Origin of the sequence: Enterobacter bugandensis (assembly GCF_900324475.1) — a bacterium.
In the GTDB taxonomy this organism is placed as follows: Bacteria; Pseudomonadota; Gammaproteobacteria; order Enterobacterales; family Enterobacteriaceae; genus Enterobacter; species Enterobacter bugandensis.
On sequence record NZ_LT992502.1, the window covers coordinates 2,636,062 to 2,692,913 of the forward strand.

General features: G+C 54.4%; 59 protein-coding genes and 1 other annotated feature (1 of these 60 running past the window's edge). Of the genes, 31 read left to right on the top strand and 28 right to left on the bottom strand.

Going from position 1 to position 56,852, the window contains the following annotated elements:
• The 3 genes from sapD to DG357_RS12830 all read left to right on the top strand — a co-directional run.
• Positions 1-366: the end of a putrescine export ABC transporter ATP-binding protein SapD gene (gene sapD / locus DG357_RS12820; protein ID WP_028013384.1), read on the top strand. Its footprint begins 627 nt before the window's first position; only the last 366 of its 993 coding nucleotides appear in the window; its start codon lies beyond the left edge, outside the window; it ends in the stop codon at positions 364-366.
• A gap of 1 nt (position 367) precedes the next feature.
• Positions 368-1,174, top strand: coding sequence for a putrescine export ABC transporter ATP-binding protein SapF (gene sapF / locus DG357_RS12825; protein WP_028013385.1), 807 nt, complete (start codon positions 368-370; stop codon positions 1,172-1,174).
• 160 nt (positions 1,175-1,334) lie between these two features.
• Positions 1,335-2,249, top strand: coding sequence for an ATP-grasp fold amidoligase family protein (locus DG357_RS12830; RefSeq protein WP_063437890.1), 915 nt, complete (start codon positions 1,335-1,337; stop codon positions 2,247-2,249).
• Between the two features lie 14 nt (positions 2,250-2,263).
• On the opposite strand, the gene DG357_RS12835 is transcribed toward DG357_RS12830, so the two are convergent.
• A complete protein-coding gene (locus DG357_RS12835) occupies positions 2,264-3,328 on the bottom strand; it encodes an ATP-binding protein (RefSeq protein ID WP_048959144.1) in 1,065 nt (354 codons plus the stop codon).
• On the bottom strand, positions 3,325-4,029 hold the full coding sequence (locus DG357_RS12840) for a response regulator (RefSeq protein WP_028013388.1): 705 nt from the start codon (positions 4,027-4,029) through the stop codon (positions 3,325-3,327). The genes DG357_RS12835 and DG357_RS12840 overlap by 4 nt, the downstream gene beginning before the upstream one ends.
• Positions 4,030-4,300: 271 nt before the next feature.
• Between DG357_RS12840 and crrC the strand changes: the two genes are divergently transcribed.
• The 9 genes from crrC (at position 4,301) to osmB (ending at position 16,031) form a co-directional block, all read left to right on the top strand.
• The gene (gene crrC, locus DG357_RS12845) at positions 4,301-4,687 is read left to right on the top strand and encodes a colistin resistant protein CrrC (RefSeq protein ID WP_164558233.1); all 387 of its coding nucleotides are present in this window, start codon (positions 4,301-4,303) and stop codon (positions 4,685-4,687) included.
• A 136-nt stretch (positions 4,688-4,823) separates the two neighbouring features.
• Positions 4,824-7,919 carry a multidrug efflux RND transporter permease subunit gene (locus tag DG357_RS12850; RefSeq protein ID WP_088205578.1) on the top strand — a complete coding sequence of 1,032 codons (3,096 nt, stop codon included), beginning with the start codon at positions 4,824-4,826 and terminating at the stop codon, positions 7,917-7,919.
• Positions 7,920-8,189: 270 nt separating this feature from the next.
• Positions 8,190-8,978, top strand: a complete 789-nt coding sequence (gene fabI / locus DG357_RS12855) for an enoyl-ACP reductase FabI (RefSeq protein WP_003856831.1) — start codon at positions 8,190-8,192, stop codon at positions 8,976-8,978.
• A gap of 154 nt (positions 8,979-9,132) precedes the next feature.
• Positions 9,133-10,119 (top strand): CMD domain-containing protein, encoded by a 987-nt coding sequence (locus tag DG357_RS12860; protein WP_088205579.1) that lies wholly within the window; start codon positions 9,133-9,135, stop codon positions 10,117-10,119.
• An 88-nt stretch (positions 10,120-10,207) separates the two neighbouring features.
• A complete protein-coding gene (locus DG357_RS12865; RefSeq protein WP_045260657.1) occupies positions 10,208-12,142 on the top strand; it encodes an exoribonuclease II in 1,935 nt (644 codons plus the stop codon).
• 320 nt (positions 12,143-12,462) lie between these two features.
• Positions 12,463-14,454 carry a cyclic di-GMP phosphodiesterase gene (gene pdeR / locus DG357_RS12870; protein ID WP_088205580.1) on the top strand — a complete coding sequence of 664 codons (1,992 nt, stop codon included), beginning with the start codon at positions 12,463-12,465 and terminating at the stop codon, positions 14,452-14,454.
• Positions 14,455-14,572: 118 nt separating this feature from the next.
• On the top strand, positions 14,573-14,755 hold the full coding sequence (locus DG357_RS12875) for a YciZ family protein (protein ID WP_041909652.1): 183 nt from the start codon (positions 14,573-14,575) through the stop codon (positions 14,753-14,755).
• A 43-nt stretch (positions 14,756-14,798) separates the two neighbouring features.
• A complete protein-coding gene (yciT, locus tag DG357_RS12880; protein WP_088205581.1) occupies positions 14,799-15,551 on the top strand; it encodes a DNA-binding transcriptional regulator YciT in 753 nt (250 codons plus the stop codon).
• Positions 15,552-15,812: 261 nt separating this feature from the next.
• Positions 15,813-16,031, top strand: a complete 219-nt coding sequence (gene osmB / locus DG357_RS12885; RefSeq protein WP_008501216.1) for an osmotically-inducible lipoprotein OsmB — start codon at positions 15,813-15,815, stop codon at positions 16,029-16,031.
• 104 nt (positions 16,032-16,135) lie between these two features.
• Here osmB and yciH read toward each other — a convergent pair whose 3' ends face one another.
• The 5 genes from yciH to pgpB form a co-directional block, all read right to left on the bottom strand.
• Entirely contained in the window at positions 16,136-16,462 is a 327-nt protein-coding gene (gene yciH / locus DG357_RS12890) for a stress response translation initiation inhibitor YciH (protein ID WP_088205582.1), read from the bottom strand.
• The gene (gene pyrF, locus DG357_RS12895; RefSeq protein ID WP_045260660.1) at positions 16,459-17,199 is read right to left on the bottom strand and encodes an orotidine-5'-phosphate decarboxylase; all 741 of its coding nucleotides are present in this window, start codon (positions 17,197-17,199) and stop codon (positions 16,459-16,461) included. The genes yciH and pyrF overlap by 4 nt, the downstream gene beginning before the upstream one ends.
• A gap of 186 nt (positions 17,200-17,385) precedes the next feature.
• On the bottom strand, positions 17,386-18,555 hold the full coding sequence (gene lapB, locus DG357_RS12900) for a lipopolysaccharide assembly protein LapB (RefSeq protein ID WP_041909646.1): 1,170 nt from the start codon (positions 18,553-18,555) through the stop codon (positions 17,386-17,388).
• 6 nt (positions 18,556-18,561) lie between these two features.
• Complete coding sequence (locus DG357_RS12905; protein WP_088205583.1) at positions 18,562-18,870, bottom strand: LapA family protein; 309 nt, start codon at positions 18,868-18,870, stop codon at positions 18,562-18,564.
• A gap of 148 nt (positions 18,871-19,018) precedes the next feature.
• Complete coding sequence (gene pgpB, locus DG357_RS12910; RefSeq protein ID WP_088205584.1) at positions 19,019-19,786, bottom strand: phosphatidylglycerophosphatase B; 768 nt, start codon at positions 19,784-19,786, stop codon at positions 19,019-19,021.
• A 197-nt stretch (positions 19,787-19,983) separates the two neighbouring features.
• Between pgpB and ribA the strand changes: the two genes are divergently transcribed.
• Positions 19,984-20,574, top strand: a complete 591-nt coding sequence (gene ribA, locus DG357_RS12915) for a GTP cyclohydrolase II (RefSeq protein ID WP_028013401.1) — start codon at positions 19,984-19,986, stop codon at positions 20,572-20,574.
• Between the two features lie 37 nt (positions 20,575-20,611).
• Here the strand turns inward: ribA and acnA are convergent, their stop codons facing one another.
• From acnA to topA, 6 genes are all read right to left on the bottom strand, one after another.
• Complete coding sequence (acnA, locus tag DG357_RS12920) at positions 20,612-23,287, bottom strand: aconitate hydratase AcnA (protein ID WP_088205585.1); 2,676 nt, start codon at positions 23,285-23,287, stop codon at positions 20,612-20,614.
• Between the two features lie 163 nt (positions 23,288-23,450).
• Positions 23,451-23,549, bottom strand: coding sequence for a small membrane protein YmiC (ymiC, locus tag DG357_RS23175; protein ID WP_032644994.1), 99 nt, complete (start codon positions 23,547-23,549; stop codon positions 23,451-23,453).
• Between the two features lie 137 nt (positions 23,550-23,686).
• On the bottom strand, positions 23,687-23,857 hold the full coding sequence (locus tag DG357_RS23035; protein WP_032644881.1) for a hypothetical protein: 171 nt from the start codon (positions 23,855-23,857) through the stop codon (positions 23,687-23,689).
• A 2-nt stretch (positions 23,858-23,859) separates the two neighbouring features.
• On the bottom strand, positions 23,860-24,000 hold the full coding sequence (locus tag DG357_RS12925) for a YmiA family putative membrane protein (RefSeq protein ID WP_213743510.1): 141 nt from the start codon (positions 23,998-24,000) through the stop codon (positions 23,860-23,862).
• A gap of 338 nt (positions 24,001-24,338) precedes the next feature.
• Complete coding sequence (gene cysB, locus DG357_RS12930; protein WP_028013403.1) at positions 24,339-25,313, bottom strand: HTH-type transcriptional regulator CysB; 975 nt, start codon at positions 25,311-25,313, stop codon at positions 24,339-24,341.
• Positions 25,314-25,500: 187 nt separating this feature from the next.
• Positions 25,501-28,098: a type I DNA topoisomerase gene (topA, locus tag DG357_RS12935; protein WP_041909639.1), complete on the bottom strand. Its 2,598-nt coding sequence runs from the start codon at positions 28,096-28,098 to the stop codon at positions 25,501-25,503.
• A gap of 399 nt (positions 28,099-28,497) precedes the next feature.
• Between topA and DG357_RS12940 the strand changes: the two genes are divergently transcribed.
• Positions 28,498-28,749, top strand: coding sequence for a YciN family protein (locus DG357_RS12940; protein ID WP_003856804.1), 252 nt, complete (start codon positions 28,498-28,500; stop codon positions 28,747-28,749).
• 34 nt (positions 28,750-28,783) lie between these two features.
• On the opposite strand, the gene sohB is transcribed toward DG357_RS12940, so the two are convergent.
• Positions 28,784-29,830: a protease SohB gene (gene sohB / locus DG357_RS12945; protein ID WP_088205587.1), complete on the bottom strand. Its 1,047-nt coding sequence runs from the start codon at positions 29,828-29,830 to the stop codon at positions 28,784-28,786.
• Positions 29,831-30,081: 251 nt separating this feature from the next.
• On the opposite strand from sohB, the gene DG357_RS12950 reads away from it, so the two are divergent.
• Positions 30,082-30,843: a YciK family oxidoreductase gene (locus DG357_RS12950; RefSeq protein ID WP_028013406.1), complete on the top strand. Its 762-nt coding sequence runs from the start codon at positions 30,082-30,084 to the stop codon at positions 30,841-30,843.
• Positions 30,840-31,430: a cob(I)yrinic acid a,c-diamide adenosyltransferase gene (cobO, locus tag DG357_RS12955; RefSeq protein WP_045260661.1), complete on the top strand. Its 591-nt coding sequence runs from the start codon at positions 30,840-30,842 to the stop codon at positions 31,428-31,430. The genes DG357_RS12950 and cobO overlap by 4 nt, the downstream gene beginning before the upstream one ends.
• Before the next feature lie 35 nt (positions 31,431-31,465).
• Here cobO and rluB read toward each other — a convergent pair whose 3' ends face one another.
• The 3 genes from rluB to rnm all read right to left on the bottom strand — a co-directional run bounded on the left by rluB (position 31,466) and on the right by rnm (position 33,937).
• The gene (gene rluB / locus DG357_RS12960; protein ID WP_028013408.1) at positions 31,466-32,341 is read right to left on the bottom strand and encodes a 23S rRNA pseudouridine(2605) synthase RluB; all 876 of its coding nucleotides are present in this window, start codon (positions 32,339-32,341) and stop codon (positions 31,466-31,468) included.
• Positions 32,342-32,438: 97 nt separating this feature from the next.
• On the bottom strand, positions 32,439-33,059 hold the full coding sequence (locus tag DG357_RS12965) for an L-threonylcarbamoyladenylate synthase (RefSeq protein ID WP_003856793.1): 621 nt from the start codon (positions 33,057-33,059) through the stop codon (positions 32,439-32,441).
• Positions 33,056-33,937, bottom strand: a complete 882-nt coding sequence (rnm, locus tag DG357_RS12970; RefSeq protein ID WP_028013409.1) for an RNase RNM — start codon at positions 33,935-33,937, stop codon at positions 33,056-33,058. Before rnm ends, DG357_RS12965 begins: the two co-directional genes overlap by 4 nt.
• Before the next feature lie 139 nt (positions 33,938-34,076).
• Between rnm and trpL the strand changes: the two genes are divergently transcribed.
• The 8 genes from trpL to yedF all read left to right on the top strand — a co-directional run bounded on the left by trpL (position 34,077) and on the right by yedF (position 42,371).
• Positions 34,077-34,121, top strand: coding sequence for a trp operon leader peptide (trpL, locus tag DG357_RS23345; RefSeq protein ID WP_106993556.1), 45 nt, complete (start codon positions 34,077-34,079; stop codon positions 34,119-34,121).
• Positions 34,098-34,191, top strand: a sequence feature (Trp leader region). Its footprint overlaps the gene before it by 24 nt.
• Positions 34,192-34,216: 25 nt before the next feature.
• Positions 34,217-35,779, top strand: coding sequence for an anthranilate synthase component 1 (locus tag DG357_RS12980; RefSeq protein WP_063942357.1), 1,563 nt, complete (start codon positions 34,217-34,219; stop codon positions 35,777-35,779).
• The gene (gene trpD, locus DG357_RS12985) at positions 35,779-37,374 is read left to right on the top strand and encodes a bifunctional anthranilate synthase glutamate amidotransferase component TrpG/anthranilate phosphoribosyltransferase TrpD (RefSeq protein WP_028013411.1); all 1,596 of its coding nucleotides are present in this window, start codon (positions 35,779-35,781) and stop codon (positions 37,372-37,374) included. The genes DG357_RS12980 and trpD overlap by 1 nt, the downstream gene beginning before the upstream one ends.
• 3 nt (positions 37,375-37,377) lie before the next feature.
• Positions 37,378-38,736 (top strand): bifunctional indole-3-glycerol-phosphate synthase TrpC/phosphoribosylanthranilate isomerase TrpF, encoded by a 1,359-nt coding sequence (gene trpCF / locus DG357_RS12990; RefSeq protein WP_045630541.1) that lies wholly within the window; start codon positions 37,378-37,380, stop codon positions 38,734-38,736.
• Positions 38,737-38,746: 10 nt separating this feature from the next.
• Positions 38,747-39,940: a tryptophan synthase subunit beta gene (gene trpB / locus DG357_RS12995; RefSeq protein WP_028013413.1), complete on the top strand. Its 1,194-nt coding sequence runs from the start codon at positions 38,747-38,749 to the stop codon at positions 39,938-39,940.
• Positions 39,940-40,749, top strand: coding sequence for a tryptophan synthase subunit alpha (trpA, locus tag DG357_RS13000; protein WP_088205588.1), 810 nt, complete (start codon positions 39,940-39,942; stop codon positions 40,747-40,749). Before trpB ends, trpA begins: the two co-directional genes overlap by 1 nt.
• Before the next feature lie 180 nt (positions 40,750-40,929).
• Complete coding sequence (yedE, locus tag DG357_RS13005; RefSeq protein WP_088205589.1) at positions 40,930-42,141, top strand: selenium metabolism membrane protein YedE/FdhT; 1,212 nt, start codon at positions 40,930-40,932, stop codon at positions 42,139-42,141.
• Positions 42,138-42,371 carry a sulfurtransferase-like selenium metabolism protein YedF gene (yedF, locus tag DG357_RS13010; RefSeq protein WP_088205590.1) on the top strand — a complete coding sequence of 78 codons (234 nt, stop codon included), beginning with the start codon at positions 42,138-42,140 and terminating at the stop codon, positions 42,369-42,371. The genes yedE and yedF overlap by 4 nt, the downstream gene beginning before the upstream one ends.
• 156 nt (positions 42,372-42,527) lie before the next feature.
• Here yedF and DG357_RS22965 read toward each other — a convergent pair whose 3' ends face one another.
• Positions 42,528-42,737 (bottom strand): hypothetical protein, encoded by a 210-nt coding sequence (locus DG357_RS22965; RefSeq protein WP_028013416.1) that lies wholly within the window; start codon positions 42,735-42,737, stop codon positions 42,528-42,530.
• Between the two features lie 144 nt (positions 42,738-42,881).
• A complete protein-coding gene (gene ompW, locus DG357_RS13020) occupies positions 42,882-43,514 on the bottom strand; it encodes an outer membrane protein OmpW (RefSeq protein ID WP_045260668.1) in 633 nt (210 codons plus the stop codon).
• 281 nt (positions 43,515-43,795) lie between these two features.
• Here ompW and DG357_RS13025 point away from each other — a divergent pair, with 281 nt between their 5' ends.
• The 4 genes from DG357_RS13025 (at position 43,796) to yciA (ending at position 46,065) form a co-directional block, all read left to right on the top strand.
• Positions 43,796-44,200, top strand: coding sequence for a YkgJ family cysteine cluster protein (locus tag DG357_RS13025; RefSeq protein WP_052682991.1), 405 nt, complete (start codon positions 43,796-43,798; stop codon positions 44,198-44,200).
• Positions 44,201-44,225: 25 nt separating this feature from the next.
• A complete protein-coding gene (locus DG357_RS13030) occupies positions 44,226-44,969 on the top strand; it encodes a YciC family protein (RefSeq protein ID WP_088205591.1) in 744 nt (247 codons plus the stop codon).
• Positions 44,970-45,025: 56 nt separating this feature from the next.
• The gene (locus DG357_RS13035; protein WP_028013419.1) at positions 45,026-45,565 is read left to right on the top strand and encodes a septation protein A; all 540 of its coding nucleotides are present in this window, start codon (positions 45,026-45,028) and stop codon (positions 45,563-45,565) included.
• Between the two features lie 104 nt (positions 45,566-45,669).
• On the top strand, positions 45,670-46,065 hold the full coding sequence (gene yciA, locus DG357_RS13040; RefSeq protein ID WP_041909616.1) for an acyl-CoA thioester hydrolase YciA: 396 nt from the start codon (positions 45,670-45,672) through the stop codon (positions 46,063-46,065).
• 38 nt (positions 46,066-46,103) lie between these two features.
• On the opposite strand, the gene tonB is transcribed toward yciA, so the two are convergent.
• On the bottom strand, positions 46,104-46,826 hold the full coding sequence (tonB, locus tag DG357_RS13045) for a TonB system transport protein TonB (RefSeq protein ID WP_049138284.1): 723 nt from the start codon (positions 46,824-46,826) through the stop codon (positions 46,104-46,106).
• A 222-nt stretch (positions 46,827-47,048) separates the two neighbouring features.
• On the opposite strand from tonB, the gene DG357_RS13050 reads away from it, so the two are divergent.
• Positions 47,049-47,345 (top strand): YciI family protein, encoded by a 297-nt coding sequence (locus DG357_RS13050; protein WP_045260670.1) that lies wholly within the window; start codon positions 47,049-47,051, stop codon positions 47,343-47,345.
• 34 nt (positions 47,346-47,379) lie between these two features.
• On the opposite strand, the gene leuE is transcribed toward DG357_RS13050, so the two are convergent.
• The gene (gene leuE, locus DG357_RS13055; protein ID WP_028013423.1) at positions 47,380-48,015 is read right to left on the bottom strand and encodes a leucine efflux protein LeuE; all 636 of its coding nucleotides are present in this window, start codon (positions 48,013-48,015) and stop codon (positions 47,380-47,382) included.
• Between the two features lie 106 nt (positions 48,016-48,121).
• On the bottom strand, positions 48,122-48,295 hold the full coding sequence (locus tag DG357_RS22970) for a YciY family protein (protein ID WP_086379783.1): 174 nt from the start codon (positions 48,293-48,295) through the stop codon (positions 48,122-48,124).
• 144 nt (positions 48,296-48,439) lie between these two features.
• On the opposite strand from DG357_RS22970, the gene cls reads away from it, so the two are divergent.
• Positions 48,440-49,900: a cardiolipin synthase gene (gene cls, locus DG357_RS13060; RefSeq protein ID WP_028013424.1), complete on the top strand. Its 1,461-nt coding sequence runs from the start codon at positions 48,440-48,442 to the stop codon at positions 49,898-49,900.
• A gap of 33 nt (positions 49,901-49,933) precedes the next feature.
• Positions 49,934-50,263 (top strand): HI1450 family dsDNA-mimic protein, encoded by a 330-nt coding sequence (locus tag DG357_RS13065; protein ID WP_006810881.1) that lies wholly within the window; start codon positions 49,934-49,936, stop codon positions 50,261-50,263.
• Between the two features lie 31 nt (positions 50,264-50,294).
• Here the strand turns inward: DG357_RS13065 and DG357_RS13070 are convergent, their stop codons facing one another.
• From DG357_RS13070 to oppA, 6 genes are all read right to left on the bottom strand, one after another.
• Positions 50,295-51,131, bottom strand: a complete 837-nt coding sequence (locus DG357_RS13070; RefSeq protein WP_028013425.1) for an ion transporter — start codon at positions 51,129-51,131, stop codon at positions 50,295-50,297.
• A gap of 48 nt (positions 51,132-51,179) precedes the next feature.
• On the bottom strand, positions 51,180-52,184 hold the full coding sequence (oppF, locus tag DG357_RS13075; RefSeq protein WP_088205592.1) for a murein tripeptide/oligopeptide ABC transporter ATP-binding protein OppF: 1,005 nt from the start codon (positions 52,182-52,184) through the stop codon (positions 51,180-51,182).
• On the bottom strand, positions 52,181-53,194 hold the full coding sequence (oppD, locus tag DG357_RS13080) for an ABC transporter ATP-binding protein (protein WP_028013427.1): 1,014 nt from the start codon (positions 53,192-53,194) through the stop codon (positions 52,181-52,183). The genes oppF and oppD overlap by 4 nt, the downstream gene beginning before the upstream one ends.
• An 11-nt stretch (positions 53,195-53,205) precedes the next feature.
• A complete protein-coding gene (gene oppC, locus DG357_RS13085) occupies positions 53,206-54,114 on the bottom strand; it encodes an oligopeptide ABC transporter permease OppC (protein ID WP_028013428.1) in 909 nt (302 codons plus the stop codon).
• A 14-nt stretch (positions 54,115-54,128) separates the two neighbouring features.
• Complete coding sequence (gene oppB, locus DG357_RS13090; protein ID WP_028013429.1) at positions 54,129-55,049, bottom strand: oligopeptide ABC transporter permease OppB; 921 nt, start codon at positions 55,047-55,049, stop codon at positions 54,129-54,131.
• Positions 55,050-55,132: 83 nt separating this feature from the next.
• Positions 55,133-56,764 (bottom strand): oligopeptide ABC transporter substrate-binding protein OppA, encoded by a 1,632-nt coding sequence (gene oppA / locus DG357_RS13095; RefSeq protein WP_028013430.1) that lies wholly within the window; start codon positions 56,762-56,764, stop codon positions 55,133-55,135.
• Between the last annotated feature and the right edge of the window lie 88 nt (positions 56,765-56,852).

Here is a 56,852-nt window from a genome sequence, read left to right on the forward strand (position 1 = left end):
ACCACCATTTTGCTGATCAGCCATGACCTGCAAATGCTCAGCAAATGGGCGGATAAAATTGACGTGATGTACTGCGGGCAAACGGTCGAAACTGCCCCGAGTGAGGAGCTGATCGCCGCGCCGCACCATCCATATACGCAGGCGCTTATCCGCGCCATTCCTGATTTTGGCAGCGCCATGCCGCACAAGAGCCGTCTGAATACCCTGCCCGGAGCGATTCCGCTGCTGGAATCGTTGCCGATAGGCTGTCGTCTGGGGCCGCGTTGTCCGTATGCTCAGCGTAAATGTATCGAAACGCCGCGCCTGACCGGCGCCAAAAATCATCTTTACGCCTGTCATTTCCCGCTGAACATGGAGAGAGAGTGAAATGGTCGAAACCTTGCTGGAAGTCCGCAATCTGAGTAAGACCTTTCGCTATCGCACGGGGCTGTTTCATCGTCAGACTGTCGAAGCGGTTAAGCCGCTGAGTTTTACCCTGCGTGAAAAACAGACGCTGGCGATCATCGGCGAAAACGGCTCCGGCAAATCTACGCTGGCGAAAATGCTTGCCGGCATGGTCGAGCCCACTGCTGGAGAAGTGTTGATTGACGATCATCCTCTGCAGTTTGGCGATTACTCTTTTCGCAGCCAGCGCATCCGCATGATCTTCCAGGATCCGTCTACCTCGCTTAATCCACGCCAGCGCATTTCGCAGATCCTTGATTTCCCTCTGCGTCTGAATACCGAACTGGAGCCAGAGGCGCGCCGCAAGCGTATCTTCGAAACGCTGCGTATGGTTGGGCTGTTACCGGATCACGAAAGCTACTACCCGCATATGCTGGCTCCCGGTCAGAAACAGCGTCTGGGTCTGGCCCGCGCGTTGATTCTGCGCCCGAAAGTGATCGTTGCAGACGAAGCGCTTGCCTCGCTGGATATGTCGATGCGTTCGCAGCTGATCAACCTGATGCTCGAATTACAGGAAAAGCAGGGTATCTCCTACATCTACGTCACCCAGCATCTGGGGATGATGAAGCACATCAGCGATCAGGTAATGGTCATGCACCAGGGGGAAGTCGTCGAGCGCGGCAGCACGGCGGATGTAATGGCCTCCCCGCTTCATGAGCTGACGAAAAGGCTGATTGCCGGGCATTTCGGTGAAGCATTGACCGCCGATGCGTGGAGAAAAGACCGTTAAGCGCGGCGGTAAACACGGATTGCTCCGCTCAAATAAGGATTAAATAGCCTGCGTGCGCTATTTAATCCTTTTATTTTTATCTCCATCCCTGCTCCATATTTTAAGCAATATCCATCAATAGTTCTTCTCCAGAATACCGGGACATTACGGAGGAGAAGAAATGAACACCACCACATATGTTCTAAAATATACGGAGTATCTCATCAGAAAATGCCGTTCATATTTCATGACGGACCTCAATTTTCATACTGCAAAACTCAAAAAGACATCAGGCATAACCCCTGACATTAAATCACCCACTACGTTGAGTGAAAAAATATGTCATCGCCTGGTCTATGACCATAATAATCTCTACACAATGCTTGCCGATAAACTCGCCGTCCGCGAATACGTTGCGTCCAGAACAACGCGAGTAAAAGCGGTGCCTTTGATTGGTGTATACCGCAGGTTTTCGCATATCGATTTTTCAACACTGCCCGATCAATTCGTCCTTAAGTGCAATCATGACAGTGGAAGCACAATAATCTGTACAAACAAAGACCAGTTCAATTACCGGCAGGCCCGAAAAAAGCTCACTCTCGCATTAAAGAAGAATTTGTATTACACCACGCGCGAGTGGCAGTACAAAAATATTACACCCGTTATACTGTGTGAGCCCTATGTCGATCTTTTCAATAATGCGGACAGGAACAGCACGCCGGAAATGCTGAGAATTCACTGTTTTCACGGCGTCGCACACTATGTTGAGGCCGATTTTTCAGATGACCGCGGCAGAGAGTTTATCAACGTTTACGACCGACACTGGAATTTACAGCCCTTCCAGATGGAATATCCTAATACGCCGGTTGCGCCCGGCGAGCCGAAATTGTACCGTGAGGCTCTGCTGGCCGCTCAGGAGCTGGCGAAGGGCCTTGACTACTGCCGCGTTGACCTCATGTTGAAAAGCGATGAAATTTACTTCAGTGAAATAACCTTAAGCCCAAAACGGGGCAAACTGCGAATTACCCCTCTGGAATGGGATACAAAGTTAGGCGATATATGGCAGTTGCCGCTATCGGCAGGCAGGCCAGGCTGACCTGCCGCCAGGGCTCAGGCATCGGGCCAGGTCAGTTTGAATAGGGAGTGGTTTTGCTTCGATAAGGTATACGTTACATCGCCACCATGAGCCAGCATGATGGCTTTTACCACCGATAAGCCTAAACCACATCCTTCAGGATTCACATCTCTGGCACCATTATCCCGCTGGAAGGGTTGAAATAAGAAATCATGAAATTCCCTGGGGATGCCCGGCCCGCCATCCTCAATAAGGATATAATTGCCTTTATCAGAGACGCCATTTTTTACGATGAGTTTCCGCGAAGTTGAATAATGTAATGCGTTGTCAAACAGAACGGCCAGACACTGATTAATGCGCAACGGATCGAACACGCATCGCTGTTCCCTCAACTCTGTTTTAATTACAAACTGATTGTGCTTGAACTCGGGCATGAAAGTATCAAGCGCATCCTGGATTGTGCCTTTGAGGTCCGTTCTGGATTTATACAGCGTATAACCCGCCCCGCCGTCAGAGCTGATCACCCGAAGATCTTCAATCAAACGGGTTAACCCCTCAGTCTGCTTGAGAAGATTATTAAAAAGCAGCGGATCCGGCTCAAAAACGCCGTCAACCAGCCCCTGAAGCCGCCCGCGTAAAATCGTGACCGGGGTTCTCAGCTCATGGGCAATGGCGGCGTTCCAGGATTTCCTCTGAATATCCAGCGTCTGGAGTTTTTCCGCCATTTCATTGAAATCCGTGACCAGATGATTGACCTCTCCCAGACGGGAGCTGGCGCAATAAGCACGGGCATCCAGCTGGCCCTGAGAAATTTTTCTCAGGCTGGACGCTACCGCGTTTAACGGGGTGAGTATTCGTGAAGAAAGTTTTATCGTTAAAAATATCGCGATTATCAGACTGATTGTTGTCGCGGTCCCGATCCACACCCAGTCCCACATCGTCATTTGCTCGTCATCGCCCTCAACGGCACCGCCGGGGAGGTGATCGAGAATAAAAGAGTAAAAAAACCATGAGCCCAGTACCGCAATTGCAATGATCATAAACGTCAGCAGCAGCATATACGTTAAGATCTGCCGACTCAGGACAGAATCTCTGTTCATTTTTTCTCCCCGAGTCGATAGCCCATCCCCCTGATGCTCTCAGGAACGCCATAAAGGCCTGCAAGCTCCAGCTTTTTACGCAGCTTGCTCATATGGCTGTCTACCGTTCTGTCGAGCGTATCGCCTTCCGGCAGACACGCGTTAAGTAACTCTTCCCGGGAACAGACCTTTCGCGGGTATCTCACCAGGTAAGTAAGAAGTTTAAATTCCGTCGTCGTTAATACTGGGGAGACTACCTCTTCGCCCACGGTGACCTCAACGTAGAAATCGTCCGGGTAGACCGTAATAAAAGGCGTCCTGAGAGGCACGGCACCCGCCTGCTGAAGAGCGGGTCTGGTTCTGCGCAGCACGGCTTCAACCCGCGCGACCACTTCGGAAGGGTTGAAAGGTTTGATGACGTAATCATCCGCGCCAAGCCTAAGCCCCATCAGCTTATCCACGTCCTGATCGAGTGCGGACACCATAATGACGGGCACAGAACTTTCCTGACGGAGCGTCGTGAGTACGCTCCAGCCATCGCATACGGGCAGATGGATATCCAGCAAGATAAGATCGGGTTTATGGAGCCGATTAAGCGCTATCGCCTGTTCGCCCTGCCGGGCTCTCAGCGTTTTCATCCCAGAACGCTCTAAGTAACTCATCAGTATATCGGCAATTTCGTTTTCATCTTCAACAACAAGGATTAGAGTATTTTTGTTCATTTTATCTCCGCAGGTAAAATCCCTTTGAGCACGCTATCAGATATCTTTAGCACAATAAGACACAGGCTCCGGGAAAAAGTGCCGTGGCCGCGAAAATTTCCTGGATTAATTTAAGTTCCCGGCAATTTCTCCATACAGCCTACACATTCAGTCAATAAAGACTCGACAATGTCAGTCCACAATAGTTATTCGGAGTTAAACCGTCTTTCGTTTAACGTGGTAAATACCCCTGTCGCTTAAAGGCTTTCTGAATTTGGCTGAGATAATGAGCATGGAACTTTCGAAATACTTCTCTCCTAAAAAAATCGGCATATTTTCTCTCTTCCTGCTGCTATCGTGGGGATTACTTTATACCTGGCTAGTATTGATGCATATAATGGATGAGAAAGTCGCCGCAACGCTACTCTCTTCCCCCATGATCTATGGCTGCATTGCCTTGTCGGTTGTCTCTCTGGTAATACAAAACAAAGCAGGCGCGTTCACTGAATTACTTCTCATCGCCTTCTGGCTAATGGTGATTTTTGTTTATCTCATTATTACGTTCACTGTGCTGCTGAACGTTACGCCAGATTTCAACGATTTGGTGTTTTACTATGAGTGTTATTTAATTCTCTTTTTTGGCGGTTCACCGTTGTACCTCATCGTGAGAATGATTTAAACAACCGCGTTGTTTCGCTCCACACTCTCTCCATAAACCGCCCATGTCCGCTAAACAGGCGAGTTGTAGACTCTCCATCACACCATCTTGAACAAAATAACTCACTGAAATAGTCACGTATCTGGAAGTTAAATTAATGCCTCATTTCTTTATTGAACGTCCCATTTTCGCCTGGGTCGTGGCGCTTTTTATCGTCCTGGCGGGTGTATTGTCTATCCCCCGGCTGCCGGTTGCGCAGTATCCGGCGGTGGCACCGCCTGGGATTATTATTTCTGTCACCTACCCGGGTGCCAGCCCCGATATTATGAATACGTCGGTGGTGTCGTTACTTGAGCGCGAAATATCTGGCGTCGATAATTTGCTTTACTTCGAATCATCCAGTGACACAACCGGTTCTGCGTCTATTACCGTGACGTTTAAGCCCGGCACGGACATCAAGCTGGCGCAGATGGACCTTCAGAACCAGATTAAAATTGTGGAGCCGCGTTTGCCACAGGCGGTCAGGCAAAATGGCATCAACGTCGAGGCGGCCAATTCCGGTTTTTTGATGATGGTGGGGCTCAAGTCCGCAACCGGTAAATTTGAGGAAGCCGATTTAAGCGATTACTTTGCCCGGCATGTAAGCGACGAGCTTCGCCGCGTACCTGGAGTAGGGAAAATTCAGCTGTTTGGTGGCGAAAAAGCGCTGCGCATCTGGCTGGACCCGATGAAGCTGCATAGCTACGGACTTTCGGTGAGCGATGTGCTTACCGCCGTTGGCCAGCAAAATGCCCTGGTTTCGCCCGGCAAAACGGGAGATGAACCAGCATCTGAAGGGCAAGGCGTAACGTATCCGATCACCGTGAAGGGGCAACTCACTTCCGTAGAAGCTTTCAGGAATATTACTCTGAAATCAGAGGCGTCCGGCGCAAGGCTGAAGCTGTCCGACGTCGCGCGCATTGAGTCCGGCCTGCAAAGCTACGCTTTCGGTATCCGCGAAAATGGCGTTCCCGCAACGGCTGCGGCAGTCCAGCTATCGCCTGGCGCCAATGCGATGAGCACGGCTGCAGGCGTACGCGCACGCATCGACGAACTTTCTCAGGTGTTGCCGGAAGGAATGACGTTTACGGTTCCCTTCGATACCGCGCCTTTTGTGAAGCTCTCCATCATGAAGGTGGTGCAGACATTTGTGGAAGCGATGGTTCTGGTCTTCCTCGTAATGCTGCTGTTTCTGCATAAGATACGCTGTACGCTTATCCCGGCGATTGTTGCCCCCGTCGCACTGCTTGGCACCTTCACGGTGATGCTATTGAGTGGATACTCCATCAATATTCTGACCATGTTCGGCATGGTTCTGGCGATAGGGATTATCGTAGATGACGCTATTGTGGTCGTGGAGAACGTCGAGCGCCTGATGGAAGAAAAACAACTCTCTCCGCGCGATGCGACCCGGGAGGCCATGAAAGAAATCACGCCGGCAATTATCGGGATCACGCTGGTGCTTACCGCCGTCTTTATTCCCATGGGTTTCGCCGAAGGATCCGTCGGGATTATTTATCGACAATTTTGTATTTCCATGGCGGTCTCCATACTGTTGTCGGCATTTCTTGCCCTCACGCTTACCCCCGCGCTATGCGCGACGCTACTTAAGCCTCACAGCGCAGCAAAGCACGTTGGTGGCAGGTTCGCAGCAGGGTTTAACGCCCGCTTTCGTACCCTCACGACGTGGTACGAATCCGGGCTGGGCGCGGTGCTGAGACGTACCGGGCGGATGCTGCTGTTGTACGTTGCGCTATGTGCTGCGCTATGTTTGGGGCTTTCTTCGCTGCCCTCGTCCTTTCTTCCGGATGAAGATCAGGGCTATTTTATGTCCTCAATTCAGCTGCCTTCCGATGCCACAATGCAGCGCACCCTGAGAGTGGTTAAAAAATTTGAAGAGGAAATTGCGGCCCGGCCGGATATTGAAAGCAACATTATGATTCTGGGATTTGGGTTTTCAGGCTCGGGACCGAATTCGGCCATGGCCTTCACCACGCTGAAGGACTGGAAAGATCGGCAGGGTACGACCGCACAGAATGAAGCCGACCATATACAGGCCAGCATGGCTAACGTCTCTGATGCCGTCACGATGAGCCTTCTCCCGCCGGCCATTTCGGATATGGGCACCTCCTCGGGCTTCACCTGGTACGTGCAGGACAGGGCGGGACTGGGCTACGAGGCGTTAAAGAGAGCGGCCGATGCGCTGGTTATGAAAGCTAATCAACGTCCTGAACTGAGTGACGTGTATATAGACGGTCTGCCGGAAGGAACAAGCCTGGCCCTTCAAATTGACCGGGAAAAAGCGGAAGCGCTGGGCGTTTCATTTGATGAAATCAACCAGACGCTCTCGGTCACCATGGGGTCGAACTACGTTAATGACTACACGAACAAGGGCCGCGTTCAGCAGGTCATTATTCAGGCCGACGCCCCTTACCGCATGCAGCCTGAGCAGATCCTGAAATTATCGGTAAAAAACCGTATAGGGCAGATGGTGCCAGTATCTACGTTTGCGACGCTTTCCTGGAACGTTGCGCCGCAGCAGTTGACGCGTTATCAGGGATATTCTGCTATCCGCATTACCGGCAGTGCGGCCCCGGGCAAATCCAGCGGCACTGCAATGAAAGCCATGGAGATGTTGTCACGGGATTTACCGCAGGGGATGGCCGGCGAGTGGGCCGGGAGCTCATTGCAGGAGAGAAAATCCGAATCTCAGCTCCCGGGTCTGATCGTTCTGTCGATACTGGTCGTGTTCATGGTGCTCGCCGCCCTGTATGAGAGCTGGTCAATTCCCTTTGCGGTCATGCTGGTCGTTCCCCTGGGGCTTATCGGTGCGGTGGTTGCCGTCTCCGTTGCGGGCATGACGAATGATGTTTTCTTTAAGGTCGGTCTTATCACCCTGATAGGCCTTTCCGCCAAGAACGCCATTCTGATTGTCGAGTTTGCAAGGCAGCTCCACCGGGAAGGACAACCCCTGCTGGCGGCAACAATACAGGCCGCAAGCCAGCGTCTGCGCCCTATTCTGATGACATCGTTAGCCTTTACGTTAGGCGTGGTGCCACTGATGCTGGCGCGTGGCGCGAGTGACAGCACGCAGCACGCTATCGGCACCGGGGTGTTTGGCGGCATGATCAGCGGCACGCTTCTCGCGATCTTTTTCGTCCCGGTATTCTTTATTGTCGTTGCGCGTTTCGTTGAAAACGCCAGGAAAGTGTGAATACCGCTGACGGATCGCGGAACCTTGCTGGTTGGATGAGGCGAAGCTGCTGCCGGGTGATATACTGGACGAATGCTGAAATTTTGAGCCCCCGCCAGCCCGCGCCTCACCTTTTGGGGCATTCCTCTTCGGAGATCGACGAGAAATATCGTGACACAAGGGGCCGTGAGTGGGCTATAATTTCGAGCTAATTTCGAATGATTTTGAAATACTGCCTGTAACGCTATGAATTACAAGGCAAAATAAGCAATGAATATAAGGATTAAAGCTATGGGTTTTCTTTCCGGTAAGCGCATTCTGGTGACTGGCGTTGCCAGCAAACTGTCCATCGCATACGGCATCGCACAGGCAATGCATCGCGAAGGCGCTGAGCTGGCGTTCACCTACCAGAACGACAAGCTGAAAGGCCGTGTTGAAGAGTTTGCCGCGCAGCTGGGTTCCAGCATTGTTCTGGAATGTGACGTTGCACAAGACGAAAGCATCGACGGCATGTTTGCTGAACTGGCAAAAGCATGGCCGAAATTCGACGGTTTCGTTCACTCCATCGGCTTCGCTCCTGGCGACCAGCTGGACGGCGACTACGTGAACGCGGTAACCCGTGATGGCTTTAAAATCGCGCACGACATCAGCTCCTACAGCTTCGTTGCAATGGCGAAATCTTGCCGCGCAATGCTGAACCCGGGCGCAGCGCTGCTGACCCTGTCCTACCTGGGCGCAGAGCGTGCTATCCCTAACTACAACGTTATGGGCCTGGCGAAAGCCTCTCTGGAAGCCAACGTCCGCTACATGGCGAACGCAATGGGTCCAGAAGGCGTGCGCGTTAACGCCATCTCTGCTGGCCCTATCCGCACCCTGGCGGCGTCCGGCATCAAAGATTTCCGTAAAATGCTGGCACACTGCGAAGCGGTTACCCCGATTCGTCGTACCGTTACCATTGAAGATGTGGGTAACTCTGCTGCATTCCTGTGCTCTGACCTTTCCGCAGGTATCTCCGGCGAAGTGGTTCACGTTGACGGCGGCTTCAACATCGCTGCAATGAACGAGCTGGAAATTAAATAAGCTGTGGCTCTCTTCCCGCACGGGAAGAGAGCTTTCCCCCTCCGCACTCCCCTTCGTTATTCCGTTCTGCTATTTGTTATCACCTAACAATATTTTTCCCTTTATCTGCCTTACGCCAGGATATTGATCGCCATTTTGAGATCAAGGAACGCCCATGGAACAACGCCGTTTTTCCGGCAAAGGCCACTGGTATCACGAAACCCAGTCTAACCACGCGCAGCCGGATGTGCTGCCCCTGGTGCCCGAAGCCGCTAACGTCGACGATCGTTTTTTGCTCGATTTAGCCCTGCCAGATGAGATTGTCGCCGCCTGTACCGGCTGGCTCGCTCCTGCCAGATCCTTATGTCACCAGCTATTCCCGCTCTCACTTCCCGTAAACCGCCTGCGAACGCTTAGCGCCTACGATCGGTTAAGTACCGCGCTGACGGTGGCGCAGGCCTGCGGCGTTCAGCGGCTGTGCAACCACTACGCCGCCCTCCTCGCCCCGCTGCCGGGCCCTGACTCCTCCCGCGAAAGTAACCGACGGCTGGCGCAAATCACGCAGTACGCTCGCCAGCTCGCCAGTTCGCCTGACGTCATTGATGATAAGGCGCGAAACCAGCTTGATGAGGTAGGTCTGTCTATCTATGACGTTGTGGTGATTAACCAGATAATCGGCTTTATCGGTTTTCAGGCGCGCGTGATCGCCGTCTTTCAGGCGCTGCTCGGCCATCCCGTCCGCTGGCTGCCGGGCCATCATATTCAGCCGCACACCCTGCCAACGTCCTCCGACGCGTGGATCTCGCTTCTGCCCGTGGTCGAGCTTCGCTATGCCAGTGCGCATCAGCTTGAGTCCCTCTCCCGCTGGCAGGCAGAGCCCACGCTTGACGCGCTGACGCCGGTCCTGTGCCATGAACCGACCTTGCTCGATCTGATGGGGGAGATCCTGATAAACAGCCGGGAAACGGTTTCGCTGCCTCCTCCGGCGCTTTCGGCAGCGGCCGAATTGCTGACACGCTCGCCGGACCGCTTCAGCGCGGCACAATTTACCCCGCTCACGGAAGAAGGACTTACTGCCGTTCAGGCGATCAACCTGCTCAGCCAATACGCGCTGGAGGGCTGGCTCAATCGACTTAAAGTCGCGTCCGGCAAAGCGGAATAACCACACTCTTTCCCCAAAGAGCGCTTGCTGTAGCAGTGAGAATCGCGTAAAACTGTCAGCCGCTCAATGGCTACGAAAATAGAACATTATGTTTCAGGACAACCCGCTGCTAGCGCAGCTTAAACAGCAACTGCATTCCCAGACGCCGCGTGCAGAAGGGGTCGTGAAAGCCACGGAAAAGGGCTTTGGCTTCCTTGAAGTTGACGCGCAGAAAAGCTACTTCATTCCGCCACCGCAGATGAAGAAAGTGATGCATGGCGATCGCGTCATGGCCGTCATTCATACCGAGAAGGAACGTGAATCCGCCGAGCCGGAAGAACTGATCGAGCCGTTCCTGACCCGCTTTGTGGGCAAAGTGCAGAGAAAGGACGATCGTCTTTCTGTCGTGCCGGATCACCCCCTGCTGAAAGATGCCATTCCCTGCCGCGCCGCCCGCGGCGTTGAGCATGATTTTAAAGAAGGTGACTGGGCCGTGGCAGAAATGCGCCGTCATCCTCTGAAAGGCGACCGCGGTTTCTATGCTGAACTGACCCAGTTCATCACCTTTGGCGACGACCATTTCGTCCCGTGGTGGGTCACGCTGGCGCGCCATAATCTTGAAAAAGAAGCGCCGAACGGCGTGGCAACTGAGATGCAGGACGAAGGCCTGGCGCGCCGCGATCTTACCGCGCTGGAGTTTGTCACCATCGACAGCGCCAGCACAGAAGATATGGACGATGCGCTCTACGCTGAAGAGAGCGCCGATGGCAAACTGCATTTGACCGTCGCCATTGCCGATCCAACCGCCTGGATTGTGGAAGGCAGCAAGCTGGACGAAACGGCGAAAATCCGCGCGTTCACCAACTACCTGCCGGGCTTTAACATCCCGATGCTGCCGCGCGAACTGTCTGACGACCTCTGCTCGCTGCGCCCAAATGAGGTGCGCCCGGTTCTCGCCTGCCGCATGACCATTGCCGCAGATGGCACGATTGAAGACGATATCGAATTCTTTGCCGCCACCATCGAATCCAAAGCCAAGCTGGCCTATGACAATGTCTCCGACTGGCTGGAAAACACCGGCAGCTGGAAACCTGAATCCGATGCTATCGCAGCACAGATTCGTCTGCTGCACCGCATCTGCCTGAACCGCGGCGAGTGGCGTAAGACTCACGCCCTGGTCTTCAAGGATCGTCCGGATTATCGTTTTGTTCTCGGTGAAAAAGGCGAAGTGCTGGATATCGTGGCTGAGCCGCGGCGCATTGCTAACCGCATCGTCGAAGAAGCGATGATTTCCGCCAACATCTGTGCCGCGCGCGTGCTGCGCGACAGGCTGGGCTTCGGTATTTACAACGTTCATACCGGATTCGATCCGGCCAATACCGAAGCGCTCGCGGCCCTGCTGAAGAATCACGATGTGCATGTTGATCCGGAAGAAGTGCTGACACTGCCGGGCTTCTGCAAGCTTCGCCGCGAGCTGGACGCTCAGCCGTCCGGTTTCCTGGATAGCCGTATTCGCCGCTTCCAGTCCTTCGCGGAAATCAGCACCGAGCCAGGCCCGCACTTTGGCCTCGGTCTGGAAGCCTACGCCACCTGGACCTCCCCGATCCGTAAGTATGGCGATATGGTTAACCACCGCCTGCTGAAAGCGATTATTAAGGGCGAAACCATTGCCCGTCCTCAGGACGACACGACCCTACAGATGGCCGAGCGTCGCCGTCTGAACCGCATGGCGGAACGTGACGTTGGAGACTGGCTATACGCGCGCTTCCTGCAGGATAAAGCCGGTACCGATACCCGCTTCGCGGCAGAAATTATTGATATCAGCCGCGGGGGAATGCGCGTACGTCTGGTGGATAACGGTGCGGTCGCCTTTATCCCTGCCCCGTTCCTGCACGCCGTTCGAGACGAACTGGTCTGCAGTCAGGAAAGCGGCACCGTGCAAATTAAAGGCGAGACGGTTTACAAAGTCACTGACGTGATTGATGTAACTATCGCTGAAGTTCGCATGGAAACCCGCAGTATTATTGCGCGCCCTGTCGCCTGATAACCTGCTCAATTGTCGGTCATTTCCGTTCAGAAAGGCCGACAATTTTCTCCCTGTCTTTCCCCTCGCAAAAGCATCATTTTTCTTACTTTTTCCGCCCCAGCCCGCCCAAAATAGCCATAATTATCTACAGTTAAAGAGTGCTGCCCTGTTCGGGCACGTGGATTTCATACGCTCAGCATTTTTATCTGTCTGATGCGTTTTATTATAAAAAAGCTGCGAAAAACAATACCTTCACTGCGGCTTTGCCGCTATTTTCAACGGAAAAGTCGACGACTAATGAATAATTTGTTCGCTAATGCGTCGCGGCGGGAGAAATCATGATCGACGAACTTGAGCAAAATTTGCTGTTTCGTTACATGGGTACTCACAGCCCGTGGTGGCGATTGTCGGCTGACAGCAACGCTCTGCACCTTGCCGCCAGCGAAAATGCTGACGTGACTCAGGAGATCGTACTGGATGATGAACAGGCCGCACAGATCCGTCAGCTAACGGTAATGACCACCAGCATTTCCCTGAACCTCTCTCTTTACGGCGAGCAAGTTCCCGTCCATCTTGTCGGACGCAAAATCACCCGAAACGAGTGGGCCGGAACGGCTTCCGCCTGGAACGATACGCCCTCCGTGGCACGCGATCTGGCTCAGGGACTCTCCTTTGCGGAACAGGTAGTTTCTGAAGCGAATTCCGTCATTGTCATTCTCGATCAAAACGGCAATATCCAGCGCTTTAACCGCCTGAGCGAAGAGTATACCGGTCTGAAAGAACATGAAGTCATTGGTCAAAACGTGTTTGAACTGTTCATGAGCCGCAGCGAAGCGGCAGCCTCGAAGCGCAACATTGCGGGTTTCTTTCGCAACGGCAGCTCCTACGAAGTCGAACGCTGGATTAAAACGCGAAAAGGGCAACGCTTGTTTCTGTTCAGAAATAAATTCGTTCACAGCGGCAGCGGTAAAAATGAAATTTTCCTTATCTGCTCCGGGACCGACATTACCGAAGAACGACGGGCACAGGAGCGCCTGCGCGTGCTGGCCAATACCGATACCATCACCGGCCTGCCCAACCGCAATGCGATCCATGAGCTGATTTCAGGCGCCATCAATAGCCGCGGCGACACGCAGGTTGGCGTGGTGTACCTCGACCTCGATAACTTCAAAAAGGTTAACGATGCCTACGGGCATATGTTCGGCGATCAGCTCCTGCAGGCGGTTGCACTTGCCCTTCTGAGTTGTCTGGATGAGGGGCAGGTTTTAGCGCGGCTCGGCGGCGATGAGTTTATCGTTATGGCCACCAATACCTCTCAGGGCTCGCTGGAAGCGATGGCGTCGCGTATTCTGACCCGCCTGCGCCAGCCGTTCAGAATCGGTCTCATTGAGGTTTACACCGGTTGCTCCTTGGGGATCGCCCTCGCGCCGCAGCACGGGAACGATCGGGAAAGCGTGATTCGCAATGCCGACATCGCCATGTACACCGCCAAGGAGAATGGCCGTGGCAAATTCTGCGTCTTCTCACCCGAGATGAACCAGCGCGTGTTTGAGTACCTGTGGCTGGACACCAACCTGCGTAAAGCGCTGGATAACGATCAGCTCCTGATCCACTACCAGCCGAAAATGACCTGGCGCGGCGAAGTCAGAAGCCTTGAAGCGCTGGTCCGCTGGCAGTCGCCCGAGCGCGGGCTGATCCCCCCTCTGGAATTTATCTCTTATGCCGAGGAGTCCGGTTTGATTGTGCCGCTGGGTCGCTGGGTGATGCTTGATGTGGTTCGCCAGGTGGCAAAATGGCGTGACAAGGGAATTAACCTGCGCGTGGCCGTGAACGTCTCTGCACGTCAGTTGGCCGACCAGACGATTTTCAGCGAGCTAAAGCAGGCGCTTAAGGATCTGCATTTTGAGTACTGCCCTATCGACGTTGAGTTAACCGAAAGCTGTCTTATCGAAAACGAAGAGCTGGCGCTCTCGGTGATCCAGCAATTCAGTCGGCTCGGGGCACAAATTCATCTGGACGATTTCGGTACCGGCTACTCCTCCCTTTCCCAGCTGGCGCGTTTTCCTATTGATGCCATTAAACTCGATCAGGCTTTTGTCAGAGATATTCATAAGCACTCTGTCTCCCAGTCTCTGGTACGCGCCATTGTCGCAGTGGCGCAGGCGTTAAACCTGCAGGTAATTGCCGAAGGGGTAGAGAACGCAAAAGAAGATGCCTTTCTGACCAAGAATGGCGTCAACGAACGGCAGGGTTTTCTTTTCGCTAAGCCGATGCCCGCTGCCGCATTCGAGCGCTGGCTAAAACGATATCAAGCGCGACAACAACGTTAACGTCATACAGAGGTTCACTTTCGTATAGGTAATTTCGTTATGGCGTTTTTTCCCTTCTCTTTTGAACCTATTTTCTGCATCATTGAAATTATTAACTTTTCGCTCCTGGGGAGAGATGATGTCTACTATTGATCCACAAGCTGTAGCACAACGTATTGATACCGTGCTGGATATCCTGGTGGCGGGTGATTATCACTCTGCAATCCGTAATCTCGAGATCCTGAAGTCTGAACTTCTCGCTCAGGATGGCGCTGACAATGCCCCCGAAAACCGACAGCCTAAAGCGCCGTGGGAAGTCTAATCCCACTGTCTCAGACCTCGTTTCGCTTTATTAATTGGATGCTATGAATTCCCGACAACAACTCATTTTGCAGATGGTCATCGATCAGGGGCGCGTAAGCGTCGTTGAGCTGGCTAAAACCACCGGCGTTTCAGAAGTGACCATCCGTCAGGATCTTAATCTGCTGGAAAAACAGAGCTACCTGCGCCGTGCGCATGGCTATGCCGTGCCGCTGGACAGCGACGACGTTGAGACGCGCATGATGAATAACTACGCGCTTAAACGAGAACTGGCAGAATTTGCTGCATCGCTGGTAAACCCTGGCGAGACGGTCTTTATTGAAAACGGCAGCAGCAACGCTCTTCTGGCACGTACGCTCGCCGAACAAAAAGACGTTACCATCATCACCGTCAGTAGCTATATCGCCCATTTGCTCAAAGAGACGCGCTGTGAGGTGATTTTGCTGGGCGGCATTTACCAGAAAAAAAGTGAGAGCATGGTAGGCCCGCTAACCCGGCAGTATGTCCAGCAGGTTCATTTCAGTAAGGCGTTTATCGGTATTGACGGCTGGCAGCCGGAGACAGGCTTCACCGGCCGGGATATGATGCGATCTGACGTTGTGAATGCCGTTCTGGAAAAAGAGTGTGAAGCCATTGTGCTGACCGACAGCTCTAAATTTGGCGCCGTCCATCCTTACACCATGGGTCCAGCCTCACGCTTTAGCCGCGTAATTACCGACGAAAGGTTAAGCGACGAACATCGTAATACACTGGAAGATGACGGTCTCATTGTCGATATTATTAAAACGCCCGCCTGAGTCCATTTGCGCCCGTATTCCGGGCGCATATGCCCCCTTCGTCTGAGAGGATTCCTATCCATCCTTTAAGAGTTTTTACCTGTTTAACCTGCCGTAAAGTCGTAAAATTAATGTTAGCGATATAACAGGAAGTGACTATCACCTGCGTGATTACGTAACGCCTGCGCGACCAGCTTTCACGGAAAAAAGAATTGAGTATTCATTTTGACTATACTCAATGTGTACATCTTTCCGTGAATCGATAATTCAGGAGAAAGTATTATGACCTTAACCAGCAAAAAATTAGCCGCCGCTGTTCTGGCAATCACTGTAGCAATGTCCCTGAGCGCGTGCTCTAACTGGTCTAAACGTGACCGTAACACCGCAATTGGCGCCGGTGCTGGTGCGCTCGGTGGTGCAGTATTAACGGATGGTAGTACGCTGGGTACATTAGGCGGCGCTGCTGTCGGTGGTATTATCGGTCACCAGGTTGGCAAATAATTATTCTATCAGCCTTCCCGCTAAGGCGATTTAGCATCGCATTTCAGGTCTGACTAACGCACGTATATAACACGAGCCACGGCATTTGCCGTGGCTTATTTATTTTAGCCGCCTGCCAGTTTTACTTTCATGCCTTTGGCTTCAAGGAGCGATTTAATTAAATCGCGTTTATCACCCTGAATTTCGATAATGCCGTCCTTCACGGCGCCGCCGCAGCCACATTTTTTCTTCAACTCTGCTGCCAGCTTGTTCAGCTCCGCATCATCCAGATCAATCCCGGAGATCAGGCAGACCCCCTTTCCTTTTCGCCCGCTGGTCTGACGCTGGATACGAACAATACCGTCACCTTTCGGACGTTCTGCTTTCGTGTTCGGTTCGTCTATGCGCCCGCTTTCCGTCGAGTAGACCAGCCGACTGTTGGAATCAGTCATTGCGCCCCCTTTTTCAGTGATGCGTTGATAGCCTTGAGCGTCTCCGCCGGGTTAGCAGACTGCGTCACCGGCCGGCCGATAACCATGTAGTCAACGCCTGCTGCCAGCGCTTGCTCAGGCGTCATAATGCGTCGCTGATCGCCCACGTCGCTGCCAGCAGGACGAATGCCTGGCGTGACCAGTTTAAAATCTTTGCCCAACTCTGACTTAAAGCGTACCGCTTCCTGCGCGGAGCAAACGACGCCATCGAGACCACAGCTCTGCGTCAGACGCGCGAGACGCTCGGCGTGCCCGGCAGGTGACAACGTCACGCCAAGGTCGCGCAAGTCGCTGTCGTCCATGCTGGTCAGCACGGTAACCGCAATCAGTAATGGCGCATCGTTGCCGAACGGCAGGAGTGCTTCGCGAGCGGCTGTCATCATTCTCGCCCCGCCCGACGCGTGGACGTTGACCATCCATACACCCAGTTCCGCAGCGGCGGCAACCGCGTGCGCCGTGGTGTTCGGGATATCATGGAATTTGAGATCGAGGAAGACATCGAAACCGCGCTGCTGCAGATCGCGGACAATTTGCGGTCCAAACAGCGTGAACATCTCTTTACCAACTTTCAGACGACAATCGCGAGGATCGATACCGTCGACAAAGGCCAGCGCTGCGTCACGCTTATTGTAATCAAGCGCAACAACAACAGGAGAATCCGTAATAACGCGGGAAGTGGAGGAAGTAACAGACGTCATGACCAGCCCTTTTCGTCTATGGGCGCGCAGCGGCGCGGAACAGATAAACGGCCTGCATTCTACCTGCCGTCGCCGCAAATTGACAGAATCCATTTATGCCCCTGCCAGGCCAGCAAGCCGCACGGTGTTGAGAAAGCAGTAAAAGCCATCAGTATGTTGTAACTAAAATGAAGGCTTTTAAAAAAATTACTGCCCATCCAGGCCGCGAATTGGCTTGATGGTGGACCAGGCCCGGCAGGACGGACAATGCCAGTAGAGCGTGTAGGCGGTAAAACCACACTTCTGGCAACGGTAGCGCGGCTTGCTGCGCACCTGCTCGCCAACCATGTCGCGCAGTACCATCAGACTCTCTTTCGCGCGCCCTTCTTCCGCATCGTTCAGATGGTAGTCCATCAGCTTGTGGAATACGCGCATCGTGGGATGACGTTGCAGCTGACGGGTAATATAAACCTGTGCGGTGTCGCTCCCCTCATACTGCTCAACCACGTCAGAGAGCATCAGCTCAGCGGTCGCGCCGGTATTCTCTTCCACGCAACGACGCAGAAATGCTACCCACTCTTCCTGCTTGTCCAGCTGCTGATAGCAGGTTTGCAGCATTTCAAGCGTTTCGCTGACCAGCTCTTTGTCCTGGTCAATCACCCGCATCAGGCTTTCAACGGCTTTAGCGTAGTCGCCGCTGGCCATAAAAACGCGCCCCATCATGATAGAGATACGCGCGCTATTGCGGTCCGCGGCGGCGCCTTTCTTGAGTAACGCCATGGCTTTGTCCATGTCGTCGTTGCCCATCTGCTGAAGGGCAAGCTCGCAGTAGAAATGCGCAATTTCAACGCGCTGCTTGTCTTTGCCCAGCTTCACCAGACGTTCGGCCGTATCAATGGCTTTCTGCCAGTCGCTGGTGGCCTGGTAAATCTGCAGTAACTGCTGCAACGCGCCGATACGGAAATCCGTTTCATCCACTAGCTGTGTGAACATATCTTCAGCGCGATCGTACAGCCCCGCGGCCATATAGTCTCGGCCCAGCTGTTGTACCGCCAGGAGACGTTGTTCGTAGGTCAGGGAGGCGCTTTCCATCAGGGTCTGGTGGATACGGATAGCGCGGTCAACCTCGCCGCGCGAGCGGAACAGGTTACCGAGAGTGAGGTGGGCTTCGACGGTCCCCGTATCCTCTTTCAGCATATCGAGGAACAGGTCTACCGCTTTGTCCTGCTGATTGCTCAGGAGGAAGTTCACCCCCGCAACGTAGTCGCGGGAGAGTCGGTTAGCCTCATCCTGTTTCGTTTGTTGCGCACTTCTGCGGCCCATATACCAGCCATAGGCTGCGGCTACAGGCAAAAGCAGAAACAACAACTCCAGCATAGTCGATTATTCCTTCACGACCGGCACACCTGAACTTTCCGGCAAGTCGGACGCAGGCGCAATGTGCTGTTCAAGTCGTTTAATTTTACGTTCAGCGCGCGCAAGAGAAACACGAACTTTCAACCAGAAAAGACCGCAAACCAGCCAGCCGATGGCAAAGCCTGCAGCAAATAAGACCGCCAGCAGGCTGGAGACCCGATACTCACCCTGCGCCAGCAGATAGTTAAACGTCACCTGTTGATCGTTTTGTGCACCCAATGTGACTGAAATGACAAAAATCGCCAATACCAGTAAGAAAATGAGTAAATATTTCACATTACTTCCCGTTATGTGGTTCAAGCGAATAAAGTGTGTTCAACTTACCGCAATCAGCCTTATAAACTACCATTTTAGCGACGGGCGCGAAACGGAAAAAGTAACGCGCACGTCATGGATTTATGGGCAAAATGCACAATATCAACCGTCAGGCGTCGCTTTGCTCCCTTTCGGCGATCTCTTCTTTCTCTTCAGGTGGTGGCGTGAGCGGGCCGCAGAACCGTTCTGCAAGCCAGGTTGCCAGCGTCACCAGCATCCAGGAGATCAGCGTAGCGACCACCAGATCCCGCGGCCAGTGCATTCCCAGCAGCAAGCGGCTGCCCATCACCCCTGTCGCCCAAACCAGTAAAATCGCGATGGTCATGGTGCGACGTCGAGGCCAAAGCAGCCCAACGCCCAGCAACGCCCAACTGGCTGCAAACATCGTATGGCCGGAAGGAAACGCGAATCCCGTCTCTTTTTGCCAGTGCTTACGCAGGAACTTTGGAATATCTTCCTGTTCTGAAAGCTGTTCTTTCACCAGCGCGCCGCGATCTTTACGCTTTAAATTGTAGAACTCATCCACCGGAACATGGTGCGCTTTTTCCAGCCAGACGACAAAAGGTCTTGGCTCCTGAACGTGATCCTTCACCCAGGACTTCACGCCCTGTCCAATAACGATCGCGCCACCGAGGATAGCAAAGAGCATCAACGCCGCGCGCAGTCGAAAGCGCAGGCACCACAAGAACCAGCCGCAGAGGATAACGTGGGTAATAATTCCCCACGGCTGCGTGACCGTCTCCGTTACCCAGTATAACGTTTTCAGCCACGTGGCATTCTGCCCCGGCTGCCACACCCAGCCGGAGACCCACACGGCCAAAGGCATAATCAGTAAAATGGCCGCGCCTGCTGCCGTACGTCTGGCGATTGAAAGCATGTCTTCTCCTTTTTCGCTAAGCCTCACAATCATAACTGAAATTCATTCGATGGGTGGATATGTCGGATCGTGCGTTTAACGTTCATATAGCATGGCGCCCATTAGGCGAACGTGCTGAGCTTGTGGCAAAATGGACAAATACAGAAAGCAAAACAGGCGCAAGGCACGAAACGTGTCAGCCTACTCTGGAGAATCACATGCAGCTTAAACGTGTGGCAGAAGCCAAACTGCCAACCCCATGGGGCGATTTCCTGATGGTGGGGTTTGAAGAACTGGCAACCGGACAGGATCATGTCGCGCTGGTCTACGGCGACATTTCAGGGCAGACGCCGGTGCTGTCCCGCGTCCATTCGGAGTGTCTGACCGGCGACGCGTTGTTCAGCCTGCGCTGTGATTGCGGTTTCCAGCTCGAAGCTGCCCTTACCCATATTGCCGAAGAAGGCCGCGGCGTGCTGCTCTATCACCGTCAGGAAGGTCGTAACATTGGTCTGCTGAATAAAATCCGCGCTTACGCGCTGCAGGACCAGGGCTACGATACGGTGGAAGCCAACCACCAGCTCGGTTTTGCCGCCGATGAACGTGATTTCACCCTCTGCGCCGATATGTTCAAGCTGCTGGGCGTGGACGAGGTTCGCCTGCTGACCAATAATCCCAAAAAGGTGGAAATCCTCACCGAAGCCGGGATCAACATCGTCGAGCGCGTACCGCTGATTGTCGGCCGCAACCCGAAAAATGCCCACTATCTTGATACCAAGGCGGCTAAAATGGGCCATCTTCTGAAAGAGTGAAAGTAAAAAGCCCGGCACAGATGCCGGGCTTTTTTTATCAATCCAGCATTTTACGAATCACATAATGTAAAATGCCGTCGTTCTGGTAGTAGGTCAGTTCGGTTGCCGTATCAATACGACACCGGCATTCCAGTACCTCGCTTTTCCCGTCTGCTCGCGTAAGCTTCACCGGCACCGTTTTGCCCGGCTGCAGGTTTTGCAGGCCGCTAATATCAATCTGCTCTTCCCCCGTCAGGCCCAGCGTTTTGCGCGTGACGCCCTGCGGGAACTCAAGCGGCAGGATCCCCATGCCAATCAGGTTCGAGCGGTGAATACGTTCAAACGACTCGGCGATGACCACGCGAACGCCAAGCAGTCGCGGACCTTTCGCCGCCCAGTCACGACTGGAGCCGGAACCGTACTCTTTCCCGGCGATCACCGCCAGCGGCGTACCTTCCTGCTGATATTTGACGGCTGCGTCATAAATCGACACGACTTCCGTCCCCGGAAGATGGCGCGTCATCCCCCCTTCCACGCCCGGAACCATTTCGTTACGAATGCGGATGTTGGCAAACGTCCCGCGCATCATTACTTCATGGTTACCGCGGCGCGATCCGTAGGAGTTAAAATCGCGGCGCTCCACGCCCCGGCTTTGCAGATAACGGCCCGCCGGGCTGTCGGCTTTGATGCTCCCCGCCGGAGAGATATGGTCAGTGGTGACGGAATCCCCCAGCATCGCCAGTATGCGCGCCCCGTGAATATCCTGAAGCGGTGCAGGCTCGGCCAGCATTTCATCAAAGAACGGCGACAGGCGGATATAGGTGGAATCGTCCTGCCAGTCATAGGTGTCCGAGCCCACAACGTTGATGGCTTTCCACTCCGGCGTGCCTTCAAATACTTCCGCATACTCTTTGCGGAACATCTCGGTGGAGACCTTTTCAACGGCCATCGCAATTTCACGTGAGGACGGCCAGATATCTTTCAGATAGACCGGCTCATTCTTGCGGTCGTGACCAATAGGATCGGTAGCCAGGTTGATATTCATGTTCCCGGCGAGCGCGTAGGCCACCACCAGCGGCGGCGAAGCGAGCCAGTTGGTTTTCACCAGCGGATGAATACGTCCTTCAAAGTTACGGTTACCGGAAAGGACTGCGCCAACCGTCAGATCGCCCTGCTTGATCGCCGTTTCAATAGGTTCAGGTAGCGGGCCGGAGTTACCGATGCAGGTGGTACAGCCATAGCCCACGAGGTTAAAGCCCAGCTCGTCAAGATATGGCGTTAGCCTGGCCTGCGCCAGGTAATCCGAGACCACTTTGGAGCCCGGTGCCAGGGAGGCTTTTACCCAGGGCTGTGGTTTCAGTCCCCGCTCAACCGCTTTTTTAGCCAGCAGGCCGGCCGCCATTAATACGCTAGGGTTTGAGGTGTTGGTGCAGGAGGTAATGGCGGCTATGACAACCGCGCCGTCCGGGAGCTGATACTGATGTCCGTTCAGAACATAGTCGATTGGGCGATGGTCCTTCTTCGCCACGTTAACTTCCAGCTCGTTGCTTGCGGCAAACGCTTTTGGCACGTCGCTTAACGCTACGCGATCCTGCGGACGTTTCGGACCGGCGAGGCTCGCCTCAACGCTTCCCATGTCAAGCGCAAGCGTGCTGGTAAATACCGGCTCATCCCCCGGATTGCGCCACATGCCCTGCGCTTTGGTGTACGCCTCCACCAGCGCCACCTGCTCTTCGCTGCGTCCGCTCAGGCGCATGTACTCCAGCGTGACGTCATCAATGGGGAAAAATCCGCAGGTTGCGCCATATTCTGGCGCCATGTTGGCGATGGTCGCGCGGTCAGCCAGCGGCAGCGAATCCAGCCCGTCACCGTAAAATTCAACAAATTTTCCCACCACACCATGCTTACGCAGCATCTGGGTAACGGTGAGCACCAGATCGGTGGCGGTAATGCCTTCAGACAGCTTCCCGGTGAGCTTAAAGCCCACAACATCAGGGATAAGCATGGAGACCGGCTGACCGAGCATGGCGGCTTCCGCTTCGATACCGCCGACACCCCAGCCCAGCACGCCGAGGCCGTTAATCATGGTGGTGTGGGAATCTGTACCCACCAGCGTGTCCGGATAAGCCACCCACTCTTTGTCCTGCAATTCACTCCAGACGGCTTTACCGAGATATTCAAGGTTAACCTGGTGACAAATACCAGTGCCGGGTGGAACCACGCTAAAGCGGCTGAACGCCTGCTGACCCCACTTCAGGAAGACGTAACGCTCGTGATTTCGCTCCATCTCAAGACGCACGTTCTCGCCAAAGGCATCGTCATCACCGAAGTGGTCAACGGTTACGGAGTGGTCAATCACGAGGTCGACGGGTGAAAGCGGGTTCACTTTAGCCGTATTGCCGCCGAGGCGTTTAACCGCCTCACGCATGGCGGCGAGATCCACCACCGCAGGAACGCCGGTGAAGTCCTGCATCAGGACCCTTGCCGGGCGGTAGGCAATTTCTCTGTCGGCATGGGCATTCTTAAGCCACCCTGCCAGCGCCTGAATATCGTCGAGGGTAACGGAGTCACCGTCCTGCCAGCGCAATAGATTTTCCAGCAAAACTTTCAAGGACTTGGGTAAACGCGAAATGTCCCCAAGCGTTCTGGCAGCCAGCGGCAGGCTATAGTAGTGCCAGGTTTTATTTTCTGCCTGTAACGTGTCCTTACTGGCTTCGCGTAGGGTTAACGACATAAGCTCCTCCTTAATTACAGAGATGTCCTGACAATCATCAGGGCCGTAATTAAAGATAACACAAAGATGTCGTAACGTTTTGATAACAACCCAAATTGATAAATTTAGGAATGGTCCAGAGGAGGGTAAAACAAAAAACCCCGCCGCAGCGAGGTTTTATGATTTAGTGGACGGCCAGCCAGATGAGCTGACTCCAGAACAGAATCGACAGGGTAAAAACGCCGATCCATGACCAGTATTTTTGAGACATCATGTTATTCATCATAGGGACACCAGGCATTATTTATTAAACATTCCGAGGCAGGTCCTCGTGCTATATTGCTGATGTGTATTTATTAAAGAGTACAAAGGCGCATAGTCATTATTCAGACTAACTGCATCATTACGCAATAAACTAAATTATTGTTTTTTGGGTTCGTCTTCCGCGAACACATCAATAAAAGCCTGCTGCTGCGGCGTCAGTTTCCAGGATGCTGGCACTGCTGTTGCAGGCGCTTTGCGTCCCTTGTGAACAGTGTCATGATGCTGACACATCCGCTTTGCCGTTTCTGTACGTACCGTCACTGCCATATTCAACCCCAATATTTCCAGGCCAGGAGAGCAACCATCACCCAGAACAGGGCGGAAACGAGAAAGACCGCCAGCCAGGCTTTACGCTTGAGCGCAGGATCCCTTTGCGGTTCTTCACTTCCTGAAGGCATTGCTAACCTCATACAATCGATATCGCTTATCATTTAGGACCAAACAATTGGTACAATTAATCATCTGTTGAGATAAATCCTAAAGAAACTTTAGCCGAAAAGCCAGTGAATTTACGCATCAAGAGGCATGAAATATTCAATCTTTTGACCAGAAATAAATATTTGAAAAGAAAAATTTGCGTAGCCGTTAATTAGTTTCTATTTTTGTCGCCAATTCACGACATTAAAGCCACACAAATTAAAAGGATAATGACAATATATGGCAGGGGAAGTGCAGATGATGATAATTCTAATTTAGCTTTAAGCCGATATTTCGGTATCTTTCCCTCAGGGAAAGATACCGGGTGTGATTATTTTTCGGGGAGTTTGATATCTTTAAACATCTCTTCGATATCTTCATTTGATCGTAATGCCACGGCGGTATCCACCACGTCACGCGTTAAATGCGGTGCAAAGCGCTGAATAAAATCATACATATAGCTTCGCAGGAAGGTACTGCGGCGGAAGCCAATTTTTGTCGTGCTGTGACTGAAAATATCATGCGCATCAAGACGCACCAGGTCAGGGTCTGACACCGGGTCGACCGCCATGCTGGCGATCACCCCTACCCCCAGGCCAAGCCGTACATAGGTCTTTATAACGTCGGCGTCGGTGGCGGTAAAGACTATCCGCGGCGTTAACCCGGCCCGGTTGAAGGCGGTATCAAGCTCAGATCGTCCGGTGAAGCCAAACGTGTAAGTGACCAGAGGATATTGCGCCAGCTCTTCGATTGACACCGACCCTTTGCCCGCCAGCGGATGATCAGGGGTCACCACAATGGAGCGGTTCCAGTGATAGCACGGCAGCATGACCAGATCGTCATAGAGATGGAGCGCTTCCGTTGCAATGGCAAAATCTGCATTGCCCTTCGACACCGCCTCCGCAATTTGCGTCGGCGATCCCTGGTGCATATGCAGGGAGACGCGCGGATAACGCTCGATAAAGCCCTTGATAACGCCCGGTAGCGCATAGCGCGCCTGGGTGTGCGTCGTGGCAATATACAGAGAGCCTTTATCCGGCCAGGTATGTTCCCCCGCCACAGACTTAATCGCATCGACTTTGGAAAGGACTTCCCGCGCAATACGGATGATTTCCTGCCCCGCTGGCGTCACCTGGGTAAGGTGCTTACCACTGCGGGCGAAAATCTGAATACCTAATTCATCCTCCAGCATGCGAACCTGCTTGCTGATGCCCGGTTGCGAGGTATATAGCCCCTCGGCGGTGGAAGAGACATTAAGGTTGTGATTCACCACCTCAACGATATAACGAAGCTGTTGTAATTTCATGCCAGACCATCCGATTTAGCGCACGCGGTCAATCGCTTAAGACGATTTGATAATAAAAAAAGGGTTAACTATAACCACTATATCACTTATAGCCTGACTGTATAGTACGGAACAAAAAATAATAATAAGGTAATAAAAAAGGGCCGGAAGTCCGGCCCTTTCACGGGTAAGCTACGGTTAAGAAAGATTATTTCTTGCCTTCAACCCATTTGCCATCGACAAAGAAGGCGGACCATCCGGTCGCTTTACCCTCTTTCTCTGCCGCAACGTACTGCTGCTTCGTTTTACGGCTAAAACGGACCACCGTCTTATTGCCTTCAGGATCCTGCTGTGGCGCATCGGCCAGATAACGCAGCTTCTCAGGCAGACGATCGCGGAAGCGATGCAGCTCTTCCACCAGCGGGGCGCGCGTTTCACGCGATTTCGGGAAGGTGTTGGCGGCCAGGAAGACACCTGCGGCACCATCACGCAGCACGAAGTACGCGTCGGATTTTTCACACGGCAATTCTGGCAGCGGAACCGGATCTTCCTTCGGCGGAGCAACCTCACCATTGCGCAGAATTTTGCGCGTGTTCTTACACTCGTCGTTGGTGCAGGCCATGTACTTACCGAAACGCCCCATTTTCAGGTGCATCTCAGAGCCACACTTCTCGCACTCCACAATCGGGCCGTCATAGCCTTTAATGCGGAACTCACCCTCTTCGATCTCATACCCGTCGCACGTTGGGTTGTTACCACACACGTGCAGCTTACGTTTAGGATCGATCAGATAGCTGTCCATCGCCGTGCCGCATTTTTTGCAGCGGCGTTTCGCGCGCAGGGCGTTGGTTTCCGCATCATCACCTTCCAGCACGTTGAGAACTTCGTTCTCCGGCACCAGGTTGATGGTTGTTTTGCAGCGCTCTTTTGGTGGCAGCGCATAGCCTGAACAGCCAAGGAACACGCCCGTTGTCGCAGTACGGATCCCCATCTTGCGGCCGCAGGTCGGGCAGTCGATGCTGGTCAGAACCATCTGGTTAGGCAGCATGCCGCCCTCTTCAGGATCTTTCTCCGCTTTCTCAAGCTGGTTGGTAAAGTCGCTAAAGAAGCTATCGAGAACCTTCTTCCACTCCGCCTTGTGACTGGCCACTTCGTCGAGGCTGTCTTCCATCTGCGCGGTGAAGTCGTAGTTCATCAATTCGCGGAAGTTAGCTTCCAGACGGTCAGTGACAATCTCACCCATTTTTTCGGCATAGAAACGGCGGTTCTCTACGCGAACGTAACCGCGGTCCTGAATGGTCGAGATGATTGACGCGTAGGTTGACGGACGGCCAATCCCGCGTTTTTCCAGCTCTTTAACCAACGACGCTTCACTAAAGCGCGCAGGCGGCTTGGTGAAGTGCTGGGCCGGAACCAGGTCGACAAGCGACAACTCGTCGCCTTTGTTTACCGCAGGCAGCGTACGGTCTTCATCACCTTTACGCAGTGCAGGCATCACTTTCGTCCAGCCGTCGAAGCGCAGGATACGACCGCGCGCTTTCAAACGGAAATCGCCCGCACCGACGGTCAGCGTAGTGGAATCATATTTCGCTGGCGTCATCTGACACGCGACAAACTGACGCCAGATCAGCTGATACAGCTTCTGGGCGTCGGCTTCCATATCCTTCAGCGACTCGGCTAAAACAGAGACATCAGAGGGACGAATTGCTTCGTGCGCTTCCTGAGAATTCTCTTTGCTGGCGAACTGGTTGGCGCTTTCCGGCAGGTATTTTTTACCGAAGTTGTCGCTGATGTAGCCGCGCACCATGTTCACCGCGTCCTGGCTCAGGTTCGTTGAGTCAGTACGCATGTAGGTGATGTAACCCGCTTCATACAAGCGCTGGGCCATCATCATGGTTTTCTTCACGCCGTAACCCAGACGAGTGCTCGCCGCCTGTTGCAGTGTGGACGTGATAAACGGCGCGCCAGGCTTGCTGCTGGTCGGTTTATCTTCGCGTTCCAGTACCTGATAGCGCGCTTTTTCCAGCAGCGCCACGGCGGCCATGGTCTGATCGCGGTTTTCAGGACGGAAAGGCTTATCGTTGTGATGGCTTACCTGCAGCGGCAGCGCATCACCGCCCGGGGTGGTGACATTGGCGTCAACTTCCCAGAACTCTTCCGGCACGAAGGCTTTAATTTCGCGTTCACGCTCAACGACAAGACGCACGGCTACAGACTGCACGCGTCCTGCAGACAGGCCGCGGGCAATCTTTTTCCACAGCAGTGGAGAAACCATGTAGCCCACAACGCGGTCCATAAAGCGACGCGCCTGCTGGGCGTTCACACGGTCGATATTCAGCTCGCCCGGCTTCTCAAACGCCTGACGAATCGCATTCTTTGTAATTTCGTTAAACACTACGCGGCTGTAGCGTTTGTCATCCCCGCCGATCACTTCCCGCAGGTGCCACGCAATGGCTTCCCCTTCGCGGTCAAGGTCGGTTGCGAGATAGATGTGGTCTGCTTTTTCAGCCAGCTGCTTCAGCTCGTTAACGACTTTTTCTTTCCCGGGCAGCACTTCATATTGTGCATCCCAGTTGTGCCATGGGTTAACACCCATGCGGTTGACAAGCGCGCTACGTTCATCCTTTTTAGGCTTTTTAGCCCCTTTGGTGGAGGTAGAGTCTGCGCTCTTTTTGCTGGCTGAGCCACTGGTCGGCAAATCGCGGATGTGACCAACGCTGGACTTAACCACGTAGTCATTACCCAGATACTTATTGATCGTTTTGGCTTTTGCCGGGGACTCAACGATGACGAGAGCTTTACCCATATTCACCTTTACCTAATTTAATTCTTCCAGGAATACGCCGCACGTTGATTTCCCTTCCGCTGACGACGAGCCAATGATATTGCGACTGCGTCAGGGGATATCAACCCCTATGTCTTACCGAATGTCAGAATGGCGACATCCAGGTCATTGAGTTTTCGGGTATTTTTCTCACATCTCGTATAATTCGTGACGAATTCCCGGTCGAATGTCAAGCAATTCTGTTGCCAGAATGACGAAAGCGCACACTCTACCTGATAAAATTCGTTACGCAACTTTATTAGCATGCAAAAGCAAATCCCGCCAACCTGCCCTCTGCATCTTATCCCCTCACATTACAGGGAAAATTTGCCCCCAAAGCGCCCCCGGCGTAGACTATTGTCACTGTTTAAGGAGTGGATTATGCAGAATACGACCCAACCCATTGACCGAGCCTCTCTGCTTATCGAAGCAAACAAGCTTATTCGTGACCATGAAGATACGCTGGCAGGCATTGAAGCCACCGGCGTTGAGCAACGTAATGGCGTGCTGGTTTTCAGCGGCGAATACTTCCTTGACGAGCAGGGGTTACCGACCCCGAAAAGCACTGCCGTGTTTAATATGTTTAAATACCTGGCGCATACGCTTTCAGAGAAATATCACCTGGTCGATTAATGCAAAACGCGAGGCATATGCCTCGCGTTTTTGTTTACAGCAGCGGTTTTTGTCCGCGCTGTAGCCAGCGAAGCAGCAGGCGGTCCGCGCTTTCCGCCGCACTGTTGGTAAAGCGGTCCATCAGCCGTTTGCGCTGTGTAAAGCGCACGCCTACCAGTTCCCGGCCTTCCATCAGGTTGAGCAGCAGGTCATCACTGGTACCCACTTCATCCACCAGCCCTTTTTCCTGCGCCTGGATGCCGTACCAGTGCTCTCCGGTCGCCACCTGTTCAATATCCAGCGTTGGGCGCATGCGATGTACGAAGTCTTTAAAGAGATGGTGAGTTTCATTCAGATCTTCACGGAATTTTTGGCGCCCCTCTTCCGTGTTTTCCCCCAGCAGCGTCAGGGTGCGTTTGTACTGACCCGCCGTGTGAAGTTCGATATCAATCTCTTTATTTTTCAGGAAGCGGTTAAAGTTAGGGATCTGTGCGACCACGCCAATCGAACCTATGATGGAAAACGGCGCCGCAACGATTTTGTCCGCCACGCAGGCCATCATATAACCGCCGCTCGCCGCGACTTTATCTACCGCCACGGTAAGTGGGATCCGCTTCTCGCGCAGGCGCTGCAGCTGTGAGGCGGCCAGCCCGTAACCGTGTACCACCCCGCCCGGGCTCTCAAGACGCACCACCACCTGATCCTGCGGCGTTGCCACGGCCAGAACCGCAGTCACCTCTTCGCGCAGCGAAGCGACTTCATGCGCATCCATGCTGCCTTTAAAATCGAGCACATAGACGCGGGGTTTTGCGTCGCCCTGCGGCGTCGCGAGCTTTGCCTTCGCCTTCGCGGCTTTGGCTTCCTGCTTGTGTTTTTTCTTCTGGGCTTTCAGCCACAGCTTCTGCTGATGGCTATCGAGCAGCGAGAGGGACATCTCTTCCTGCATCTCTTTATACTGCTCGCTCAGGCGGGTGATGCGTAACTCCCCACGCTGACGCTTGCGCTGCGTCAGGTTGACAATCAGAACGGCAACCACGGCAATGGCAATCACCACCGTCGCGATTTTGGCCAAAAACAACCCATATTGAGAAAGTAATTCCACGCGTTCCACCTTGATTTAACCACGAATCTTTCACGGCAGTGTACAACAGCCCTGCCCCTGCGTCTCGCCCGTGACATTACCTCTGCGAGCCGTCTTCAGGAATCCCCGCGCTGCGGTTTAAATATTTGCAAATTGTTAATTTTGCAGCAATGCGTCCTGTAGACTGATTGAATTCTCACGCTAATTCGGGCATAAAGCCGAAAAGTCATTATGAAGGCGTGATTGAGACCCCGTGCGCCTGAGGAGTCACCGTGCATTATCAACCGCAAAAAAACCTGCTGCAGAACCGAATCATTCTTGTCACCGGCGCCAGCGATGGTATTGGTCGCGAAGCGGCCCTGACGTACGCTGAATATGGCGCAAGCGTAATTCTTATTGGGCGCAACGAAGAAAAGCTCAAAGGGGTCGCTCAGGAAATTGAGGCCGCAGGCGGCACACCTGCCCCCTGGTACACGCTCGATTTGCTGACATGCACCCCAGCGCTCTGCCAGGAGCTTGCTCACCGTATCAGTACCCACTACCCACGTCTTGACGGCGTACTGCACAACGCCGGTTTGTTAGGTGAAGTGCGTCCAATGGATGAACAGGATCCTGAAATCTGGCAGCAGGTGATGCAGGTTAACGTTAACGGTACTTTTTTCCTCACGCAGGCCTTGCTTCCTTTATTACTCAAATCCGAGTCTGGATCTCTGGTCTTCACCTCTTCCAGCGTAGGCCGCGAGGGACGCGCAAACTGGGGGGCTTATGCTGTCTCAAAATTCGCGACCGAGGGCATGATGCAGGTGCTGGCGGATGAGTATCAGAGCCGCCATCTGCGCGTAAACTGCATTAATCCGGGGGGTACGCGCACCAGCATGCGCGCCAGCGCGTTCCCGACGGAAGATCCGCTGAAGCTGAAAACCCCGGCAGACATTATGCCGCTCTATCTCTGGCTGATGGGCGACGACAGCCGCCGCAAAACCGGAATGACCTTTGATGCCCAGCCGGGCCGCAAACCGGGAATTTCGCAATGAGTGAAGAACGTCATCAGCAGCGACAGCAGCGTCTAAAGGAACAGGTTGACGCGCGCGTCGCGGCAGCCCAGGACGAGCGAGGGATCGTCATCGTTTTTACCGGTAATGGTAAAGGCAAAACTACTGCCGCGTTTGGCACTGCTACGCGCGCCGTCGGCCACGGGCAAAAAGTGGGGGTCATCCAGTTTATCAAAGGGGAATGGCCCAACGGTGAGCGTAATTTGCTTGAACCTCACGGCGTTGAGTTTCAGGTGATGGCGACCGGGTTTACGTGGGATACGCAGAACCGGGAAACCGATACCGCAGCCTGCCTTGCCGTGTGGAAGCACGCCAAAAGGATGCTGGCTGACCCGACGTTAAATATGGTGCTGCTGGATGAGATCACCTATATGGTCGCCTACGACTACCTGCCGCTGGAGGAGGTGCTGGATGCACTGAAGAACCGCCCTGCGCACCAGACGGTTATCGTTACAGGTCGTGGGTGTCATCGTGAGATTCTGGAGCTGGCAGATACCGTCAGCGAGTTGCGTCCGGTCAAGCATGCGTTTGATGCAGGCATCAAAGCACAAATTGGCATTGATTACTAAAGAAAAAGCCCGGTGAGTTCACCGGGCTTTTTCAATTAACCGTTGTTATTCCGGCTGCCAGAGCGACGATTGCTGTTCACCTGGCTGTGGCGTTTCACCGCACGACGGATCTGATTCGCCTTCATACGACGACGATCTTTCTCCACCGCCACTTTAGAGGTGGTTTCCGGCGTCAGGCCAACCAGCTCGCGCAGGTAGTTAGTCTGGGTAAGATCCAGCTCGGTATAACCACCGCGTGGCAGACCTTTCGGCAGCAGAATGTCGCCGTAGCGAACGCGGATCAGGCGGCTAACCTGCACGCCTACCGCTTCCCACAGACGACGCACCTCGCGGTTACGGCCTTCGGTCAGGGTCACGTTGTACCACTGGTTAATCCCTTCACCACCGGTAAATTTGATGGTTTTGAACGCCGCAGGGCCGTCTTCCAGCTGTACGCCACGCGACAGATCGCGCAGTTTATTTTCATCGACCTGGCCGAAGACGCGAACGGCGTATTCACGCTCAACTTCACGGCTTGGGTGCATCAGACGGTTTGCCAGTTCACCATCGGTGGTGAACAGCAGCAGACCGCAGGTGTTCACGTCCAGACGACCCACCGCAATCCAGCGGGCGCCGCGCAGTTTTGGCAGACGGTCAAACACCGTTGGACGACCTTCCGGGTCGTTGCGCGTACACAGCTCGCCTTCCGGCTTGTAATACGCCAGCACGCGGCAGATCTGTTCCGCGGACTCTTTCACGGAGATAAGATGACCGTCAATGCGGATCTTGAGCCCCGGTACGATTTCTACGCGGTCACCCAGCGTGGCGATTTTACCGTCCACACTCACGCGGCCCGCTTCAATAATGGCTTCGATTTCACGGCGCGAACCGTGGCCGGCGCGCGCCAGCACTTTCTGTAACTTCTCGCTCATTGAGCTTCCTCAGGTGTCGCCTTCACAGGCGTCGAATCAGGTCAAAAACAGGGCAACGCCCTGCTTTGATGGCCGCGTAGTATATCTGCTTACACCCTTACAAGAAAGGCTTAACATCGCCCACGCCTTCACGAATGACTTCTGGCGCATCTTCGGTGAGATCCACCACGGTGGTCGGCTGCTGGCCGAGATAACCGCCGTGAATAATCAGCTCCACCACCTTCTCCAGACGATCTTTTATCTCCTCCGGATCGGACTCGGTAAACTCGCTGCCCGGCAGCATCAGCGAGGTGGAGAGCATCGGCTCGCCGAGGGTTTCCAGCAGCGCCTGGGCAATCGGGTTCGACGGCACGCGCATGCCGATAGTCTTACGCTTTTCCTGCAGCAGGCGACGCGGCACCTCCTTCGTCCCTTTCAGGATGAACGTGTAGTTGCCCGGCGTATTGTTCTTAATCAGGCGAAACGCCACGTTGTCGACATACGCATAGGTCGACAGCTCAGAGAGATCGCGGCACATCAGGGTAAAGTTATGGCCGTCCGGCAGCTGACGAATACGGCAAATGCGTTCCATCGCTCCTTTATCTTCAATTTTACAGCCCAGCGCGTAGCCGGAATCGGTCGGGTAGACTATCACGCCGCCTTTGCGGACGATCTCCACGGCCTGGTTAATCAGACGTGGCTGCGGGTTGTCCGGATGGATATAGAAAAACTGACTCATACTTCCCTCTCTTCAATTTGCTGCGGCTGCTCCCAGAGCTGCCAGACCGGCTCAACGCCAGCGGGTAGCCAGAGCTTGCGTCCCAGCTCGATCCACGCGCAGGGCTGGTGGAAATCAGAGCCCTGTGACCCTAGCAGGCCAAACTGGCGGGCATAAGTCGCGAGCTGCGCGCGCTCGTTGGGCGCCTGCTGACACTGGGCGACTTCCATCGCCTCGCCACCGCATTCGGCAAAGTGCGCCAGCAGCCGTTTCAGCCATTTAGCAGAAAGATTATACCGTCCCGGATGGGCCAGCACGGCCTTACCGCCAGAATGATGAATGACATCAATAGCTTGTTTTATTGTACACCACTGTGGCGGAACGTATCCGGTTTTCCCGCGCGCCAGATACTTTTTAAAGACATCCGCCATGGTCGTCGCTTTGCCCGCTTCAACCAGAAAGCGGGCGAAATGACCGCGGGTGACCGCCCCGCCGTTCGCCAGCTTTTGCGCACCTTCCAGCGCGCCCGGAATATGCGCCTTCTCCAGACGCTCGCCGATCATCTCCGCGCGCTGGTTGCGGCGCGTTTTTTGTTCTTGCAAAAAGGCAAGAAGTGCCGGATGTTCTATATCAATGTTCAGGCCAACGATATGAATCTCATGGTTTTCCCAGACGGTCGAGATCTCGACGCCGGGCACCAGATTCAGCGCCAGCCCGCTGCGGGCAATCTCGGCGCGCGCTGCCGGAATGGCGTCGGTGGTATCGTGATCGGTTATCGCCAGCGTGCCAACACGCATTTCAACCGCGCGATGAACCAGGGCTTCGGGTGTCAGCAGGCCATCAGAGGCCTGAGTATGGCTGTGTAAATCATAAATAATCGCGTAGGTGGTATCGCTCAAAGCACTTCCCATAACAGGTTGGAGACATCCGAAAACGCCATGATACCGACTTAACGTGAAATTCTGAAATCAAGGGTTGACAATACGCCATCGAACTAGTTAACTAGTACGCAAGTTCACACGAGAAAGGTATCTGAAAATGACAGCACATTTCACTCTGCACGGTTGGTGGCGCACTTCCTGATCTTCGGGCAGTGTCACGCATCTGCGAAATGCAAACAGATACCCGCCCGCTACCCAGCGGGCTTTTTTTTGAACAGAATAAATGAGAATCACAACATGCAAACAGCCAAACCTCATCTCGAACTGTTGACCTGCGAGGCGGTCTATCGCCACAACCCGACCGCGCTGTTTCATCAGGTGTGCGGCGCGCGTCCGGCGACGCTGCTGCTGGAGTCTGCGGATATCGACAGCAAGGACGATCTGAAAAGCCTGCTGCTGGTCGACAGCGCGCTGCGCATTACCGCGTTAGGTGACACCGTCACCATTAAGGCGCTCTCTGATAATGGCGCATCGCTGCTGCCGCTGCTGGATGCGGCTCTGCCCGCGGGCATCGACAATGAACGTCACCCGGACCTGCGAATTCTGCATTTCCCGCCGGTAAGCCAGCTGCTCGACGAAGATGCGCGCCTCTGCTCGCTGTCCGTGTTCGATGCCTTCCGCCTGCTGCAAAATCTTGTCACCGTGCCGGAAGATGAGCGCGAAGCAATGTTCTTCGGCGGGCTGTTTGCTTACGACCTGGTCGCCGGTTTTGAAGATTTGCCGGAAACCGAGCAGGGCAACCGCTGCCCGGACTACTGTTTCTACCTGGCCGAAACCCTGTTGGTGATCGACCATCAGAAAAAATATACCCGCATCCAGGCAAGCCTGTTCACGCCCTCTGCGTCTGAGAAAAACCGCCTTGAGCATCGCATCGCCCAGCTCCGGCAGCAGATGACGGAAGCGCCGCCTGCGCTGCCGGTACAGCACGTGGAAAAAATGACATGCGACGTTAACCAGACCGACGATCAATACGGGGCCGTGGTTCGCCAGATGCAAAAGGCTATTCGCGCCGGGGAGATTTTCCAGGTTGTGCCGTCCCGCCGTTTCTCGCTGCCCTGCCCGTCACCGCTGGCGGCTTACGACGTGCTGAAGAAGAGCAACCCGAGCCCATATATGTTCTTTATGCAGGACAATGATTTCACGCTGTTTGGCGCCTCGCCGGAAAGCTCGCTGAAGTACGACGCCACCAGCCGCCAGATTGAGATCTACCCGATTGCGGGCACCCGTCCGCGTGGCCGTCGTGCCGATGGCTCTCTGGATCGCGATCTGGACAGCCGCATCGAACTGGAAATGCGAACCGACCACAAGGAGCTCTCCGAACACCTGATGCTGGTTGACCTGGCGCGTAACGACCTGGCGCGCATTTGCACCCCGGGCAGCCGCTACGTGGCAGACCTGACCAAAGTTGACCGTTACTCCTTCGTGATGCACCTGGTCTCCCGCGTGGTGGGTGAACTGCGCAGCGACCTCGACGTGCTGCACGCCTACCGTGCCTGCATGAATATGGGCACCCTGAGCGGCGCGCCGAAGGTGCGCGCCATGCAGCTTATCGCCGAAGCGGAAGGACGTCGGCGCGGGAGCTACGGCGGCGCGGTGGGTTACTTCACCGCCCACGGCGACCTTGATACCTGCATCGTGATCCGCTCCGCCTACGTCGAAGACGGTATTGCCACCGTTCAGGCCGGCGCCGGGATTGTTCTTGACTCTGTTCCGCAGTCTGAAGCTGACGAAACCCGCAGTAAAGCACGCGCGGTATTGCGCGCCATCGCTACCGCACACCACGCACAGGAGATTTTCTGATGGCTGACATTCTGCTGCTCGATAATATCGACTCCTTTACCTATAACCTGGCAGATCAGCTGCGTGCGAATGGTCACAACGTCGTTATCTACCGCAACCACGTTCCTGCTCAGACCCTGATTGACCGTCTGGCGACCATGCAAAACCCGGTGCTGATGCTCTCCCCGGGGCCGGGCGCGCCGAGCGAAGCGGGCTGTATGCCCGAACTGCTGACCCGCATGCGCGGCAAGCTGCCGATTATCGGTATCTGCCTTGGTCACCAGGCAATCGTGGAAGCTTACGGCGGTTACGTCGGCCAGGCGGGCGAGATCCTGCACGGTAAAGCCTCCAGTATTGAACATGACGGCCAGGCAATGTTTGCCGGGCTGCCGAATCCGCTCCCGGTCGCGCGCTATCATTCGCTGGTCGGCAGCAACATTCCGGCCGGGCTGACCATCAACGCCTCGTTTGAAGGGATGGTGATGGCGGTACGCCACGATGCGGATCGCGTCTGCGGGATGCAGTTCCACCCGGAATCTATTTTGACCTCCAATGGCGCCCGCCTGCTGGAACAGACCCTTGACTGGGCGTTACAGAAGCTGGAGCAGACCAACACCCTGCAGCCGATTCTGGAAAAACTGTATCAGGCCCAGACCCTGAGCCAGCAGGAGAGCCACCAGCTTTTTTCCGCCGTCGTGCGCGGCGAGCTGAAGCCTGAGCAACTGGCGGCGGCGCTGGTGAGCATGAAAGTGCGCGGCGAAAGCCCGCAGGAGATCGCCGGTGCGGCCACCGCGCTGCTGGAAAATGCCGCCCCGTTCCCGCGTCCGGACTATCAGTTTGCGGATATCGTCGGGACCGGTGGCGACGGCAGCAACAGCATCAATATTTCGACCGCCAGCGCCTTTGTGGCGGCGGCCTGCGGCCTGAAGGTGGCCAAGCACGGTAACCGCAGCGTCTCCAGCCGTTCAGGCTCGTCCGATCTGCTGGCCGCGTTTGGCATCAATCTGGAGATGAATGCCGAACGTTCGCGTGAAGCGCTGGACGATTTGGGCGTTTGCTTCCTGTTTGCACCGAAGTACCACACCGGTTTCCGCCACGCGATGCCGGTTCGCCAGCAGCTTAAAACCCGCACGCTGTTTAACGTGCTCGGCCCGCTGATCAACCCGGCCCATCCGCCGCTGGCATTAATTGGTGTTTACAGCCCTGAGCTGGTCCTGCCGATTGCCGAGACGCTGCGCGTGCTGGGTTACAAACGCGCCGCCGTGGTGCACAGCGGCGGAATGGATGAAGTTTCGCTGCATGCGCCGACGCTGGTGGCCGAGCTTAACGATGGTGAAGTACTCAGCTATCAGCTTGAGGCGTCTGATTTCGGCTTAACGCCGTACCATCAGGAAGCGCTGGCAGGCGGTACGCCGGAAGAAAACCGTGACATTCTGACGCGCTTACTACAAGGTAAAGGTGAGGCCGCTCATGAGGCCGCCGTGGCTGCCAACGTCGCCATGCTGATGCGTTTGCACGGTGAGGAAGACCTGAAGGCCAATGCTCAAAAAGTTCTGGATGTACTGCGCTCCGGTGCAGCTTACGATCGCGTTACCGCACTTGCGGCAAGAGGGTAAAGAATGCAGACCGTTTTAGCGAAAATCGTTGCCGATAAGGCCATCTGGGTGGAAGCACGCAAAGCAGAGCAGCCGCTTGCCAGTTTCCAGAATGACGTCGTCCCGAGCAGCCGTCGTTTCTATGACGCCCTGCAGGGTGCACGTACCGCCTTTATTCTGGAGTGCAAAAAGGCCTCGCCCTCAAAAGGCGTTATTCGTGACGATTTCGACCCGGCGCGTATCGCCGGTATTTATAAGCATCATGCGTCGGCAATCTCCGTGCTGACGGATGAGAAATATTTCCAGGGCAGCTTCGATTTTCTGCCGATCGTCAGCGGCATCGCACCGCAGCCGATCCTGTGCAAAGACTTTATTATCGACCCGTATCAGATCTGGCTGGCGCGTTTCTACCAGGCCGATGCCTGCCTGCTGATGCTCTCGGTACTGGACGACGAACAGTATCGGCAGCTTGCTGCCGTGGCGCACAGCCTGAAAATGGGCGTGCTGACCGAAGTGAGTAACGAAGAAGAGCTTGAGCGCGCCATCGCGCTGGAAGCCAAAGTGGTCGGCATCAACAACCGCGATCTTCGCGACTTGTCGATTGACCTGAACCGCACCCGCCAGCTGGCGCCACGTCTGGGTGCGGGCGTCACGGTGATCAGCGAGTCCGGCATTAACAGCTACGCCCAGGTGCGCGAGCTGAGCCACTTCGCCAACGGTTTCCTGATTGGCTCCGCCATGATGGAACATGACGACCTCAATGCGGCGGTGCGTCGTGTGCTGCTGGGTGAAAACAAAGTCTGCGGCCTAACCCGCGAACAGGATGCGCTGGCCGCGTATGAGGCTGGAGCAATCTATGGCGGTTTAATCTTCGTCGACACCTCTCCTCGTGCAGTCAATGAGGAACAGGCCCGCAAGGTAATCGCGGCGGCCCCGCTGAGCTATGTTGGCGTGTTCCGCAATGCGGATGTCGCGGACGTTGTGGCAAAAGCCGACGCGTTATCCCTGAGTGCCGTTCAGCTCCATGGCGATGAAGATCAGGCGTATATCAATGCCCTGCGCGACGCGCTGGCACCGCAGGTTCAAATCTGGAAAGCACAAAGCGTGGGCACCACCCTGCCCGCACGTAATCTTCACCACGTTGACAAATACGTGCTCGACAACGGCCAGGGCGGCACCGGACAACGTTTTGACTGGTCGCTGCTGAACGGCGAAACGCTGGACAACGTCCTGCTGGCGGGCGGACTAAGCCCGGATAACTGTGTGGAAGCCGCGAAAACCGGCTGCGCAGGCCTCGATTTCAATTCAGGCGTAGAGTCGCAACCGGGTATCAAAGATGCCAGCAAGCTGGCCTCGGTGTTTAAAACTCTGCGTGCATATTAAGGAAGAGAAGATGACGACATTACTTAACCCGTATTTTGGTGAATTCGGCGGGATGTACGTTCCGCAAATCCTGATGCCCGCGCTGCGCCAGCTGGAAGAAGCGTTCGTGAGCGCGCAGAAAGATCCTGCGTTTCAGGCGGAGTTTACCGACCTGCTGAAAAACTACGCCGGGCGTCCAACCGCGCTGACCAAATGCCGCAACCTGACCGAAGGCACCAAAACCACGCTGTATCTTAAGCGTGAAGATCTGCTGCACGGCGGCGCGCATAAAACTAACCAGGTGCTGGGCCAGGCGCTGCTCGCGAAGCGTATGGGTAAAACCGAAATCATCGCCGAAACCGGCGCGGGCCAGCACGGCGTGGCTTCTGCGCTCGCCAGCGCCCTGCTCGGCCTGAAGTGCCGCATCTATATGGGTGCTAAAGACGTTGAGCGTCAGTCGCCGAACGTGTTCCGTATGCGCCTGATGGGTGCGGAAGTGATCCCGGTGCACAGCGGTTCTGCGACGCTGAAAGATGCCTGTAACGAAGCGCTGCGCGACTGGTCCGGCAGCTACGAAACCGCGCACTATATGCTCGGCACCGCGGCAGGTCCTCACCCGTTCCCGACCATCGTGCGCGAATTCCAGCGCATGATCGGTGAAGAGACCAAAGCGCAGATCCTTGAAAAAGAGGGTCGCCTGCCGGATGCAGTCATTGCCTGCGTCGGCGGCGGGTCTAACGCCATCGGCATGTTTGCCGATTTTATCGACGAAACCCGCGTAGGGCTGATTGGCGTCGAGCCTGCCGGTCATGGGATTGAAACTGGCGAGCACGGCGCGCCGCTGAAGCATGGCCGCGTGGGGATCTACTTCGGCATGAAAGCCCCGATGATGCAGACCGATGAAGGGCAGATTGAAGAGTCTTACTCAATTTCTGCCGGACTGGACTTCCCGTCCGTTGGGCCACAGCACGCGTTCCTGAACAGCACGGGGCGCGCGGACTATGTCTCCATTACCGATGACGAAGCGCTGGAAGCCTTCAAAACGCTGTGCCGCAGCGAAGGGATCATCCCGGCGCTGGAGTCTTCTCACGCGCTGGCGCACGCGCTGAAAATGATGAAAGAGAACCCGGAAAAAGAGCAACTGCTGGTGGTGAACCTTTCCGGTCGCGGTGACAAAGATATCTTCACCGTTCACGATATTTTGAAAGCACGAGGGGAAATCTGATGGAACGCTACGATAACGTATTTGCTGAACTGAAATCCCGCCAGGAAGGCGCGTTCGTCCCCTTCGTTACGCTGGGCGACCCCGGCCCTGAGCAGTCTCTGAAGATTATCGACGCCCTGATTGAAGCCGGCGCCGACGCGCTGGAGCTGGGTATTCCGTTCTCCGATCCGCTGGCGGATGGCCCGACCATCCAGAACGCCACCCTGCGCGCCTTTGCGGCAGGCGTGACCCCAACCCAGTGCTTTGAAATGCTGGCGGCGATCCGCCAGAAGCACCCGACCATTCCGATTGGTCTGCTGATGTACGCCAACCTGGTGTTCAACCGTGGTGCTGACGAGTTCTATGCAGAATGCGCGCGCGTAGGTGTCGACTCGGTCCTGGTAGCAGACGTGCCCGTGGAAGAGTCCGCGCCGTTCCGCCAGGCTGCGATGCGTCACAATGTCGCCCCTATTTTCATCTGTCCGCCAAACGCCGATGATGAACTGCTGCGCCAGATAGCCTCTTACGGGCGCGGGTATACCTATCTGCTTTCGCGCGCGGGCGTGACCGGCGCCGAAAATAAAGCTGCACTGCCGCTGCATCATCTGGTGGAAAAGCTGGCCGAGTACCATGCCGCGCCGCCGCTGCAGGGCTTCGGGATCTCCTCTCCGGATCAGGTCACCGCGGCAATTGAGGCGAAGGCGGCGGGTGCCATCTCCGGCTCCGCGATTGTGAAGATCATCGAGAAGAACGTGGACAAGCCCGAGCAGATGCTGGCCGAGCTGAAGGCGTTTGTGACCGCAATGAAAGCAGCGACGCGTAAAGCATAATCCCTCTACCGTCTGGCAACCCTGCCAGACGGTTACTCCTCCTTCTCCATCCTCTCCAAAGGATTACGTCAAAATTGATCCCGTCGATATTTTCGGTGTGAATAGCTTTTCAAACTTTCGCGTAAGCGTATGATCTGGACTCTTTTTAGCACTAATCCTTCTGAGTTCAGAGGCTTATTCATGTCATGGCAATCCTTCAAACAGACTTACCTGGTTAAGTTCTGGTCACCTGTTCCGGCCGTCATCGCGGCAGGCATTCTCTCTACTTATTATTTCGGCATTACCGGCACCTTCTGGGCCGTCACCGGTGAATTCACCCGCTGGGGTGGGCAACTGCTGCAGCTCGCAGGCGTACACACCGAAGAGTGGGGATACTTCAAACTCATTCACCTGGACGGCACCCCGCTTACCCGCATCGACGGAATGATGATCGTCGGCATGTTCGGCGGCTGCTTCGCTGCGGCGCTGTGGGCAAACAACGTTAAGCTGCGCATGCCCAAAAGCCGCGTTCGCATCATGCAGGCGGTAGCCGGGGGTATGATTGCCGGGTTTGGCGCCCGCCTGGCGATGGGCTGTAATCTGGCCGCGTTCTTTACGGGGATTCCGCAGTTCTCCCTTCATGCCTGGTTTTTTGCCGTGGCCACGGCGATTGGCTCTTACTTCGGAGCAAAATTCACCCTTCTGCCGCTGTTCCGCATTCCGGTGAAAATGACAAAAGTCAGCGCGGCGTCCCCGCTAACCCAAAAACCGGAGCAGGCAAAGCGCCGTTTCCGCCTGGGTATGCTGGTCTTTTTTGCTATGATCGCATGGGCCATTTGCACGGCGATGAATCAGCCGAAGCTTGGCCTGGCGATGTTGTTCGGCGTCGGCTTTGGCCTGCTGATCGAACGCGCGCAGATCTGCTTTACCTCTGCGTTTCGCGATATGTGGATCACCGGAAGGACGATGATGGCGAAGGCAATCATTGCCGGCATGGCGGTGAGCGCTATCGGCATTTTCAGCTATGTTCAGCTCGGTGTTGAACCGAAGATCATGTGGGCTGGCCCGAACGCGGTGATTGGCGGTCTGCTGTTTGGCTTCGGGATTGTGCTGGCGGGCGGGTGTGAAACCGGCTGGATGTACCGCGCGGTTGAGGGACAGGTGCACTACTGGTGGGTCGGGATTGGGAATGTCCTTGGATCCACACTCCTCGCATACTTCTGGGACGACGTGTCCCCGGTGCTTGCCACAAACTGGGACAAGGTTAACCTGCTGAGCGCTTTCGGCCCTCTCGGCGGCCTGCTGGTGACTTATGCCCTGCTGCTGGTCGCTTTTTTACTGGTTGTCGCGCAGGAGAAACGCTTCTTCCGCCGTGCCGTCGTCAAAACTGAAACGCAGGAGAACGCTGCATGAAAGAGATCGTCCCCGACTATCGTCTGGATATGATCGGTGAACCCTGCCCGTATCCGGCGGTTGCCACGCTTGAGGCACTGCCGCAGCTGGAAAAAGGTGAAATTCTGGAGGTGGTGAGCGATTGTCCGCAATCCATCAACAACATTCCGCTGGATGCAAAAAACCACGGTTATACGGTGCTGGATATCCAGCAGGACGGGCCAACCATTCGCTATCTGATTCAAAAATGATCGCTAAGGGCCTCGCAAGGGGCCTTTATCGTATTGAATTATAAGCCATGTTGATCCACGGCAAAAACGCGATTTTTGACTTAAGTAAAATCTCATTTCCCTTTTGAAGGAGGTTTTCGCGGTTTGATGTATTTACGAGCTTTACTGGTTTTCGCCTTATTGATTCCCTTCCACGCGCTGTCCCTGAATTTTTCTTCGACCTTCCTGCGCCTTAATTGCCCGGAAAGAGGACTTGTCGACGTTATTCTGCACGTCTATGACCATACTCAGGAACGATGGCGCGGTCATTTTGAAACCGGCGCGGGTCATAAACGTGTGGGTGATACCGAAATTATCCCGTTTGCCAACGGTGATATTCTCTTCCATTCCCTGTCCAGCGACGCTTTCAGCTATTTATATGATGGGGAAAAGATCCTGAGGCACTGCGTAAAGCTTGACGAGCGGCCGGTTTATCCGTCGTTTTGAAGCGAGCAAAGCAAACTGGCCACCCTGTGGCCAGTTTGACGGGGATCAGAAACGATAACCCGCAGAGAACATGAACACCCACGGATCCAGACGCGTATTGATGCTTTGCTGCTCGCCGCCCGCCTTGAAGCGTACGTCCGTATCAATATCCATATACCAGACCGAGGCGTTGATCAGCCAGTCGCGGTTAATCAGATAGTCCAGACCAACCTGCCCAGCCATACCCCACGAGTCTTTCAGGCTGAGATCGGAGAGTCCTGCTTCTTTACCGGTATCGTTGAATTTCTCATCGAAGAAGGTGGTGTAGTTCACACCCGCGCCAATATATGGACGCACCTTGCTGCTGGCATCGCCAAAGTACCATTGCGCCATCAGCGTTGGCGGTAAATGGTGAACCGTGGCGATATCACCGGTCGCACCAAGACCGACACGGTGACGGAACGGGGTTGCCGCCAAAAGCTCAACCCCAACGTTATCCGTCGCCATCCAGGTGAATGTTAAACCTAACTGGGTGTTGTTACTGACGTTAAAACCGCCCATCCCCAGCACGTTATCCGATCCTTCAGTTGGGCGAACCGTAGCCGAACCGGCACGAATAAAGAATTCGCCTGCTTCATGCGCATACGCGCCGCCAGAGAGACTGCTTAATACAAGGGCTGCCACCGCTAATTTTTTCATATCCGCTCCATCGTTGTGGTTTTAATCGCGGATGAGAATATACTCACAAAAGAGTAATAAGTGATCTGCCACAGATCACATTAAAACCAGTAAGTTAACATTCATTGATCTGGGTTAATTTTTTGTGGCGCTTTGAAAAGCAATAAGTTGTTTCTATGTCAATTTTTGGCATTTCACAGTTACAAAATTTTCTCTTTTCCCCCTCTTGCTCTTCCTCTGTCGGCTGGATAATTTATCGCTCTCACAAGTTGATTTGATGCGTTCTTTTTTACAGGTGTGCCATGAGTGAAGTTAACCCGTGCATGACGTGCGGAGCCTGTTGTGCGTATTTTCGAGTCTCTTTCTACTGGGCTGAAGCCAGCGATGGCGGCGGTACCGTTCCGGTTCATCTTACTGAGCCGTTAACCCCCTTTCTGCGCTGCATGAGCGGCACCAATCAAAAGCAGGCCCGCTGCGCGGCCTTACAAGGTGAGCCCGGGGTTTCGACCCGGTGCGCGATCTATGAGGATCGCCCCAGCCCGTGCCGGGAATTTGCCATGTCGGGGGAAGATGGGCAGGTCAACGAAGCCTGTAATCGCGCCCGCGCGCGCTTTGGATTACCGCCGCTTTACAAAGATATGCTTTTCCATACAAGCCTTGATGCTGCCACAGCAGGTTCATCCGGTGTACAATTGCCGGCTAATTAACACCTGCAATACGCAAGGAGAGTGCATGTCTATCACGGCGAAGTCTGTCTACCGTGACACGGGAAATTTTTTCCGCAATCAGTTCATTACCTTTTTACTGATCGCGTTGCTTTGCGCCTTTATCACTGTGGTGCTGGGTCATGCGTTCTCACCGAGTGAAGAACAGATTGCCAGCCTGAGCCAGGGCGACCATCTTGCAGGAAGCGTGGGGCTATTTGAACTGGTGCAAAACATGACGCCAGAGCAGCAACAAATTCTGCTCCGGGCGTCTGCCGCATCCACGTTTTCTGGCCTGATTGGTAACGCCATTCTGGCGGGCGGCGTTTTGCTGATGATCCAACTGGTGTCGGCGGGCCACCGGGTCAGCGCCTTGCGGGCGATTGGCGCCAGCGCGCCGGTCTTACCTAAGCTGTTTATCCTGATCTTTTTAACCACCATGCTGGTGCAGATGGGAATTATGCTGGTTGTGGTGCCGGGCGTGTTACTGGCTATTGTGCTCGCTTTTGCCCCAGTAATGGTCGTTCAGGATAAAATGGGAATTTTTACCGCGATGCGCAGCAGCATCAGGCTGGCATGGGCGAACATGCGTCTGGTTGCTCCTGCCGTGATGGGCTGGCTGCTGGCAAAAACGCTCCTGCTCCTGTTTGCTCCGAATTTTGCGGTATTAACCCCGAACGTCGGCGCGGTGGTCGCGAATACACTGAGCAACCTGATTTCAGCGGTGCTGCTTGTCTATCTGTTCCGCCTGTATATGTTAATTCGTCAGTAACCCTGATGCCGGGTGCATGACAGGGCCCGGCTCAACAAAGAAGATGGAATCACAGAATGAAGCAGTTTCTTGATTTTTTACCGCTGGTGGTCTTTTTCGCGTTTTACAAACTGTATGACATTTATGCTGCCACCACAGCGCTGATTATTGCGACAGCGGTTGTGCTGATCTACAGCTGGGTGCGCTACCGTAAAGTTGAGAAAATGGCGCTGGTAACGTTCGTCCTGGTCGCCGTATTCGGTGGGCTAACCCTCTTCTTCCACAATGATGAATTTATCAAGTGGAAAGTGACGGTGATCTACGCGCTATTTGCGGGTGCGCTGCTCATCAGCCAGTGGGTGATGAAAAAGCCGCTGATCCAGCGCATGCTTGGCAAAGAGCTGACGCTGCCTCAGGAGGTCTGGTCGCGCCTGAATATCGCCTGGGCCGTGTTCTTTATCCTTTGCGGTCTTGCCAATATCTATATCGCTTTCTGGCTGCCACAGAATATCTGGGTCAACTTTAAGGTCTTCGGCCTGACGGCCCTGACGCTGATATTCACCCTGCTAAGCGGCATTTATATCTATCGCCACATGCCGCAGGACGACAAGCACTGATTGCTGACTGACCAGAACGTGTTCGACAGGCGTTCTGGTCTATTCTCTCCGCTGTGAAATCATAGTAGCATCCCGCCTGAAGTCTTCCGTTATGAGTTAAAACAATGACAACAAATAACGCCCCTCAGGGCGAACTGGTTTTACGCACACTGGCAATGCCCGCTGACACCAATGCCAATGGCGATATTTTTGGCGGCTGGCTGATGTCGCAGATGGATATGGGCGGCGCAATTCTGGCAAAAGAGATTGCTCACGGACGCGTGGTGACCGTGCGGGTGGATGGAATGACCTTCCTGCGTCCGGTTGCGGTAGGTGATGTGGTTTGCTGTTACGCCCGCTGCGTAAAGCGCGGCAATACATCCATCTCCATCAACATTGAAGTCTGGGTGAAGAAAGTCTCTTCTGAACCGATTGGACAGCGCTATAAAGCAACTGAAGCGCTGTTTATTTATGTCGCTGTCGATAGCGACGGTAAACCTCGTCAGCTTCCGCCAGCCTGAATGGCAGGCAAAAAAAAGCCTCCTTTCGGAGGCTTTTATTATTCCATCTGCGCCCCGCCATTCAGGCGGAATACAATGTTCACGATCAGTCCGCTTCCCGGTTTACCGGGTTCGTAGCGCCATCTGCGCATCGCCGACTTCACTTCGCGCTCAAACATATTAGAAGGTTGCGCAGACAGGATTTCCACGTTATCCACGCGGCCATCCGCAGTGACGTCAAATTTCACCCGTACGCGACCTTCAATACGCAAGGCCTGAGCTCGCGCCGGATATTGAGGCTGATTACGGCTCAACGCACGTGGGCCCGCTGGTGCGGCAACCGTCGGCTTCGCCGCCGGTGCGCTGTTATTCATGACCGGACGCGAAGGCGCTGTATTCTCGACCGGCTGGGTCGCGCGCGGTTCAACCGGGCGTTCTTCACGTTTCGGACGCTCCTCGACCTTCTTCACCGGCTTCGGTTTCGGCTTAGGTTTTGGCTTCGGTTCAGGTTTGTGGATCACCACCGGTGCCTCCTTCGGTGGCTCCGGTACAGGCTCGGGTTCCGGTTCAGGCTCAGCAACCGGCTGTGGCGGTGGTGGCGCAACCTGCGGCGGTTCGAGATCCGCTGGCGAGACCATGGTTACCGAGATCGGCTGGGCGGGTGCGGGCATTTCAATAACCTGATGAACCGAGGTGTAGAGCAAACCCGCCACGACGGCACCGTGAATCACGACGGACAACAGCGTCGGCCAGGGAAAGCGGCGAGGTAAATCAAGGGTCATCGAAGTCATAATCATCAACGTTAAAAAACCGGACCCTGATTTTAAATGCAAATAGCAATCATATTCAATAAGACACTTTGTTCTGGCGCAATTAAAGCACAGGAGTGGTCAAAAAAAGGACATCCAGATCGGGGTATTAACGTTGTTTTTATCTTTACATTGCAGTCAATTGCCCTTTCACATAACGTAACTGACACTTTATAACGCTTAAGGAGCTTCACCGTGCTTTACGTGATTTACTCTGAAGATGTCGCTGATTCCCTCGAAAAACGTCTCTCTGTTCGCCCTGCCCATCTGGCTCGCCTGCAGCTGCTCCAGGACGAAGGCCGTTTGCTGACCGCGGGTCCAATGCCTGCTGTTGACAGCAATGACCCGGGAGCCGCCGGTTTTTCTGGCTCCACGGTTATTGCTGAGTTTGAGTCTCTTGAAGCGGCGCAGGCCTGGGCTGACGCAGACCCATACGTTGCGGCGGGTGTGTATGCAAAAGTGACGGTGCGACCATATAAGAAAGTGTTCTGAGGTAAAAAGGCTCCCGCAGGAGCCTTTCTTCACATTAATGCAGTGACGCTAACCGCGCCGCAAACCCGACAAACAGCAGCCCTATCAGCCCGTTCCCCAGCTTTGCCAGTTTCTTTTTGGTTTTCAGATAACGCGTAACAAACGCCCCAGAGAAGATCAGGAAGCTCATGTACATAAAGCTAATCAGCTCAAGCGTGGTAGCGAGGATCAGGAAAGAGGTCCCGGTATTTTGCGCATTCACGTCGATAAACTGCACAAAGAACGAAACGTAGAACAGAATCGCTTTTGGATTGGTCAGGCTCAGGACGAGGGAGCGTTTCATGATCGTGCTGGCAGGCTCGGTTCCGCTCTCTTGAGCATTATTCTGACGTGTGATCACCGACCAGAGCATTTTTCCGCCCAACCACAGCAGATAGAAAGCCCCGAGATAGCGCACGATATTAAAGAGCACGGGGGTCGTCTGGATCAATGCCGCAACACCCGCCCAGGCCAGGAACATCAATACCGCATCACCGATAAACACGCCGGTCGCGGCAAGATACCCTTTTTTCACACCGTGACCGATCCCCGTTTTCAGCACAAACAGGGTGTTTGGCCCGGGAACCAGCACGATAAAAAATGCGCCAACAACATACGTCCAGAAATTCAGTACACCAAACTCCGCAAACACCTCTCCCTCCTTTTGCTAAAAATAACCGGAATATCGCCGCAATAACGATATTCGCAAAATAAGACACAATATAATCAGCGGGCACCTTGCGGTGCCCTCATGGGTTTCAGATATCCTGGACTGCGAACAGCAACGCATTGCGGTGCCGGGTCAATCCACATTTTCTGATGGCGTGGATACGCATATTGCGGCGGGATTGTGCTTCCAGCCAACGAGCCTTGCGACGACTCACCTGTCGCAACATACGCCAGCGCCCTACTTCTGTTCTACTGCGCTTCATGTCTACAACTCTTTCTCAAACAGAGCCGCCATTATAAACCCAACCCGGCAGCAAACCAGCGCTTTTACCTGGCGTTTTTATTTGCCAGATGAATCCTGATGCGTACACTCATAACAATACGCTTTCAAAAGGATTTTTTTATCTATGACAACCTTCTACACCGTGGTGAGTTGGCTGGTCATTCTGGGATACTGGCTGTTAATCGCGGGTGTGACGTTACGCATCCTGATGAAGCGCAGAGCCGTACCCTCTGCCATGGCCTGGCTTCTGATCATTTATATCCTCCCACTGGTGGGAATTATTGCCTATCTCTCTTTCGGTGAGCTTCACCTTGGTAAACGCCGTGCCGAGCGGGCGCGCGCAATGTGGCCTTCCACCGCGAAGTGGCTTAACGATCTCAAAGCCTGCAAGCATATCTTTGCCGAGGAGAACAGTAGCGTCGCCTCCTCGCTGTTTAAGCTCTGCGAGCGCCGCCAGGGGATTGGCGGCGTTAAGGGCAATCAGCTCCAGCTTCTGACGTCGTCCGATGATGTGATGCAGGCGTTAATCCGCGATATTCAGCTGGCTCGCCATAATATTGAGATGGTGTTTTATATCTGGCAGCCCGGCGGCATGGCTGACCAGGTCGCTGAATCCCTGATGGCGGCCGCACGCAGGGGGATCCACTGCCGTCTGATGCTGGACTCCGCGGGCAGCGTGGCATTTTTCCGTAGCCCCTGGGCGGGCATGATGCGTAACGCCGGTATCGAGGTGGTTGAGGCGCTGAAGGTGAATCTCCTGCGCGTGTTTCTGCGCCGGATGGACCTTCGCCAGCACCGTAAAATGGTCATGATCGATAACTATATTGCCTACACCGGCAGTATGAACATGGTTGACCCGCGCTTCTTTAAACAGGACTCCGGCGTCGGGCAATGGGTGGATCTGATGGCGCGAATGGAGGGGCCGATTGCCACCTCGATGGGGATCGTTTACTCCTGCGACTGGGAGATAGAGACCGGCAAGCGTATCCTGCCGCCACCGCCGGATGGCAATATTATGCCGTTTGAAGAGGCCAGCGGTCATACAATTCATACTATCGCCTCCGGACCGGGCTTCCCGGAGGACTTGATTCACCAGGCGCTGCTGACGGCAACCTACTCCGCGCGTGAATATCTGATCATGACGACGCCCTACTTTGTCCCCAGCGATGATCTGCTGCACGCGATTTGTACCGCAGCGCAGCGCGGCGTCGATGTCAGTATCATTCTGCCACGCAAAAATGACTCCCTTCTGGTGGGCTGGGCCAGCCGTGCCTTCTTTAGCGAATTGCTTGCCGCCGGGGTGAAAATTTACCAGTTTGAAGGCGGGCTCCTGCACACCAAGAGCGTGCTGGTCGACGGCGAATTAAGCCTGGTGGGCACGGTTAACCTTGATATGCGCAGCCTGTGGCTAAACTTTGAAATCACCCTGGTGATTGATGACGCCGGCTTTGGCGGTGACCTGGCGGCGGTTCAGGATGACTATATCTCCCGCTCGCGGCTGCTGGATGCCAGGCTGTGGGTAAAACGTCCGTTATGGCAGCGAATAGCTGAACGACTGTTTTACTTCTTTAGTCCGTTGCTGTAAAACGTGCCCAACGATGTTAAACAGGTAGTCATCATGGAAATGGATCTGAACAATCGCCTGACCGAAGACGAAACGCTCGAGCAGGCCTATGACATTTTTCTCGAACTGGCGGTTGATAACCTCGATCCCGCAGACGTGATCCTCTTTAATCTGCAGTTCGAAGAGCGCGGCGGTGCCGAATTGTTCGACCCTTCAGAGGACTGGGCCGAACATGTAGATTTCGACCTGAACCCTGACTTCTTTGCCGAAGTGGTTATTGGGCTGGCTGATGAAGACGGCGGTGAAATTAACGACATTTTTGCGCGCGTCCTGCTGTGTCGTGAGAAAGACCACAAGCTGTGCCACATACTCTGGCGCGAATAATAAAAAAGGCTGCGATAGCAGCCTTTTTTATTTAATCCGGTAACGCGCTTCCGCAGCGGTTGCAAAACCGCGCGCTGTGTTCATGATCGACCTGATGGCAGTTCGGACATTTGCGCCGCTGTTTATGGTTCTGAAACGCGCTGCTCATGTGCGTGGTAATAAGCCCCGTCGGAATGGCAATTACCGAATACCCAATCAGAATCAGCACGGATGCCACAATCCGCCCCAGCGGCGTATGGGGCGTGATATCACCATAGCCCACGGTCGTAACGGTCACTATCGCCCAGTAGACGGACGCATTGAGCGTCGTGAAGCCATATTTCGGCCCTTCAATCAAATACATCAGCGCGCCAAAAACAATCATGACGATGGCAATAAACGAATAGAACAGAATAAGCTGATGGCGTGCGCTGACGATCGCGCTCCAGAATACGCGCAGCGACGGCATAAAGCGCAGTAACTTCAGGATACGCAAGACCCGAATAACGCGCATCGCTCGCCAGGCGAAAACATAGTTGAGGCTGATCTCCGGCCACAGCCACATCACATAGAGCGGCAGGATCGTCGCTAAATCAATAAAGCCCCAGAAGCTAAAGACGTACTTTGCCGGGTTGGGCCAGCAAACAACACGCAGAATATACTCAGCGGTAAAGACCAGGGTAATAATAAGTTCCAGCCAGACAAACGCATGCCATTCCTCAAATGTCAGGTGATATTGCGTACCCACCCCCGATTCAATAAAAATGACCACTACGCTCAGTAGCGCAAACAGCGCACACAGACCTTCAAAACGGCGTCCCGATACCGTTTCAGGATCGAATAAAAGATGATAGAGCCGCCGACGGGCTGAAGTGAATAAACGCGACACGGTAACCTCGCAAAAAAATAAGGGCTGACATCATGTCAGCCCTTGCGATTATAGCGGGTCTACTTTCAGGCAGGAAACCGCATGTCGGAAACTGCCCTCCAGCACCGGTCGCGTTTTCGCGCATTCCGGCCCGGCCATCGGGCATCGCGTGCGGAACACGCAGCCCGACGGCGGATTGATCGGCGATGGCAATTCCCCTTCCAGAAGCTGAATCGTTTTATTCTTTTCCAGATCCGGATCGGGGATCGGCACAGCCGACATCAGCGCTTTGGTATAAGGGTGCAGCGGGTTATGGTACACCTCGTCATAGGTTCCCAGTTCCACGGCATGGCCCAGGTACATCACCAGCACGCGGTCGGAGATGTGTTTTACCACCGCCAGGTCGTGCGCAATGAAGATCAACGACAGCCCCATTTCGCGCTGCAATTTCTGAAGCAGGTTAACCACCTGCGCCTGAATCGACACGTCCAGCGCGGAGACCGGTTCATCACAAATAATCAGTTTCGGCTCAAGGATAAGCGCACGCGCAATGCCAATACGCTGACACTGGCCGCCTGAAAATTCATGCGGGTAACGGTTAATGAGGTTAGGCAACAGCCCGACTTTGAGCATCATCGCCTTCACGCGGTCGCGGACTTCCTGACGCGGCATCTTTGGATGATAGGTGCGCAGCGGTTCGGCGATAATCTCACCGATGGTCATACGCGGGTTTAATGACGCCAGCGGATCCTGGAAAATCATCTGGATATCGCTGCGCACGTCGCGCCACTCGTCAGGCTTCATGCCCAGCAGATCTTTACCCAGCCAGGCCACTTTGCCGCCGGTGGCTTTCACCAGACCGATAATCGCACGCGCAAAGGTGGATTTACCGCAGCCGGATTCGCCCACCACGCCCAGGGTTTCCCCCTCATACAGACGCAAGGTGACGCCATCTACCGCTTTCAGGGTCTTCGGCGGCTGCCAGAACCACTGCTTGCCATCTTTGATGTCGAAATGCACCTTAAGGTCGGCGATTTCGAGCAGCACGTTGCGTTTTTCATCTAATGCGTTCATACCAGCTCCTCCTGCGGCTTAAAGCAGGCGCGCAGACGGCCTGGGGCAAATTCTTCCAGCGGCGGCGCGCTGTTACAGATTTCCATCGCGTGCGGGCAGCGCGGCTGGAACGGACAGCCTTTCGGCAGTCGCAGCAGGTTTGGCGGGTTGCCCGGAATGGTGAGCAGGGATTCTCCTTCCGCATCAAGACGCGGTACCGCGTTCAGCAGGCCAATCGAGTACGGATGGGCTGGCTGATAGAACACGTCGCGCGCTTTGCCGTATTCCATGGTGCGCCCGGCGTACATCACCAGCACTTTGTCACAGATACCGGCAACCACGCCCAGATCGTGGGTGATCATGATAATCGCCGTGTTGAACTCACGTTTAAGCTCGTTCAGCAGGGTCATGATTTGCGCCTGCACGGTGACGTCCAGCGCGGTAGTCGGTTCATCGGCAATCAGCAGTTTTGGCCGGCACAGCAGCGCCATGGCAATCATCACGCGCTGACGCATACCGCCAGAGAACTCATGCGGGAACATGCGCATGCGCTTGCGCGCTTCCGGCATTTTCACCGCATCCAGCATTTTAACGGATTCCTCAAAAGCTTCCGCTTTGCCCAGACCTTTGTGCAGCATCAGGACTTCCATCAGCTGCTCACCGACGCGCATATACGGGTTCAGGGAGGTCATCGGATCCTGGAAAATCATTGAGATCTGTTCGGCGCGAAGCTTGTTCAGCTCGAGCTCCGGTAGGTTAAGAATTTCGCGACCGTTGAATTTCGCCGAACCGCCAATCACGCCGTTAGCGGCCAGCAGGCCCATTAACGCAAATGCCGTCTGGGATTTTCCGGAGCCGGATTCACCCACGATCCCCAGCGTTTCCCCTTTGCTCAGGTTAAAGTTGAGATCGTTGACCGCAGTAACATCGCCGTCCGGGGTTTTAAAGGTCACGCGGAGGTCTTTAACATCCAGCAGAAGATTGCTCTGCTGCTGCGCCTGTGGCGCGGTGGCCGTTTCAATAATTGTCATGACGGCGCTCCTTAACGGTCTTTCGGGTCGAGGGCATCACGCAGGCCATCGCCGATAAAGTTAAAACAAAACAGGGTAACGACCAGGAAACCCGCCGGATAAAGCAGCAGCCACGGTGAAACTTCCATCGAGTTTGCGCCGTCGCTCAGCAGCGCGCCCCAGCTGCTCAGTGGCTCCTGCGTGCCCAGCCCCAGGAAGCTGAGGAAGGATTCAAACAGAATCATGCTTGGCACCAGCAGTGAGGCATAGACCACCACCACGCCCAGCACGTTAGGCACGATATGGCGAACCACGATATTACTGGTTGATACCCCCCCTACCTGCGCCGCTTCGATAAACTCTTTGCGTTTGAGGCTCAGCGTCTGGCCGCGCACGATACGCGCCATATCCAGCCAGGAAACCATCCCGATGGCCACGAAGATCAACAGGATGTTCTGGCCGAAGAAGGTCACCAGCAAAATCACGAAGAACATAAACGGGAAGGAGTTCAGGATTTCCAGGAGACGCATCATCACCGAGTCTACTTTGCCGCCAAGGTAGCCGGAAAGCGCGCCGTAAAGCGTCCCCACGATCACCGCCACCAGCGCGGCGGCGATACCGACCATCAGGGAAATACGGCCACCAATCGCCACGCGTACCAGCAAATCACGGCCGGATGAATCGGTACCGAAATAGTGGCCGGACTCCATATCAGGCGCGCTGGACATCATGCCCCAGTCCGTATCGAAATAGGTAAATTGCGACAGCATCGGCGCCAGGGTGACAAACAGCGCGATGATCACCAGCACAACCAGGCTGGCGACCGCCGCACGGTTATGCATAAAGCGACGGCGCGCGTCCTGCCAGAGGCTACGACCTTCTACTTCCAGTTTTTCACTGAAGTTTTCCAGCGCCTCGCTGTTTTTCTTACTCAACATCATGGCGTGCTCCAGCGTTAGTAACGAATTTTCGGGTCGATAACGGCATAAAGCACATCGACAACGGCGTTAAAGAGAATTGTCAGTGCGCCCACGAGGATCGTGAGGCTCAGAACGAGCGAGTAGTCACGGTTAAGCGCCCCGTTTACGAACAGTTGACCAATACCCGGCAGGCCGTAAATTGTTTCGATAACCATTGAACCCGTAATGATGCCGACGAATGCCGGTCCCATATAGGAGAGCACAGGCAGCAGCGCCGGCTTGAGCGCGTGGCGGAAGATGATCCGGCGCATCGGCAGCCCTTTTGCGCGCGCGGTGCGGATGAAGTTTGAGTGCAGCACTTCGATCATTGAACCACGGGTAATACGCGCGATACTGGCGATGTACGCCAGCGATAATGCCACCATCGGCAAAATCATGAACTTCAATGCCCCGCCGTTCCAGCCGCCCCCGGGCAGCCATTTCAGCGTGATGGCAAATATCATCACCAGCAATGGCGCGACAACGAAGCTGGGTATGACTACCCCGGTCATTGCCACCCCCATTACGGCATAATCCCATTTGGTATTTTGTCTGAGCGCGGCGATAACGCCTGCGGTGACCCCGAGAACGACGGCCAGAATGAATGCTGCAGCACCCAGTTTTGCCGAGACCGGGAAGCTGGAGGCCACCAGATCGTTAACGGAATAGTCTTTATATTTAAATGACGGTCCAAAATCACCGTGCGCCAGCTGCTTCAGATAGTTGAAGTATTGGGTGGTGATGGGATCGTTTAAGTGATACTTCGCCTCGATGTTGGCCATAACTTCTGGCGGCAACGTACGTTCACCGGTAAATGGACTTCCCGGCGCGAGACGCATCATAAAGAAGGAAATCGTAATTAGAATAAATAACGTTGGTATCGCTTCTAAACAGCGACGCAGGATAAATTTCAACATTGCCCGTACCTTCTGGCGTGTGCCTGATGAATGTTACAAAGTAGACACAGTGGGGCAAGCCAGGCTCGCCCCACGTATTGCCATTAATGCTTGATAATATAAAGATTCTTAACGGAAATATTATCCAACGGGTCTTTACCGGTATAACCCCCTACCCACGGTTTCACCAGACGGGCGTTAACGTAGTAGTAAACCGGTACAATTGCAGAGTCTTTATCGAGCTGTTCTTCTGATTTCGCGTACAGCTCTGCGCGCTGCGCATCGTCAGACACTTTCAGGGTTTCAGCGATGATCTTGTCAAACGCCGGGCTCTTATAGTGCGCCGTGTTGTTCGAACTGTCGCTGAGCATAGTGTTCAGGAATGATGTCGGTTCGTTATAGTCCGCACACCAGCCCGCACGCGCCACGTCGAAGGTCCCCTGATGACGCGTATCGAGGAAGGTTTTCCACTCCTGGTTTTCCAGCTTAACGTTCACGCCCAGGTTTTTCTTCCAGATAGACGCGACGGCAATCGCCAGTTTTTTATGCAGATCTGATGTGTTATACAGCAGGTTGAACGTCAGCGGCTTGTCTGCGGTGTATCCTGCTTCAGCCAGCAGTTTTTTCGCTTCTTCGTTACGTTTTTCCTGCGACCATTTGAACCACTCAGGCTCAACCAGTTTCATCCCATCGGTATACGGAGGCGTGTAGCTGTACGCCGGCAGATCGCCCTGGTTTTTCACTTTGTTCACGATGATATCGCGATCCAGTGCCAGCTTCAGCGCGGTACGAACGCGCACGTCGGTGAACGGTGCTTTCTGGTTGTTGATTTCGTAATAATAGGTGCACAGATATGGATCTACGTGAACTTCTTTCGGGATCTCTTTCTTCAGCTTCTGGAACAGTTCAATCGGCATGTTGTTATAGGTCATGTCGATTTCACCGCTGCGGTAGCGGTTAACGTCGGTCACTTCGGAAGAGATTGGCAGGTAGGTGACCTGATTAATCACGGTCTTCGCATTATCCCAGTACTGCGGGTTACGCTCCAGCACCATACGTTCGTTGACCACCCAGTCTTTCAGCTTATAGGCGCCGTTGGTCACGATATTGGCAGGCTGCGTCCATTTTTCACCAAATTTTTCCACGGCGGATTTTGGTACCGGCGAGACGGACGGGTGAACCAGCAGCTTATAGAAGTACGGAACAGGTTCGCTCAACGTCACTTCAAAGGTATTAGCATCGATCGCCTTCACGCCCAGGTCGGTGACCGGCTTTTTACCGGCGATGATGTCATCGATATTGGCGATGTGGCCATACTGCAGATAGCTCGCATACGGAGAGGCGGTATTTGGATTCGCCAGGCGCTGCCAGCTATACACGAAATCTTCGGCGGTAACCGGTGTACCGTCGGACCATTTGGCATCTTTACGCAGATGGAAGGTCCAGACTTTGAAATCTTTATTTTCCCACTTTTCTGCCACACCCGGTGCCGGGTGGCCGTCTACGTCAGTCACCAGCAGACCTTCGAACAGGTCGCGGTTAACGTTTGACTCAGGAACGCCTTCAATTTTATGCGGATCGAGAGACTGCACTTCCGCACCGTTGTTACGCACCAGCGTCTGTTTTTCCGCCAGTTGAACACCTGCAGGAACGTCCGCAGCCATTGCAGCGTTGCCCGCGATTAGCGCAGTTAAAATCCCCGCCGCTACCAGATTTTTTTTTGTGATGATGGACATTGTGTTGGTACTCCACTCATTATAATTACTGGCTTTCGCCAGCTGTCTAATCCCCTGTTGGGGCCTGTACAGCGCAGGAGTTTTTTTT

Bases quoted from the DNA above. Each gene is read 5' to 3' on its own strand.
- DG357_RS13035 (WP_028013419.1), top strand. From the start codon at position 45,026: ATGAAGCAGTTTCTTGATTTTTTACCGCTGGTGGTCTTTTTCGCGTTT.
- oppD (WP_028013427.1), bottom strand. From the start codon at position 53,194: ATGACAATTATTGAAACGGCCACCGCGCCACAGGCGCAGCAGCAGAGC.
- rluB (WP_028013408.1), bottom strand. From the start codon at position 32,341: ATGAGCGAGAAGTTACAGAAAGTGCTGGCGCGCGCCGGCCACGGTTCG.
- DG357_RS23035 (WP_032644881.1), bottom strand. From the start codon at position 23,857: ATGGCAGTGACGGTACGTACAGAAACGGCAAAGCGGATGTGTCAGCAT.
- DG357_RS13025 (WP_052682991.1), top strand. From the start codon at position 43,796: ATGAGTGAAGTTAACCCGTGCATGACGTGCGGAGCCTGTTGTGCGTAT.
- trpCF (WP_045630541.1), top strand. From the start codon at position 37,378: ATGCAGACCGTTTTAGCGAAAATCGTTGCCGATAAGGCCATCTGGGTG.
- trpD (WP_028013411.1), top strand. From the start codon at position 35,779: ATGGCTGACATTCTGCTGCTCGATAATATCGACTCCTTTACCTATAAC.
- cls (WP_028013424.1), top strand. From the start codon at position 48,440: ATGACAACCTTCTACACCGTGGTGAGTTGGCTGGTCATTCTGGGATAC.
- oppA (WP_028013430.1), bottom strand. From the start codon at position 56,764: ATGTCCATCATCACAAAAAAAAATCTGGTAGCGGCGGGGATTTTAACT.
- ompW (WP_045260668.1), bottom strand. From the start codon at position 43,514: ATGAAAAAATTAGCGGTGGCAGCCCTTGTATTAAGCAGTCTCTCTGGC.
- pdeR (WP_088205580.1), top strand. From the start codon at position 12,463: ATGATCGACGAACTTGAGCAAAATTTGCTGTTTCGTTACATGGGTACT.
- DG357_RS13030 (WP_088205591.1), top strand. From the start codon at position 44,226: ATGTCTATCACGGCGAAGTCTGTCTACCGTGACACGGGAAATTTTTTC.
- DG357_RS12850 (WP_088205578.1), top strand. From the start codon at position 4,824: ATGCCTCATTTCTTTATTGAACGTCCCATTTTCGCCTGGGTCGTGGCG.
- trpB (WP_028013413.1), top strand. From the start codon at position 38,747: ATGACGACATTACTTAACCCGTATTTTGGTGAATTCGGCGGGATGTAC.
- lapB (WP_041909646.1), bottom strand. From the start codon at position 18,555: ATGCTGGAGTTGTTGTTTCTGCTTTTGCCTGTAGCCGCAGCCTATGGC.
- oppB (WP_028013429.1), bottom strand. From the start codon at position 55,049: ATGTTGAAATTTATCCTGCGTCGCTGTTTAGAAGCGATACCAACGTTA.
- DG357_RS12840 (WP_028013388.1), bottom strand. From the start codon at position 4,029: ATGAACAAAAATACTCTAATCCTTGTTGTTGAAGATGAAAACGAAATT.
- oppF (WP_088205592.1), bottom strand. From the start codon at position 52,184: ATGAACGCATTAGATGAAAAACGCAACGTGCTGCTCGAAATCGCCGAC.
- sapF (WP_028013385.1), top strand. From the start codon at position 368: ATGGTCGAAACCTTGCTGGAAGTCCGCAATCTGAGTAAGACCTTTCGC.
- ribA (WP_028013401.1), top strand. From the start codon at position 19,984: ATGCAGCTTAAACGTGTGGCAGAAGCCAAACTGCCAACCCCATGGGGC.
- DG357_RS12925 (WP_213743510.1), bottom strand. From the start codon at position 24,000: ATGAGGTTAGCAATGCCTTCAGGAAGTGAAGAACCGCAAAGGGATCCT.
- yciT (WP_088205581.1), top strand. From the start codon at position 14,799: ATGAATTCCCGACAACAACTCATTTTGCAGATGGTCATCGATCAGGGG.
- DG357_RS12965 (WP_003856793.1), bottom strand. From the start codon at position 33,059: ATGAGTCAGTTTTTCTATATCCATCCGGACAACCCGCAGCCACGTCTG.
- yedE (WP_088205589.1), top strand. From the start codon at position 40,930: ATGTCATGGCAATCCTTCAAACAGACTTACCTGGTTAAGTTCTGGTCA.
- oppC (WP_028013428.1), bottom strand. From the start codon at position 54,114: ATGATGTTGAGTAAGAAAAACAGCGAGGCGCTGGAAAACTTCAGTGAA.
- DG357_RS22965 (WP_028013416.1), bottom strand. From the start codon at position 42,737: ATGGAAGAGAATATCACCGTTGGCAAACGGGATAATTTCGGTATCACC.
- DG357_RS12875 (WP_041909652.1), top strand. From the start codon at position 14,573: ATGTCTACTATTGATCCACAAGCTGTAGCACAACGTATTGATACCGTG.
- DG357_RS12830 (WP_063437890.1), top strand. From the start codon at position 1,335: ATGAACACCACCACATATGTTCTAAAATATACGGAGTATCTCATCAGA.
- cysB (WP_028013403.1), bottom strand. From the start codon at position 25,313: ATGAAATTACAACAGCTTCGTTATATCGTTGAGGTGGTGAATCACAAC.
- DG357_RS12860 (WP_088205579.1), top strand. From the start codon at position 9,133: ATGGAACAACGCCGTTTTTCCGGCAAAGGCCACTGGTATCACGAAACC.
- osmB (WP_008501216.1), top strand. From the start codon at position 15,813: ATGACCTTAACCAGCAAAAAATTAGCCGCCGCTGTTCTGGCAATCACT.
- DG357_RS12835 (WP_048959144.1), bottom strand. From the start codon at position 3,328: ATGAACAGAGATTCTGTCCTGAGTCGGCAGATCTTAACGTATATGCTG.
- crrC (WP_164558233.1), top strand. From the start codon at position 4,301: ATGGAACTTTCGAAATACTTCTCTCCTAAAAAAATCGGCATATTTTCT.
- ymiC (WP_032644994.1), bottom strand. From the start codon at position 23,549: ATGAATAACATGATGTCTCAAAAATACTGGTCATGGATCGGCGTTTTT.
- pgpB (WP_088205584.1), bottom strand. From the start codon at position 19,786: ATGCTTTCAATCGCCAGACGTACGGCAGCAGGCGCGGCCATTTTACTG.
- trpA (WP_088205588.1), top strand. From the start codon at position 39,940: ATGGAACGCTACGATAACGTATTTGCTGAACTGAAATCCCGCCAGGAA.
- pyrF (WP_045260660.1), bottom strand. From the start codon at position 17,199: ATGACGTCTGTTACTTCCTCCACTTCCCGCGTTATTACGGATTCTCCT.
- DG357_RS12865 (WP_045260657.1), top strand. From the start codon at position 10,208: ATGTTTCAGGACAACCCGCTGCTAGCGCAGCTTAAACAGCAACTGCAT.
- cobO (WP_045260661.1), top strand. From the start codon at position 30,840: ATGAGTGAAGAACGTCATCAGCAGCGACAGCAGCGTCTAAAGGAACAG.
- DG357_RS12980 (WP_063942357.1), top strand. From the start codon at position 34,217: ATGCAAACAGCCAAACCTCATCTCGAACTGTTGACCTGCGAGGCGGTC.
- yedF (WP_088205590.1), top strand. From the start codon at position 42,138: ATGAAAGAGATCGTCCCCGACTATCGTCTGGATATGATCGGTGAACCC.
- DG357_RS13065 (WP_006810881.1), top strand. From the start codon at position 49,934: ATGGAAATGGATCTGAACAATCGCCTGACCGAAGACGAAACGCTCGAG.
- yciA (WP_041909616.1), top strand. From the start codon at position 45,670: ATGACAACAAATAACGCCCCTCAGGGCGAACTGGTTTTACGCACACTG.
- fabI (WP_003856831.1), top strand. From the start codon at position 8,190: ATGGGTTTTCTTTCCGGTAAGCGCATTCTGGTGACTGGCGTTGCCAGC.
- tonB (WP_049138284.1), bottom strand. From the start codon at position 46,826: ATGACCCTTGATTTACCTCGCCGCTTTCCCTGGCCGACGCTGTTGTCC.
- yciH (WP_088205582.1), bottom strand. From the start codon at position 16,462: ATGACTGATTCCAACAGTCGGCTGGTCTACTCGACGGAAAGCGGGCGC.
- topA (WP_041909639.1), bottom strand. From the start codon at position 28,098: ATGGGTAAAGCTCTCGTCATCGTTGAGTCCCCGGCAAAAGCCAAAACG.
- DG357_RS22970 (WP_086379783.1), bottom strand. From the start codon at position 48,295: ATGAAGCGCAGTAGAACAGAAGTAGGGCGCTGGCGTATGTTGCGACAG.
- DG357_RS12940 (WP_003856804.1), top strand. From the start codon at position 28,498: ATGCAGAATACGACCCAACCCATTGACCGAGCCTCTCTGCTTATCGAA.
- acnA (WP_088205585.1), bottom strand. From the start codon at position 23,287: ATGTCGTTAACCCTACGCGAAGCCAGTAAGGACACGTTACAGGCAGAA.